Consider the following 46,620-nt stretch of genomic DNA (forward strand, 5'->3'; position numbering starts at 1 on the left):
CCTGGCTCGTAGTGGCGTGAAATTCATCAACAGCGTACACCGCAATCGTTACCATTAATAAATAAAAAATGAGCGTCAGAAAAAAATTAATCCCGGAAACAACGATAAAGTCTTTTGTCCACAGCTTTGGGCCTGATTGACTCACATTTCCATCTCCCATTTTGTAATTTTCTGCTGAATGTCCTTCATGAGGCGAATGGCTTCTAGCTGCTCTTCTTCTGAAATGCCTTCTATAATTTTTTCCTCAAAGGCATCAATCGTCAGCCGAACCTCCTGATACACACTCACCCCCGCCTCGGTCAGCTGCATTCTTTTTTCCCGCTTATCCTTTGTCGGCACCGCCTCTAAATAGCCCAGCTCCTTCAAGCGCTGCACCGTCCGGGTCATTGTAGGTTTTTCCACGCTTTGGTAGCTCGCTAACTCCACCAGCGTGGCCGGTCCAAAATTAAATAAATAATATAATACCGTCCATTGCGCCCGGTAAAGGCCATGCTTGCCGAGAAGCGCATTCAGCTGGTTCTCGAAAGGACGGTATAACAGCAAAAATTGATAAAAAAACTTTTGAAACGTTTGAATCACAATCACTTCCCGATAAAATAGTTAGCCTGGGTAACCATTTCAATATAACAAAAAAAGGTAAACTTTGTCTAGTCCTTCATAAACATTTAAAATGAAGAAAAAGAAGAAAGGAATGAAAAGTATGCCCTTTAACAGAAAAAGAAAACGAAAGGAAGACAATAAAAAGTATTCCTTCTTTGACTTTATTCTGGACCTTCTGCTTGCGGTTCCCGAGCTGCTGCTGTTTGCTGTCCGTTCGCTGCTGTTCGGCCTGAGATACGCGCTGCGCTGGGTGGCTGACATCTTCTAGCCTCTCTTTGCCCTTTCGCCATGCCGGCTGTACAACTCACCAAAAGAAGAGTGCTGCATACAGTAAAAGGAACGCATGACGAAAGGGGATAAAAACAGATGGATTATAGAGATTACTATCATTACTACTCTGCCTTCCCTCCCGAAGAAAATCGAATGTTCGAAGCTGAAACACTATATGATTTCTCACCAGACCCGCGCCAAGGCCAGGGATTTCAGGGAGGATGGCCTCCTGGGTTTCCATCCGGCCAGCAGCCAGTCGGGCCGATGGGCTTTCCGTCCAGCCAGCAGCCGGGATTCGGAACGCCCGGATTTCCATCCACTCCGCCTCCGGGAACTCCAGGGGGAGGCGCTCAGCAAGGCGGACCGCCGTCGTCGCCTCCTCCAGCCTTTACTCCTCAGCTGCAGCAAACAGGGGCCACTCCTTTTGCGGTCGATCCCGGCGGAATAAGAGGCTGCTTGTACCGGTATACCTATGTCTGGATGGAGGGCGGCCGAAGCTTTTGGTTTTACCCGACCTTTGTAGGGAGAAACTCTGTTGCCGGGTGGCGCTGGAGAAATGGCCGATGGGTTTATTACGGAACAGACTTGCGGAGAATTCGCTCGTTCCAATGTTTTTAGTAAAAAGGAGGATGCTCCAAGACAGAGCCATCCTCCTTTTTATGATATTCTGCCGCCCAACTGCCACAAATAAAAAAGCTCCTCCGGTTTACCAAGCCGGAGGAGAAGGTGGCATTTCAATACATTCATTCCCTTATGCATACGATTGTTGTTCGGATTTTAGATAGAGGTCATTTACCTTATCCCAGTTGACAGTATTCCACCAGTTTGCGACAAATTCAGGCCGGCGGTTTTGATACTTTAAATAATAAGCATGCTCCCATACATCAATCACAAGAAGCGGCACTTTGCCTTCCATTAGCGGCGTATCCTGATTAGGCGTACTCATGACCGCCAGCCCATCTCCGTCTTTGACGAGCCAGCCGTAGCCGCTTCCAAACCGTGAAACAGCTGCCTGTGAGAGCTGCTCCTTAAAGCGGTCAAAAGACTTGAAATAATAATCGATCGCTTTCCCGATATCCGCTGTCGGCTCCCCTCCGCCATTTGGAGTCATCAATTCCCAAAACAAACTGTGGCTGTAATGTCCGCCGCCATTATTCCTTACCGCTGTTTGAATCTCTTCAGGAAGCGATGACAGGTTGCTCAGTAAATACTCTAACGGCTGATCCTGTAAACCCTCATGCGCTTCTAATGCTTTATTTAACTGGTTTACATAGGTCGCATGATGCTTCCCATGATGAATTTCCAGCGTGCGGCCATCAATATAAGGCTCAAGCTCATCGTACTCATATGGAAGCTTAGGCAACGAAAACATCCCATTATTCCCCCCTCTCAAAAAAGTTTCCTTAGGTAAAATTTATTTACCTAAGTGAAAATTTATCCTATTTTCAATATAAAGTCAACTCCTTCCATCTATTATTTTCAAATTAATAAGCAATAAATATTTGTAAGAATTTTTAGAATAAATTGATAAATTGTAATATAATAGGGAAGAGGACATGCTTTCCGGCTTGACTTAACAGGAAAGGAGGAGGAAATAACCAGCTAGTCCTTAACCGGATCATATTGGCCTTATTTTTATTTGAGCCTATACAAAATGTTGATAGGAGGCGGATGGATGAGCGAACAGAGGTTTTTAAAGACACTGGGAAACAGGGATGTACTTGCTTTGGCGTTCGGAGCCATGATTGGCTGGGGCTGGGTCGTCACAACTGGACTGTGGATTACGGAGGCCGGTTCGTTAGGAGCGATTCTAGCATTCTTAATTGGCGGGATCGTGGTGACGTTCGTCGGCTTGACGTATGCGGAGCTGGCATCAGCCCTTCCCCTGGCCGGGGGCGAGCACGTATACAGCTATAAAGCCATGGGACGGGTGCCCAGCTTTATTACTACATGGGCAATCGTATTAGGCTACGTCTCGGTCGTCGCTTTTGAAGCGGTTGCCTTGCCGACTGTTTTCGAATATTTAATTCCGAACTACAGCCAAGGGTACCTTTATACGGTCGCCGGCTGGGATGTTACAGCTACGTGGGCTGGTGTAGGGATTATTGGTTCGATTGTTATTGCGTGGATCAACTATCGAGGCATCAAGTTTTCAACGGCGATTACATTTATTTTGACGTTGGTCATCGCTATTGCCGGCATTTTATTGATTACTGGAAGCTCCATCTCCGGCAGTACGGCTAATATGCAGCCGCTGTTTGAAAAAGGAGCAGCCGGACTGCTGACAGTGATTGTCATGACACCTTTTATGTTTGTCGGGTTTGATGTTATTCCACAGGCTTCTGAAGAAATTAACCTTCCGCCAAAACAAATTGGCAAGCTTCTGATCTTTTCCGTTATGCTTGCTGTTGTCTGGTATATTGCCGTTATATTTGGCGTTTCCCGCATACTCACTCCCGGGGAAATCGCGAATTCTAATCTGGTGACGGCCGATGCCATGGCCAAAGCCTTTGGAAACAGCCAGCTAATGGGCAACATCCTCGTGCTGGGCGGAATTGGCGGGATCTTAACGAGCTGGATCGGCTTTTATGTCGGCGGCAGCCGGGCCATCTATGCGCTCGCTAAATCGGGCATGCTGCCAAAGTCGCTCGGAGAACTGCATCCAAAGTACAATACTCCTCACAAGGCTATTCTATTAATTGCTGTTTTATCGACTGCTGCTCCTTTACTCGGCCGTCCGGCCTTAGTCTGGTTCGTTGATGCCGGCGGTTTAGGTCTGGTCGTTGCTTGGTTTATGGTGGCTCTATCCTTTATCATCCTGCGGAAAAAGCTGCCGGCGATGCACCGGCCGTTCAAGCTTCCTGGCGGCACGGCGATCGGCTGGATTGCTGCCTTTATGGCTCTCGGTGTATCCATTCTTTATATGCCTGGCATGCCGTCCGCTCTCGTCTGGCCTTATGAGTGGATCATTGTCTTCGCCTGGGCCATTCTGGGCGCTATCTTCTACAAGCTGTCGATGTCCAAATACGGCGCAGAAAATTCGGATAAGCATATGGACAAAGAAATCGACCGGATTATTCAATTTGATGAAGAGCCGCCAGATTTAAAGAAAAAAAGCCTCTAGGCTGTCATAAACATGATTTAGAAGAGAGCTGCCGCTTTTCACCAGGCAGCTCTCTTTAGGTTGATTCTATTTTACTCAAATCTTAATGCCTTGCTCGGATTCATTCTTGCCGCTTTCAATGCCGGGTAAATGCCGAATAATGTACCAACGCCAAGAGACGAATAGAGTGCAAGCTTCACCGCCCAAAGAGGCAAAACAAGAGAGAAAACCGAAATATTGTGATTCCATAGCTCGATAAATAAATAACCAATACCGAGACCGATGAGTCCGCCGAGAACACAAAGCAGAAGCGTTTCGAAGAAAAACTGGAGCATTACCTCAAAAGTGGTCGCGCCGAGGGCCTTGCGTATCCCGATTTCCCGGGTGCGTTCCCTGACCGACATCACCATGACATTCATAATGCCTGTGCCGCTAATAATTAAGGCCGTAACGGTAATACCGGCAAGCATTGCTTGCAAAATCGTTGTGACCTTATTCAACGCCTCAAGCATTTGCTCTTGCTTGACCACACTATAATCGATGTCCTTGTGATGCGTTTTGATCGCCGCAAATACATCGCTGTCAACCTGATCAATAGTCTCCGTGCTGTCTGCCTCAACAATTATCTTGTTCAGGTTTTTCATGCCGGTCTCCTGCAGAGCAGTGTTGATCGGCATAACGACATTATTGTCAGTGCTTGAACCGAGCGCTGCATTCGGTGACAGCACGCCAATGACCTTGTACTTTTCATTGTTGATGGCGACTTCTTTTCCAACAAGCGAGGCTTCCTGTTTCTGGGCGGATGCTTTTTGTGCAGTCAACGCGGAGAATAACCGTTTCCACCAAGGTTCAGGGGCAGGGTGCCCCGGTGTCTGAGTAGCCTCAGAAGTGCTTTCCTTTCCAAGCAGGCCGTCATGAATATTGCTCCCTAAGACAACCACCTTAGCTTTAGTTTCCTGTTCTTTTTTCGTAAAAAATCGGCCCTCTGCAAGCTCTGCATGCTGCACACGGCTATATTGATCTGTGGTTCCCACAAGAACGGATTGAAGCTTTTTTGCTTCTTTGCCTTCACCTGACTGTATGGTAGTCACGGTTTCCAGATGGGGGGTGACTGACCGGACGTTCTCTACCTTTTCCGCCTCTTTCGCGTCTTCATACGTTAATGTGCTGGGTACGCTGGTTAACCCGCTCAACAGATCTTTCTGTCCGCTCATAGTATCGAGAACGCGCCCGGGGATCACCAGAATTTGTTCAGCCCCGAGCCCTCCCATTTGCTTGAGCAGCGTGTCCTTCACGCCAATCGATATAGAAGCCAGCACAATGACTGAAAACATTCCAATGACGACGCCGAACATGGCAAACAGCACCCGCAGGCGATTGGCCCATAACCCAAGCCAAGCCAGTTTAAATCCCGTAAGCAGCTTCATTAGCCATCTCCTTCAGCATCCCATTTTTCAATAGCAAAATCCTCTCAGCCCGTTTAGCCACTTCCAAGTCATGGGTGATCATGATAACAGTTGCTCCATCGGCATGCACCTGTTCCATTAGCTGCAGCACATTTTCTGTCGTTTCCTCATCCAGGCTCCCTGTCGGTTCATCAGCCAAGATTAAGTCCGGCTCGTTGACAAGCGCCCGGGCAATGGCTACCCGCTGCTTTTCCCCGCCAGACAAGCGACTCGGCTTTTGATTTCTTTTATGAAATAACCCGACTTCTTTCAGCAAATGAAGAACTTTTGCCCGCTTCCCGCTCCACCTTTTCTGTCCGTAGGTAAGCGGGAGCAGCACATTTTGATAGACGGACATGTTAGGGATAAGCTGAAACTGCTGAAATACAAACCCGATTTTCTCGTTCCGCAAAGCTGCCCGTTTGCCTTTTCCCATTCTATGAACAGCTTGTCCCGCCAGTTCATATTCACCGCTGTCAAGAACATCAAGCGTCCCTAACAAGTTCAGCAGCGTACTTTTTCCAGAACCGGACTTGCCCATAATTGCCACATACTCGCCTTTTTCAACATGTAAATTCACTCCCCGCAAAATCGGCAGCTTCTCTCCTCCTGAGCGGTAAAGCTTTTGTACATTGCGTAATTCAATCATTTCAATACCCTCCAATCACCTTTAAAAAGTGAACCGCTGCATTGAGTAGAAAAGCCCGCGATGATAAGGAAACAAGGCCTTATCGCCGCGGGCTTTCATGGCAGCATCTGCCAATCATATGCGTAACTATTTACAAATTCTGTTGAAAGCCAGCACAAAGCCGGACCTCCTTTTCGCATAAACCGGCACGTAAAGAGCAAGCGCCAGAACCGCTCCGAACATATCTAAAAGGACATCATTCAGAAGCGGTGTCCGGCCGCCCGTATACATTTGATGCAATTCATCAATCATGGCATACCCAGCGGTGCCGGCAAAGGCCATCCAGATGCTTCTGACTAATCTGCTTGGGTCATACATTTCACACACTCGAAACCATGCAACAGCCAGTACGCCGAATAAAAACAAATGAGCAAACTTCCGGATGAAAAATTCGATAAAATAATAGTACCCTTGGGTCCCAATGGATATCTCTTTTCCCCAGTACACAACCTTACAGGAAGATAACGCACCGGCAAACGGCTCTCCCGGGAGCATTTGTTTTAAAAGCGGCACAAGCGACTGCTCCTCGTATGTTTGCGAAGAAAAAGAGTAAATGATTCCTGCCACAAGGAACAGCGCCGCCATCCTTAATAAGTACGGCATGACAAAAACTCCTTCAGCGGACGGCCATATAACGGCCAACTGTATGAAAAACACCTATCACCTTACTTTTGAAGCCAAAATGGCCAAAATTTCTTTAAAACCGTTGTCATAAGAATTCGCAGCCGCCGCAAATGAGCTGCTTGCTTTCGTTGCAGCGGGGCCTGTATACAGGTCTACTGCTTCCCGAGGCAGCGGAAATTGCTTCGTTACATCCGAATATACCTCTTTTATTCTGTCGGACCCGAGAAAAGTCCACCAGCCCATCATAAAAGTACCTGACAATTCATAAGGACCGTATCCATTATTCCGGATCGTTGGATAGTTCCATCTATAAAGCCCGTTGCGGCCATCCATAAAGTTATTTAGCTTGTAATAAGGTCTCTGTCGGTCAGGAGCTACCAGAACCTTATCAAAAAATTGCTTCTCCAGCCCTTGGCGAATGTTTAAGAAGAGCTGTCTTTGCTCAGAACCTTTTGGATAAGCCTGAATAAAGTTCGTTATCCACAAAGGAAAACGGTGAAAATGAGAGGAATCCGCCGCAATCCCCTCAATCGGCTTGGTTTGATTGATATGAGTCTTCTTCGTATACCCGGCATATAGATAATCGGGATGATCACTCCAGATGCCAGGCTGAAACACCCAGCGTCCGTCCCGCTCAAACCGTCCTTCTTGCTGAAATACCCGGTAATTGATTCTCAGAATATCTTTAAGCACGGGGTTATTATCAAAATGCCGGCTTAAATCAGCAGCAATCGCAAACGCAAAAAGCTCTTCGTCCACGAAAGCTCTGTAATACCCCCGGTCTGTCTTCTTGTTTTCAAGCTTCCATAGGACCCGCTGCCTCATACCGCCTTCGAAGCTTGTTCTGCTCCATTGCCAGGCCGGGGTTTCCAGCCACAATTTCTCCATTTCATCCAATAAATAGTTAGCTAGATCATCAACGTGCTCTTGATCGGAGCCGCTCTTATCTGCCAGCACGATATATCGGCTAATGAGGTAGTAATATTGTAATGTAGACAGCCGTTTGCTTTCCGTGCGAAGATCAAGCTCTTCGTGTGCCGCTGACTGAAAACGCCGGAAATGTTCTTCAAACTCATTCATGAGCTTCTCGTCAGAGGAAGAATAGGCATAATGAAGCGGAACCATAAGCAAATGGCCGGCATCATAAAAGTCCGTGCCTGACTGCAAATCCTTTTGCAAATACACACGAATGGTTTGATTCCACAAACGTTTTTCTTGCTCGCTCAATTTTTGGCTTGCCCGTTCCTTCTCATGATCTGTATTAAAAATCATCACACAGACAGCAGCGATAACGGCCGACAAAATGAGAATGATGAGTTTTTTTATCACATCATGCCTTCCTTTTTATTTAGATCCATTGAATACCCTCACCTATTGAAAAGAACCTTTATGAAATGCTCACTTTCCTGTTCACTGCCTTCTTAATGGTATCAATCACTTTCATTTGCTGTTCTTCAGTCATCCCTGACCCTGATGGCAGACATACGCCGTTGGCAAACAATTCATCTGATACGCTTCTTTCTTTTTCATGAGGATAGTAGGCAGCGCCTTTAAAGATCGGCTGTAAATGAAGCGGCTTCCAAACAGGGCGCGCTTCGATGCTTTCCTCCTCCAGCGCTTCTATTAATTCCATTGGGGCTATTCCTAATTGCTTCTGGTCCACTGTTAACGTCGTCAGCCAGCGGTTATGCACCGTCCCTTCCAGTTCCGGCATAAATTCCAGCCCCTCTATTTGCCCAAGCTCCCCGGCATAACGGGCAAAGATCGTCCGCCTCGCTTCCACACGCTCATCAAGCACTTCCAGCTGCGCCCGGCCAACCCCGGCTAAAATATTGCTCAGCCGATAATTATAGCCTGTTGTACTATGCTGATAATGCGGAGCGGGATCACGGGCCTGTGTCGCCAGAAAACGAGCCTTGCGCAATGCCTCTTCATCGTTTGATACGAGCATTCCTCCGCCGGATGTTGTGATAATTTTATTGCCATTAAAGGAAAATACGCCAAACGTGCCAAACGTGCCGCTCTTTCTCCCTTTATATTGTGATCCAAGCGACTCAGCCGCATCTTCAATCACCGGCACCCGATAGTGATTACAGATCGCTAATAATTCATCCATTCGGGCGCTTTGGCCATATAAGTTCACCACGATTACCGCTTTCGGCAAACGGCCGGCTTTCTCGGCATCGGCAAAAGCCTTCTGCAAAGCAGCAGGCGACATATTCCATGTGTCGGGCTCCGAATCAATGAACGCCGGCTCTGCGCCTTCATATACAATTGGATTAGCGCTTGCGATAAAGGTGAGCGATGAACAAAATACTGTGTCTCCCTTATTTATGCCAAGCAGGCGAAGAGCCAAATGAATCGCTGCCGTGCCTGAACTGAGCGCAACCGCCCCTCTCGTTCCAGCGTATTCCGCCAGTTCCTTTTCAAACCCGTCTACATTGGGGCCTAGCGGGGCAATCCAGTTTGTTTCGAACGCGTCGTTTATATACTTTTTTTCTCTCCCGCTCATGTGAGGCGGGGATAGAAGAATTCTCGGTGACTGCATTGAAATCCCTCCTCCTTCTCTTATGTATCAAGCCTTTGATCTGACCCCTTCTTGTGCAGGTTGAATGATTCTTGCCGGGGTGCCTGCTGCTGTGACTTCTTTTGGGATATCGCTTATAACGGCGGAGCCGGCTCCGACCACCGACCATGGGCCGATCTTCTTTCCCGGAATAACAACCGCCCCTGCCCCGATGTGAGCCCCTTCTGCAGCTTCCACGTTCCCGGTCAGGACAGCACGCGGGGAAATGTGGACAAAATCTTCAATCCGGTTATCGTGCTCGACAACAGCCGCCGTATTAATAATCGCATGCCGGCCAATGACGGTATCCGCCTGAATGACCGCGCCGGGCATCACCACCGTTCCGGCTTCTATAACAGCCGACGGGCTGATGACCGCGGCAGGGTGGATAAGCACCGCAAAACGCGCCCGTTCAGCAGCTAACTTCTCCGCCAAGCGTTTTCTTACCCGATTGTTTCCCACCGCAACAACGAACTCAACCTCTCTTTCTATCAGCTTCACAGCATCAGAAATAGGGGCAAAAATGAATTCTCCTTTTTGTTGAAGGGCTTCGTATTTATCATCCAATAAAGCAACAGGCTTATACTGTTCTCCTGCCTGGATAATGTCTTGGATGACTTTGCTGTGGCCACCGCCGCCGATGATTGCAATCTCTTTCATTTCCCCACACCTTTCGAACCGGTAAACTTCTCAACGGTCACATGTCCTGTCTGACTGATTCCTTCCGATTTAAATACTTTTAACACTGTCATACATAATATTTTTACATCCAGCCAGAAAGAACGGTTATCGACATACCACACGTCGAGCTCAAACTTTTCTTCCCAAGACAGCTCATTGCGGCCGTTTACCTGCGCCCAGCCGGTAATACCAGGGCGCACCTCATGCCGGCGTGCCTGCTCCGGTGTATATAATTCCAAATAGTCCATCAGCAGCGGCCGCGGCCCGACCAAGCTAATATCGCCTTTCAACACATTCAACAATTGCGGCAGCTCGTCTATGCTCAGCTTCCGAAGCAGCTGTCCGAAAGGCGTCAGCCGAATATGATCGGGAAGCAGCCCGCCATGCTCATCGCGCTCATCAGTCATCGTCCGGAATTTATAAACAAAAAAAGGCTTGCCATGCAAGCCGGGGCGCTTCTGCTTGAAAATGACCGGTGATCCCAGCTTCAAACGGATCAAAAGAGCGGCAGCCAAAAGAACAGGGGACAAAACAACCAGGCCGAGAAAAGAACAAATAATATCAAACAGCCTTTTCATTTCTGCTTACTCCCTCTACATCATTTAACATGACAGACTCCAACTGGTCGCCAAGCACCTCCCATGAATAGTGCTTTCTGACATACTCTTGAAGAAATTCCCCTTCCTCCCGGCGCATTTGGGCAGAGCCGGAAGAGTTGACGATCACCTGTTGAAGCTCCTCTAATTGATCCTGCACATAGATTCCTTTCACGCTTCTTAACGAGCCGGTCAAATCAGGATTCGCCACCATGGCAATCGGAAGGCCTGCAGCCATGTAGTCATAGATTTTATTCATGCTGAACCCCCATTTATAAAGAGGGGTATCTAAAATTGAAATGATCCCCATCTGCGCCTTGCTCAACAAATAAGGGATTTGCGCTTTCGGCACAGGGTCTTCAAACGTTACATTAGACAATTCTTCCTCCTGCACTCTTTTCATTAATTCCTGCTTTTGCGCACCCGACCCAACCAGCAGCAGATGAATATCCGGATGCTCCCGCAGCTTAGAAAATAAATCAATGACCGGGTCCAGATGGTTAGCTACCCCATGCGAGCCAATATAAGCAACAACAAATTTGTTTTCCAAACCTTTGAACATCTCATCGACACGCAAAGTCGGTTCGAGCTGTTCGTATTTATCAAGGTTCACCCCGTTAGGCAGATAAATGACTTTTCCGGCATCGACTCCCCGGGACTCCACATAATGCTTGGCTTTATCAAAAAGCACGATGACGCGCTCCGCTTTTTCATATAGAAAACTTTCTAATTTATACAGCACGAGAGCCAGCGGGTTGGAAGCTGAGATTTTTCCGAAATCGACAAAGGTCTGCGGCCATAAATCACGTTCTTCAAAATAATATTTGCAGCTTGCCTTTTTCGCGACCAAATATCCGACGATCGCCGCTAACGGATGGACACTCGACCCGATCACAATATCAGGGGACTCTTCTTCACAGGCTGCCATGGCAATTTTATAGCTCTTTAGTGTATAGCTTAAGATGTTCTTCACTCTTCCTAAAGACTTGTTATAGGCAGGTGTATTGATCCAGACATACCTGATGCCGTTGATCCACTCGATTTCGCTGTGATTTTCCTTGTTGTGAAAAACCATCTCCTTCTTGGAGAAATGGTTGAATGAAGAGGCAAATATAGTCACTTGATGCCCTTTATCAGACAAATGCTTGGCTAAGTCAAAATGTCTTGTCCCGCCGACATGGGCAGGGGTCGTCGCGTAATGATTAAAGATCCATATATTCACTTTACATCCTCACCCTTGATTTCTTAATAATTGTTCAGCCGGCACGTCCCTGACTTTTTTGGCCGGCGTCCCGACAACAAGCTCTTCGCTTTGTACATCCTTCGTTACCACACTCGCTGCAGCCGCAGCTCCATCCTCATGAATGACTTTTCCCGGAAGAATGGTCGCATTTGCTCCGATGCGCCCCCCTTTCTTAATCGTTACTCCTTTGAACTTATCAAACCGCGCCTTGCTTCTGCCCATATAATTATCATTCGTCGTTACAACACACGGCGCAACAAAGACATAGTCCCCAAGCTCGGAATAAGCGGTAATATAACAGTTGGTTTCCAGCTTGCAGCGTTTTCCTACTGTGCAGTCGTTTTCAACAGCGACTCCCCGGCCGATAATGGTGCGCTCGCCAATCGCCACCCGTTCCCGGACCGTCGCCAAATCTGCAATAAACACTTCATCGCTAATTTTGGCATCTGCATAAATAATCGCCGAGGTGCCGATCGTCACACCTGATCCGATAACAGCAGGCGGGAGCTGGGACGTTTCCGGCAAAATAGACGCTTTTGCCCTGGTTGGCTGCTTGCCAATAACCGCGTTATCCTGGATGATGACATTGCTTCCAATCCTAGTTCCTTCATATATAACTACATTATTGCCAAGCACCACGTTGTCTCCTAAAGAGACATTTTCCCCAATGACAGCGTTATGCCCCTTGCTCACAGATACATTCATCTCTCGATCTCTCCTTAAAAAGCCGCCTTGCAAGCAGGCGGCTTTATTATTATTGTGTGACTTCTTCTGTTTTGGTTTGATTGAAGCCCTCTTCCTCTTTGTTCGCATAAAATTCCACAATTTTTTCGATCACATAATCCTGGTCGAACTGTTTTAATTCAGGATACATCGGAAGGGAAATCGCTGCTTTCGCTGCTTTTTCCGTTTCTGGCAGGTCTCCTTCCTTGTAGCCAAGCTGTTTAAAAACCGGCTGCAGATGAAGCGGCTGCGGATAATACACCATTGTAGCGACCCCTTGCTCCTTTAAATAGCGCTGCAGCTGGTCGCGTTCAGGCACACGCAGCGTATATTGGTGATATACATGATAATTCCCTTTTTTCTGCACCGGCGTTTGGATGACGCCAGCGAGCTTTTCCTGCAAGTGATCGGTGTAATACGCCGCACGCTCCCGGCGGGCATGAGACCACTTATCCAGGTAAGGGAATTTTACATTTAAAATGGCGGCCTGCATCTCGTCAAGACGGCTGTTATAGCCTAGCACATGATGATAGTATTTCGGTTTGCTGCCATGCACCCGGATCACCCGCGCTTTTTCCGCCAGCTCTTCATCCTTTGTAACGATCATTCCGCCGTCCCCGTACCCTCCTAAGTTCTTCGTAGGGAAAAAACTGTAGGTAGCAGCTGTGCCGAGTTCTCCGACACTATGGCCGTTTTGCTTTGCGCCAATGGCCTGTGCAGCGTCTTCAATCACCGCTAAATGGTGCTCGTCGGCAATGTTCTTGATCGCTTCCATATCCGCCATTTGCCCGTATAAATGAACAGGAATGATAGCTTTTGTTTTCTTTGTAATCGCTGCTTTAATTTTTGCAGGGCTGATGTTAAAGGTAACCGGATCAATATCGACATAGACAGGCACCGCACCGGCACGCGCGATCGCCCCGCCTGTCGCAAAAAATGTAAAGGCTGTTGTGATGACCTCATCGCCAGCTTCTACTCCGGCGGCCTGCAAAGCGATATGAATGGCATCACTGCCGTTGCCCACACCTACGCCATGATCGACTCCGCTATACTTGGCGATGTCCGCTTCCAGCTGTTTGACGTTATCTCCTAATATAAATTGGGACGAGGACATGACTTCATCCAGCTTTGCCATTACTTCTCTTCTCATCGATTGATATTGTTCAGATAAATCCAGCATTTTAATATTCATAACAAACTCCTTATGTATCGTAATTATTAAGCCAGGCTCTCATAGACTGCCAGCAGCTTTTCATTTTCTCTTTCCCAGTTATACTCGGTTTCTACCGCTCTCCGGCCGTTTTCGCCCATTTGCCTCGCTTCTTCCGGATGATCGACCAGCCATTGGATAGCCGAAGCAATTTGCTGCGGGTCCAATGGATCGACGCACAAGCCGCAGCCGCCCTTTTCCACTATAATGCCTTTCCAAAGCGGAAAATCAGAAGCAATGACCGGCAGCCCGGCAGCCATATATTCAAACATCTTTACCGGCAGGGCATCAATATAGTTAACTGTCGGATGCAAAACGACCAGCCCGGCCTTTGATTTTCGGTATATCTCCCTTACGCCTTCACGATTTAAATAACCCAGCTCATGCACCCTCGACCAGCCCGGCAAAGCGGCTACCGTTTCTTTTTCCGAAGCTGCCACAAACTTCCCGGCAAGCAGCATGGACACATTTTCTATTAAATGCAAAGCCTCCACCATTTCGCGAATTCCGCGTATGGCGGTGATTCCGCCCACATAGCAGGCTGCATTTTCTTTCTCCTTCCAGGAGACATTGTCAATCCTCAATTCCTCCAGTATCGGATAATTGTTAATATCCTGGGCTTTGCACCCCAACGTCAAAAACCGGTCTCTTATATGAGGCGTGGCTGCCAGGATCGCATCGAACTTCCTCGCCGCCCGGTTTTCAAATTGCTCAAACGCCGCAGAGATCCCTTTACGGAGATAACCCGGCAGCCATTTTTTCGTTAAAATTTGCCTCGGCACATCTTCGTGCACATCATAAACGACCTTTTTGCCCGCTTTTTTTAACTTTAAGCCGACAGGGATGAGCTCGGGATCATGGAAGTGATAGACGTCCGCATCGATCGCTAATCCTTTGTTGAATACGCGCTCAACTGTCTTTGTCATCCTTTTGAAACGGTTCCCGCTTTCTTTCGCCACTCCATGCAGCTGCACCCCGCTAATAACCGCGTCAGGAGCGCCCGGCACAACCAAATGCACCTCATAGCCTGATGCAGCAAGGGAGCGGCACTCTTTAATGAATATTCTCGTGTCGTTGTAAGGATGGACTGAGGTTAAATGACATATTTTCATCTTTTACTCCCTATTGTATTTATTTCATTTATAAACAAACTGTTAGCCAGCCAAAGCATTAAAATGGCAAACAAAATCCCATGCGTCAGCAAGGAAGTGAAGAAGGCCGCGTTAATCAATGACATCGAAGGGATCACCAGGATCGACATAGCCAAAAAGGGCGGCAGTGAGACAGACGCTGTATCAATCAGCTTTAACAGCAGCCCGAGCAGCAATGAAAACCCCAAAATCCCCAACACACCAAAATTCAAATAGGCATCTCCGAAAAAACCGACATTCGGAGCAAAATTTTCTTTATTGTAGTAAGCGAGCGCCACCAATTGGACAGGCGTCATCTGATAGATATTGTCATTGATAAAACTTAAAAAAGAATGGGAAAGCTTATATTTTTCGATCGGCTCGAAAAAGTGATAATACACGTAATGCAGGTTGCTCGGCACGAAAAACAAGCGTCTGACGAAAATAGACGCCAAATAGAATGAGCCGAAAAAATGATAAACCAGGAGGCAGATCGACAATAACAGCGATGAGCCGAAAGAGATCACAAATAACAGGTTGTCTTTCAGCTTTGTTTTCTCGAATAGCTGAAACCCGATTAAAACCAGCGGGGCAAACAAAAAGCTTTTAAAGTTTGTCATCGAAAAGAGAAACACCTGCAGTACGATGAACAGGCCGGCCAGCTTGTACTTTCGTTTGTACATGGCCACAGCGATCACCAGCATGTTGATGACATGAGCCTGCCATGGAAGCAAATAAGCCAGCACTTGATTGTTTGTGCTGGCATACGCCTCCCGCACCTGATAAATTTCCATTAGGTTTAAATTAATGCGGCCTAATCCTCCCTGTGCAATTAACAATCCGTAAACGATAAGGGACATCCCGCCGATAATGAAAAACGTGACACTTCTGCCTTCCTCAAGCTGCACTAAGCGTATCTTCGAAAATAAGCTGACGATCAACATAATCATCAACAAAGAAACCGTAATGGCATAAATAAACGGCCGCGGCTGATTTTGCAGCCAAAACAATGCCGTTAACGGAATATACAATAAGACAATCATTAAATAGATGACTATTTTGCTGGGCGCTTTTTTATGCTCTAGCAAAGAAATAGCCGTCAGAAAAATAATTGAGGCTAATATATACGACTCAAACATTTTTGGAAAAGATTCATATAGAATAAAGCCTTCATAGGCAAAAATGGGATGAATAATTGCCGTGTAACTGTATTCCAAGAGAATTTTTAAAGCAATTAAAGAAATGAACGTTACGATTTTTGTCTTTATAATGTATCGCTCCAAGCAATGAGTATATTTATTTAACTGCGTATGTGATCGTTATCCCGGCTAATGTGAAAGATAGAAAATAAATATAGGCTGTAAAAAAGCAATTCATGAATGGAGTATACGAAAACAACGCCTTTGATATTTAAATAGACAGAGCTGGCCCAAAGCACAGAAAGCGTTGAGATGGCTCTTATTCCTTGAATCATTGAAAGCAGCTTCACCTTTTGCTTCACAAAAAATACAACACTGAGCGGCGAAACAACGAATTTTGCATAATAGCCGAAAGCCAGAATTTGCGAAAGCTCTCCCGCCATGCGCCACTTTTCGCCGAATACAAGGGCAAACCCCCACGGGCCCGCGATAACAAGCAGCACAACAGGAAGAATGCCAATACCTGCAAGCAGGAGGAGCACTTTCTTTACTACAGGCAAAAAGGATCGGCCTTTGGCATGCAGTTCAGCAATCTCACTTAGAAACACTTGGGCCACCGAAGCTGAGATTAGAGAGATCGGCATCGCCGCCACCCGGATGGTTAAACTGTAAAAACCGACAATAGCCTCCGAAAAAAAGCGCATTAAAATAAAGACCGGCGCTTGGACAGCCATGTTGTCAAAAAAAGCCGAGGTGCTGTTGTACAGCGGGTAATGCTTGTGCTGCGCCGCCGTTCTCGCCAATGACCGGGCCTTATACTCGCGAAGATTAAATAAAAAACCAATCTTTTTGACCCTCGTTTGATAGACGTTTGAAACGGCATAGCCGAGGACATTCGCTAGAATCAGCCCGGCCGACTGCAGCCCTGTGAAGCCAAAAGCAATGGAAGCGCCGCTGGTGACAGAGCTTCGGAGCACCTTCCCTTTCGAAAGCACCCCGAATGCCTTGTACTTATTCAAGTAATAATTCAGCCCTTGGGAAATTCCCATGACAAGAAGCGTGAGCGGAATATATAACAAGAGCGAGGACGCCCCCTCTAGCTTGAATAAACGAATAATCGGTTCATAGAAAAGTTGCTCCGCCGCCAGCAGCAGGACAGCAAAGAGTGTGGAGAAAACAGTGACGACCTTGAATAGCTGCTGGCTCTCTGCTTCTGTTTTCACCGTATTAATCGCAAACTCATATCTGCCTGTCGTATAAACGATCAGTAAAGCACAAACAGACAAATAAAAGCTGAAATAACCGAATTCCTCCGGGCTGTAGATCCTTGTGAGGACAGGTGAAGCCGCAATATTGATTAATTGGGCAAACAATGTAGCGGAAAACAACGCCGCAAAGTTTTTTAGAAATCTATTGGAATGTATTCTTTGTACTACGTTCATCACAGGCACTTCCCTGATTATTTACAATTTTAGATAGTTGCTCTGTTCCTTGTTTCGATAAGTATTGCGGGTATCAAATATAGCCTGTGATTTTTTCATGATCATCTCGTAATCAAACAAGCTGTGATTCGTCGCGATGACCGTCAAGTCCGCTTGCTCAAGCAGCTCCTCTGTCAATCGGGCCGTTTGATACAGCTTCCCCTTCAGCTTGAATTCCTGCACATGCGGATCGGCCACTGTCCAGCGTGCGCCGGCTTGGGTCATCTTTTCAAGAATAGGCAGCACCGGTGACTCCCGGTAATCATCAATATCCTTTTTGTAAGCTACACCTAATACAACAACGTTGGCATCCTTGAGCGCTTTTCCCTGTTCGTTCAGAATTTCCATGCAGCGCTGAATCACGAATTCCGGCATGCTGTCATTGATTTCCCCGGCTGTTTCAATCAGCTTCGTATGATAGTTATATTCGCGCGCCTTCCAAGTCAAGTACCACGGATCAATTGGAATGCAGTGGCCGCCGAGCCCCGGTCCCGGATAGAAGGCCATGAATCCGTACGGCTTCGTTGCCGCCGCGTCAATCACTTCCCACACATCTATGCCCATTTTGTTGCACAAAATCGCCATTTCATTAGCCAGGGCAATGTTGATATTGCGGAAGGTGTTCTCAAGCAGCTTTTCCATTTCAGCAACGGCCGGGCTGGATACTTCATGGACATCTCCTTCCAGTACAGAGCGGTACATCGTAGCAGCCACCTGTGTACAAGCATCAGTCAGGCCGCCAACGACCTTTGGCGTGTTCTTGGTGTTAAAATCTTTATTGCCGGGGTCTACCCGTTCCGGGGAGTACGCAAGGAAAAAGTCTTGTCCGCATACAAGGCCGCTTTCTTCAAGAATCGGCTTAATCAATTCTTCTGTCGTTCCGGGATAAGTCGTGCTTTCCAGGACAACCAGCGTTCCTTTTGTCATGTGCTTGGCGATCGCCTTAGCAGAGTTTTGCACATATTCCATGTTCGGCTGTTTATAAACATCAAGCGGCGTCGGCACACAAATGGCCAAGGCATCCACTTCTCCGATAAATGAATAATCGGCCGTCGCCTTTAATTGGTCTGACTGGACAAGTTCCTCCAGGTCGGCCGCTACTACGTCACCGATATAATTTTCCCCGCGATTGACCTTTCTGACTTTTTCCTGCTGCACATCAAATCCAATAACCTGGTAGCCGGCTTTTGCCTTCTCCACCGCCAGCGGCAGGCCCACATAGCCAAGGCCGACCACCCCGACGATAGCTGTTTTGTTTTTCAATTTGGCAATTAGCTGTTCTGCTGTGTTAGTAATCGTTTGTGTTGTCATAAATACTCCCCTTTACATGCATACTTTGACAGGCTTCAGATAGATTGGTTCATTTCTGGCAGCTGATTCATAAAAAGCAAGAACAAGTCCCAAGGCTGCCCGGCCATCTTCTCCGGTGACGGCCGGCTCGAGGTCTTCTTTGATGGCTTTCATCATGTTTTCCATAATGCACTGGTGGCCAGGCTTGCCCCACGGGTCAGCCTTGACCTTGTCTAAGATCTCCTCGGTCTCTTTCTCCGACATCCCTTCAACGGTCAGGCATTCAAAATAAAGGGCATTCGGCCCGCCGATTTTCACTGTGCCTTTCTCTCCAAATATAGTAATCGACTCTTCAAAGTTGCTTTGATAAACGGTAGTCGAGGTCTCCACTACTCCGATCGCTCCCGATTCAAAACGGATCAGCCCGGTTGATACGTCTTCCGCTTCGATCTCTCGCAGGCGCGTCGCTTCCATACTGAAGATTTGTTCCGGCTGTCCCATGAACCAGAGCAGTAAATCCAAGGTATGGATCGCCTGGTTCATTAACACGCCGCCGTCGTATTGCTTAGTGCCGCGCCACGGCGCCTGATCATAATATTCCTGGTTCCGGTTCCAATTAACTGTGGCGTTCACATGGCTGATTTTCCCCAATAGGCCCTGGTCCAGGATACGCCGCAGCTCCTGCACAGCCGGACGGAATCGATTGGGATGCACAACGGCCAGCTTCACGTTATGCTCCTTGCAGGCGTAAATAATTTGATCGGTTTCTTTCAAGTTCATTGCCATCGGTTTTTCCAGGATAATATGCTTTCCCGCTTTCGCCGCTTCCTCTGCCAGCGGCGCATGAAGGCCGCTCGGCGTACAAATGCAGACAATATCAATCTCTTCTCTTTCCAGCATCTCGGATAGCTCAACAAAGGGAGCCGCGCCATACACCTCCGTGTAATACTCCATCGCTTTAGGTTCTTTATCGCAGACAGCTACAAGCTGTGCTCCTTGTATATCCTCGATCGCTCTCGCATGTTTTTTCGCAATAAAGCCACAGCCTACAATGGCAAAGTTCATGACTAAACCCCTTCTTTCTATATTAGTAGCCCGCTGACTTCCTTCATCAGGCGCTGTAATCCATCTTTGGCATTAGCAATTTCGATTAATTCTTTTTTCAGCATTCTGTTGCTTTTGGAAGGCAGCGTGTCAATAAATTCCCACAGTACCTCCGGCTCCACTTGGGCTGCTTTGCCGACATGGATTTTCGGAAACACCTGATTCGGGTGAATCTCATTTTTGTTCAGCAATTCTTCGTACATTTTTTCACCCGGACGGATACCGGAGAACTTAATGCCCACTTCTTCTATGCTGAACCCTGATAATTTGATCAGATTTTTGGCAAGGTCCACGATTTTGACGGGCTCGCCCATATCCAATACGAAGATTTCTCCCCCTTTGGCAAGTGCCCCCGCTTGGATCACGAGCCTGGATGCCTCCGGAATGGTCATGAAGTACCTGGTCATATCAGGATGAGTGACAGTTACGGGTCCACCGGCTTGAATTTGCTTTTTAAATAAAGGAATGACGCTTCCCCTTGAGCCAAGGACATTTCCGAACCGGACAGCCACAAACCGCGTCTCGCTTTCTTTATCCAGCTGCTGAATAATCATCTCTGCCAAACGCTTCGTTGCCCCCATCACATTGGTTGGATTGACCGCCTTGTCGGAGGAAATAAGCACAAATTTATTGACACCCGCCGCACTGGCGGCTTCTGCCAGATTCTTTGTGCCGAAAATATTATTTTTCACGGCTTCCTGCGGATTGTGTTCCATCAGCGGAACATGCTTATGGGCAGCCGCGTGGTACACAACATCCGGCCGGTACTCTTCCATTACATGAAACATCCGCTCCCGATCCTGAATGTCGCCAATAATGGGAATGATTTCAATGCTCCCCTTGCAGCGGTTGCGCAATTCCAAATCAATTTGATAGATGCTGTTTTCTCCATGACCGACTAAAATGATTTTCCGGGGCTGAAACGTGCTGATCTGGCGGCAAATTTCCGAACCGATCGATCCGCCCGCCCCTGTCACCAGAATCGTGCGGCCGGCCGCATACTCGGCAATACTTTCAATATTCAGTTCCACCGGATCGCGTCCAAGCAAATCCTCCACTTGAACTTCGCGAAATTGGCTGACTGATACACGGCCGGTAATTACATCTTCAATCAGCGGCATGATTTGTACTTTCGCGCTCGTCTTGGCACATTGCTTGTAAATATGCTGGATTTCAGAACGCTTCAATGAGGGAATAGCGATAATAATATGGTCGATCTTCCATTGCTTGACCAGCCTCGGAATATCCGCTGTTTGTCCGGCTACTGTGATTCCATGGATTTGCAGCCGCTGCTTGTTATGATCATCATCCACTAGAGCTACCGGACGAAAATCTGCATCGGTATGGCTGAGCAGCTGCCGGACGACCATCGAGCCGCCGGAACCTGCTCCTACAATTAACGCTCGCTTCTTTTCTTTATCCCGAGCAATAAAGTGATTGCGGTACAAGCGCCAGGAAAAGCGGGAGCCGCCGATGAGCAGGATGTGCAGCATCCAGGTAATTAAAAGAACCCGGACGTAAATATCCTGAAAAGCAACCAGCTGGACGATAGCTGTGACAAGGACTGATAACGTCACAGCCTTCACAATGGCGATCAATTCATGGACACTGGCGTATTCCCAGGCTTTCTGATAGAGCCTGTAAAGAGCGGCAAACAAATGATGACTGATTAAAAGCGAAATCGAACTGACGGCCAGTGTTCCCGCATTGTAAATGTCAATGTAAGGGTGCAGCAGGAAATAGCCGATATAAATGGAAAACAAAACAATAGCTGAATCAAGCGCAGCTAAACAGGACAGCCTTTTTTGGTACGTCAACAATATTCACCTCTCTCAGTTTTCAAAAGTCATAGTGTTATGTAAAAACAGCTAATAGAAAACCACTTAGAAAAATGAGCTTTTATTAGCTGTCTTCGCAAAACTGCCTAAAGACTAACTGATTAGCAGAGAAAAAAACGGGCATCTAACCCACCCTCACACTGCACCACTGACGACTCGCGTCTAAGGCCCGGGATCACCCAAGCCCACAGTACAGCCGAGTGCCTCCGTTGATAACGGTCAGGAGACATCACCAGCTTTCAATAACGAATGTATTTTTAGTACTTTTTTCGTATATTTATCCATTCATTTCCGCGAAAAAGAAGCTGGATGAAATCCTGCTATGTAGAAGTTAGAAAATGCCCAAAAGCTTCTTCTTTTTATGAATTTTCTCCGGCGGCTCTTTATGAAGGTGTTCTCCGCTGACAAGCAGCTTTGCATTTTCCTGAAAATAAAACACATGGTCATCGCCTAACTTGTTGGCCAGACGTGTATAGGCTTCAACCATTTTAAATGAACGGCTGCTAGTATTATGAGCATCCGAAGCCAGCAAATGAGCTAAATTGGCTTCAATGAGCTGCTCGGTAAAGTGCTGGATTTTCCTGCCGAACTTTCCGATATAGGAGGCAGCCGTAACCTGAGTGGCTGCCCCATTCTTAACGAGAGAGTACAGCCGATCCGGCTTCTGTATAAATTCGCTGTTGCGCTCCGGATGAACGATTACAGGCAGGATGCCTTTCATTTGAATGTCATAGAATAGCTGTTCCGTGTAATGAGGAACAGTACTGGAAGGAAATTCGATAAAAAGGTAAGGAGACGTTCCGGCAATCGTAAGAAGCTCTCCTTTTTCATAGTCTTCCAGCAGCTCTCCATACACCCGGATTTCTTGTCCCGGCAGTATATCCACGTTCACATCAGCCTTTTTTAACTCTTCATTTAAATGCTCAACGCTCGCTAATATATCTGCTTTTGTATTTTCATATGCACCATTTTTATGGTGAGGAGTAGCTACAATACAGGTAATCCCTTGTTGCTCTGCCTCTTTCGCCATGGCAAGACTTTCTGCAAGCGTAGAAGCCCCATCATCTACACCAGGCAATATGTGGCAATGAAGGTCAAGCATGCTCTCATCTCCTTCTTTTTTACTTGACAAACAATGAAAAAAATCACATAATTATCCTAGTAGGATAGATGTGTATTTACTGTTTTTTTGTGGTTCGCAGTTTGAAATACTACTTGTTTCCATAATAATAGTAATGATTTGTTTCTTTTGCTTTGCGGTTATTTAATACAACGCCTAGTAGTTTAGCCTTTGCCGCCTGCAGCAATTCCTTTGCTTTAACGGCATTGTCCACTTCTGTTTGGCCGCTGTTCACAACGAACACCGTTCCATCACATTGATTCGCCAGAACTTGGGCATCAGTGACCGCTAACACGGGCGGTGTATCGAAAATAACGAGATCGTATAAACGTCGGGCTTCTTCAAGAAACTCTGCCATCACACGGGAACCTAGCAGCTCAGCCGGATTTGGCGGAATAGGTCCTGAAAGCAGTACAGAAAGATTTTGCATATCCGTTTCTTTCACAGCTGCAGAAATGCTTTTCTGCTTGGCCAACACATTGGTCAGTCCAATTGTATTTGTGAAATTAAACGTATAATGCATCGTCGGCTTCCGCATATCTGCATCTACTAACAACACATTCTTCCCCTGCTGGGCAAAGACAATAGCCAGATTAGCGGCTGTTGTGGACTTTCCCTCTCCGGGACCTGCAGAAGTGATGAGCAAGGATTGTATGTCACGATCCACCGCGGAGAAGAGGATATTTGTCCGAATCGTCCGGTACTGCTCAGAAATAGGCGATTTCGGGTCCACGTTAGTGATTAACTTCCGTTTCGTCTGTCCAAGCGACTTATGTTTCTGTTTTTTAAGAACCAATCGTTTCACTCCTTACAACAGCTTTTTTCCCTGCATAGCCATGACTTTTTCCTTTGCTTGCCTCATCAATGATTGTCACGCTCCCAAGCACGGGAAGATCAAGCAATTTCTCAACATCCTGCTCATTCTTTACTGTGTTATCCATATATTCAAGTAAGAAGGCAAGAGCAATGCCCCCCATTAACCCAACCACTAGAGCAATCACAATATTCAGCACAGGCTTAGGTTTCACAGGCGCTGCCTTTCCGGTTGCTTCTGCTTTAGCCAGTATACTGACATTATCCACATTCATAATCTTAACAATCTCGCTTTGAAACACGCGGGCAGTCTCGTTTGCAATATCCGCAGCAATGGCCGGATCTTCATCCTGCACAGCCACATTAACCACCTGTGAGTCCTTTTCATTTTGAACGTTAATCTTTCCATTTACCTCTGCCGCCGTCATATCCAAATCAAGATTCTGAACGACTTTTTCCAAAATAGCCGGACTTTTAATGATCACGTTATATGTATTGATTAATTGCAGGTTTGTTTGCACCTCAGCTGGATTGTATAGCTGCTGTTCAGACTTTGCCTGATTGACAAGCAATTGGGTCGACGCCTGATAAACAGGGCTAAGCACAAAATAACTGATGATTCCGCTGGCCAAAGCTGTCGCAAACGCAACCAGCAATATAAGCTTGAATCGTTTCTTGAGTGTAGCTGACAATTCTCGTAAGCTGATGGTTTCCTCCATAAAATCCTCCTCAGTCGTTGTCGAAAACAGAATGAATTATGGAAATTATAGCACAAGAAGAATATACTTCCATAAATGTAATTTAATATTATAAAAAGTTAACATTGCTGTAATAGTCGCTTTAAAAATTACATATCCGCCACTTTCCCCGGAAACTGATCCAACCACCGCCATTCTGCTTCTCTTCTAATCTAGCCGCCTATGCATCTTTGATTTCTTGGCGCTTCCCTTTCTGTCCCATCTGCCCGACGATAAGCTGGCTGATGGAATGAGAGCTGGCCTTTTTATTGCAAGGGGCTTGTCCTTTTCCGCTGCCTCCCTGCAAATGTTCATATGGATTGCATAGTGAATAAAGCAAACTAGCTGTAAAAATATATAAGTATCTTGCTCAACATTATTGTTGCATTTAAACACAAACTTATAAATAGTTATATAATACCAATTTATAAATGTATTACTCGTGTAACTATTATTTTCCACAAGGCATGTTATACTACTAAAAGATTAATTGGTGGAGGATGGTAATTGCATGAGAACATTCATTAAGATTGCTTTGGCCGCTTTACTCGTCATGATGATCGGTGTCGGAGCTGCCCTTTATTACTTCGTAAATGTCAAAGAGTATGATGTTGAAGACCAAGATGTGGACAAAATCACGCAAAAACAATATAGCCTGAAGCTGCCAGATGATACTCCCCTTCCCGAAGGAGTCAAGAGAGACAAGGATGGAAGTGTGTGGATTGACAAAAACGGCCATTACATACTGGAAAACGGGGAAACGGTCGACCCTGAAACATGGATGGCTGAAAATAACCAGCCAGAGCAGAAAAAACCCACCGAGACATCAGATAAAAAAGCAACAGTTGAAGAGATAAAAAAACGGTACGCCCCTACATTCAGCCACTTGGAGGGACAGGCTAAAACCCAATTAGGCGCTTTAGTCGGAAAAGCCAAAAATGAATATACCGACAAAGCGGCAAAAGGCGAAAAGATTAATCCCGCTTATTTCTATCAAAAATATACAGACGCGGCGGATACTGTCGAAGCCAAAACAGATGCCGCCTTTAATACCGTCTACAAATCACTGCAGAACGACTTAAAAAAGAACGACTATAGTCCGTCCCATGCTCAATCATTTAAAACTAGCTATGAAAAGGCGAAAAAAGAGCAAAAAGATCAACTGCTGAAAAAAGTGACCGGCAGCTTGTGATTGCTGAACCCGATAAGGGGGCTACTCTCGATATAGAGATAGCCCCCTTCTTCTATGATCTGTCAGCTGTCTTAATCGCATGCATAACTGGGTCTTGCTCTTGAAAAAACCAAAAAAAGAAGGGCCAGCCCGGATACTTCAAAAGTATCGGAGGCTGGTCCTTCTTTTTAATCGTCGCTCAAAATGCCGATGACGCGAAGCAGATTGATAAACAAGTTGACAAAGTCTAAATACAGGTTCAGCGCCAAAAGCGGAACCATCTCGCTTGTAATGGTCATACGCTTCATTTGGTTAAAGTCGTACATGACATACATCGAAAACAGCACAGTGCCGATGATGGAATAAACCAGCATCGCCGTCGAAGAAAACGGCCAGAAGAAGTTCATAATCGACAGCGTAATCAGCGCTAATAAGACGGTAAGCAGCAAGCCGCTTAAGAAAGACAAGTCTTTTTTCGTTTTTGTGCCGACAACCGCCATAGCAAAAAATACAACGAACGTGGAGGCTAAAGCCCCAAGAACGACTTGTGCGCCGGAAGTCATTAAATAGTAGGAAACAATCGGGTAAGTCGTCACGCCTGACAAGAAACTAAATGCATACAAGAACGTGTAGCCGACTGCTTTTCTTCTGCGCAGGAAGAATGCGCCTACCAGCAAGAGAATTTCCAGGATAGCAAGCGGCAAAAACAGCGCCGGCGGAACAACCGTACCCACGCTCATTCCAATCACCCCGACTCCGAGTGACAGTGCAAACGCCCGCAACACCGCATTCAGATGATTAGGATTGGACGTTTCAGGTATTGTATAAGATGACATCTTCTACTCCTCCATTATTGATTTAGTAACCTATACGCACGGATGCGCAAAAGGTTTCAAAAAAGAAGCAGGAAAAAATTTTTATTTTCCCTGCCTCTCGAACCATTTTTACTGCAAGTTCAAATGATCTTTGAAGATGCTGGACACTCTGTCCCGCTCTTCATCTGGCACTAAATAATAATAAACGCCGTCGATCTTCTGGCCGGTTCCTTCTATTTGCTCTTGCTTCATGTTGTTTCTGGCACCGGCATAATGCTTTTGAATATCCATCATTTCATCAACCGATACATTCGTCTGCATATTTGATTTCAGCGCGCCCAGGATATCATTGTACTTCCACAGCGACTGCATGCTCGCTCCTTTATCAAGAATGCCTTCAATGACCTGGCGCTGACGGGCTTGGCGGCCGAAGTCGCCTTTTGGATCCTCTTTACGCATTCTCGTATACTGAAGCGCTTCCTCTCCGTTTAAGTGAATCGTCCCTTGCTTGAAGCTCTGTCCGCCGTAAGAAAAGGCAAATGGATTATCTACTGTGACGCCGCCAACAGCATCCACGAGGTCTTTAAAACCATCCATATTCATTTCCACATAGTAATCTACCGGAATATCCAGAAACTCTTCCACGGTTTTGGCTGACATATCCACCCCGCCGAAGGCATAGGCATGGTTAATCTTGTCCTTTTTGTTTTTGCCGGCAATATTGACACGCGTGTCCCGCGGGATGCTCAGCATTTCAACTGAGTTTTCCTTCCCATTCACAGACATGAGAAGCATCGTATCCGAACGGCCTTTATCCCCTTCCCGTTCATCTACACCAAGAAGCAATACCGTAAACGCCTCTTTGTTTTCCAATGATACTTCCTTCTTACGCTTATCCGACTTTTCGAGCGCTGATTTATTCACAATATTATCAAGTGCGTTATTAAATGAAGAATATAAACGAAAGGCGAAAATCGCTCCGATGACCAGTAAAATCAGCAATATAATGCTTAAAAACTTCCTTTTTTTCCGCTTTTGTCTTGTCCTGCTTCTTTGCATTGTTTCCATTCTCCTTTTCAAAATCCCCACGTACAATGTACTACTTTATTAGATTATCATGTAATAGGTATTTAGCAAGAAAAAAGAAGGGAAATGCTTAAAATTCCATCTAATTTGTTTGATAATTCTTTTTATTAACTCTTTTCACTTTACTTATTTTAGAACCCGTCGATATACATAGTAAAATATTCATTTGGAGGAAATTTTTATGAGATCGAGAGAAGGAAAGCTCAGCACTAAGATCACCTTGCCTTTATTGGCGGCCATGCTGCTGATTCTGATCGTCACGACTATTATATTGTTCAAAAATACAAAAATGACAGTCGAGCAGACAATCTCTAACTTCAGCATCAACACAGCCAAAAACATTGCCGCCGGTTTGGATACTGACACGTTTGAACAATTCCTGAACAGCCCTTCGGAATCCGCAGAGTACTGGAAGTTGCGGGAACAGCTCGGAGACTACCAGACAAAGACAGGCGCCGCCTATGTATACATATTGAATGAGAAAAACAAAAAAATAACCATTCTTGTCGACGGTTCAGCCAAAGACGCAGAGGATGCCGCCGAAATCGGCGCACCGACCACCGGCACGTCATTTGCCGATGTGGAGCCTGCAATCAAAGGCGGATACTCATCAACTGGCATCGTGGATGATCCGGAGTACGGCAAATACTTATCAGCCTTTGCCCCTATCAAAAACAAAAATAATGAGATCATCGGCCTATTGGGTGTCGATATTATGGCGGAGGATGTGGGTGCCATCCAAAACAACGTCATTTCCCAGTCACTTCCGGTCTATCTGGCTGTCCTGCTGCTCCTGATTGCCGGTTCCAGCGTGCTGTTATTCTTCTACACGAAAAAACGGCTGGCTCCGCTGTCCGTCATCTCCAAGACGGCGCGCGAAATCCAGGACGGCGACCTGGAAAAAGCCGAACAGCTGATTGACAGCCTTGCCGTGAAAGGAAATGACGAAATCAAGCACGTCGCCGATTCTTTCCAGAGCATGACACATCGAATCAAAACCTTGCTGGCCCACATTGCCGATATTTCCGACCATCTCGTTCAGACGTCTGATCAGCTGGCATCGGATGTGCATTCTGCCAAGGGGTCTAACCAGAACATTTTCGTGAAAATTGACCATATCGCTGACGGCAGCCGGACCAACCTGCAGCAATCCGAGGAGTCGGTTACCGCCATGGAGGAAATGGCGATCGGCATTCAGCGAATTGCCGATTCTTCTGCCAGCGTCTCAGAGTCTTCGAATGATGTGACAAAAACCGTAGAGAAAAGTGATGAGGATATCTCGAAAGTCATTGCCGAAATCCAAGAAGTAGAGTCTTCCATTACAGAAACGGCCAACAAGCTAAGGAGCATGATCGGCCAGGTGGAGGAAATCAGTCAAATCACAAAGGTCATCACCGACATCTCCAATCAGACCAACCTGCTGGCTTTAAATGCCGCCATTGAAGCAACACGGGCTGGAGAGCATGGAAAAGGCTTCGCCGTCGTGGCAGAGGAGGTCAGAAAGCTTGCCGAAAAATCGAGGTTTTCAGCGGAAGAAATTTCCCGCTTGATTACTGGCTTCACGGCCATTACCCGCACAGTCATCGTGGAAATGAATGAAAGCACAGCTAAAGCTCATAAAGGTACAGAGGCGGTCGAGCACACCGGAAAAGTATTTAACGGCATCCTCGACTCTGTCCAAAGGGTCAATGAAGAAATCCAAGAGGTGTCCGCTGTCACGGAGCAGCTCAGCGCCGGGTCGGAAGAAATCTTTGCCTCCTTGGAGCAATTCTCCCATATTACGAAACAAACGGCGAACGATACCATTGATGTAGCCGATGCTTCCAAAGAAGAATTAGCGCAAATGGATAAAATTGAAGAAACAACAAAATTACTGAAGCAATTCGCCGAGCAGCTGGAGCAATCCATCGCGGTTTTTAAATAGAAGAAAGAAGGATGATCGAACGGCTCTGCAAAGGGAAGAAGCTTTGCAGAGCTGTTTACTGTACACCCTCTCTAAGATCATGTTTAATATCTATCCTCCCCTCCTCATACACCGATCAGTGTTTTCTTCATCTGCCAGCCAAAATCGCAAGAATAAGCAAAAAATCGGGCATTTACCCGCGAATGAAGGCGAAAAAACAACTTTTCCTAAATATTCTTTACATTCAAATAGTAACAAAGTACTAATGTTGCTATAATAAAGAAGAGATGAATCAGGAGGAGGCTGTTTGAATGAAAAAAGTCGAAAACTACGAAATTTCCCTGAACACGATGGCGCTCATCGAAGAATTTCATCTGGAGTATAACACGATCATTTACGATGTAAACGGCGTGTATTGCACAAATCAGACCGTCAAATCACTGCTTGAGGATGCCTGCATGAAGCGGCTATCGACGTATGAGGGCCGGCTGAAATCGGTACGCAAGCTGCTGAATTACTCCCGTAAGACACCTTTGCTGATCTGCCCCCAAACCCAGCTCTGCGCATTCCCGCTAGCCTCACCGCAAAAGTACGGCTGCCCTTGGATCTTCGCCCACCACGTGCTGAGCCGCAGGAAAATAAATAAAGATCAACTAGCCGTTACCTTTCACAATGGGGCCTCTTTGTCGTTCAACTGTTCACTCGGGGTATTCGAGAAACAGCTGGGCCGCACCGCCAACTGCCTGCACTATTACCAGCGCATGATGTCCCGTACGAAACAATTAGAAAACTAATTTTTTCATCCAGCCTACATACTGCACGATCGGTTTGCTTTTACAGAAAGATAAAAAGAGATTTGAAAGCGTTTACAATTTAACTTTTGATTAGCAGGCAATGAAAGAGAGGAGCAGCCATCTTGCGGCTGCTCCTCTCTTCGCGCTTGACCGGGCGGCTAGCCTCCGCCCTTCAACTTCTTGCTGCTGTTCTCTCTTGATCCATTCCTTACCTCTGCATCTTGGTTACGATTCCTCACGGTGGTGGCGACTTTCATCGCACACACCCATCCATCAGCAATCGTTTTCCTCCGTTCCCCTGACTCTATTATATTACTCACCAGTAATATAGTAAAGCGCTTTTTCATCTTTTTATTCTCGCCGACTGCATGGTACCCGCTCAGAAAGTATGATAGGATACCGCTATAACAACCTGAGAGAAAGAGTGAACCAACATGGCCAAACCCGGAAGAAAACCCGGCTCAGACGGAGAAAAAAGCAGAGCACGGCTGTTGGCCGCTGCTGCAGCGGAATTTGCGTTAAGCGGTTATCATGAAACGAAAATCAGTGCGATTGTCAAAAAAGCTGGCGTCAGCCAGCCGGCCTTTTATCTTTATTTCGAAAGCAAAGAAGCGATCTTTCAGGAGCTGACGGACGCCTTTCGCGAGCAGCTGTTTACACACGTCCAAGCAAGCCTGCTGGCACCGGACATTCAGCACGCTTCTCTGGCCGATGCCATTGCTGCTGGAGTAGCGGGGATATTCAGCTTTTTCCATGAAAAGCCGCAGCTCACCCATATCGGCCTCTGTCTCTCCCCGGAAGCCGAAGCAATCAAGGAAGAACTAGCAAAACGCATTCAACTGAACTTGGAAAAAGAACAGCAAATGGGCTATTTTTCAGCCGATATCGATATGTCGATGGCAGCGGAAAGCCTGGTCGGAACGCTGGTGCACTTTGGCACCACCTCCCGTTTACAGAAAGAGCCAGCCGAACGGGCAAAAGAGTTTGTCCAGCTCTTTCTGAACGGCTTAATGAACCGGGAAGGCTGAAGCTTGAGGGCATGATCTTTATATAACCAGATAAAACCCCATGGAGATCTCTCTCCGCGGGGTTTTATCTGGTTGTTATCAAGCTCTTAGATCAGCCATATATCCTTTTGCATCCTCGCCTATTTTGTACCGGTGATCAGTCAGCCGGCTTGCAACATCTCACTCACCGTTCTGCCGCTTCTGTCCTGTGCTTACGAACCGGAAGACGGCTTAACGGGGTAGGCATAAATCACATAGCGGTCCGGCGCGGGGCCAATGTAACCAAACGGGTAGCAAGTTGACAGCGTCAAGACTTCTTCTCCTTGCGGGGCAATCACGGTGGTGTCATCCGCTTCCACAATCTTCGCTTCCCTCATCTCATATTCAAAGGTGCCATACGGCATATCGATGATAAAACGGTCTCCTTTTTCTAACTGGCCAAAATCTCTAAAGACGGTGTCCCGATGGCCGGATAGAAGAATTTGTTCCTTGTCGCCAGGAAATACAGTAGAAGAAAAGTGGCCTACGCCCTTTTTCAGCATTTCGTCTGCTGTTCCTTCGACAATCGGCAGGACTCCTTCGATCTTCGGAATCCGCAGCACACCGATTTCTTCATTTTCCTTCGGAGCGAATTGGGCCCTTTCATTCACCGGATGTTCCTCGTCAGCCACAAGCTGCTCGGCTTTTTGCAAAGAATCTTTTGCGCTGGCGCTATGTTGATAGAACTGGAAAAGAGACACAGCGGTGAACACGAGACCGATTAGAATCAATAAAAGGCTGGCAAAGTTTCTCATAAGACAACTCCTGACCAATGGCAGTACCAATCTTTCACCTGCTGCCGCGGTTCCTGGTTAAATTGCTCCGCCAGCATGCACGTCAGCCTCTCGTATTGCAGTTCAACAGAGTGGCGGTCCTGCAGCTTATCATACAGCTGCATCAGCATAAAGTAACTATCTTCTGTATAAGGATGTATTTCTTGGGCTCGATTGTACAGAATAACAGCCTGCGGATACTCCCGCCTGCCTACTAAAAACTGGGCTACATGTGTAATATGGTTCAGCCAAAGAGACCGCAGGCGTTCCTTCTCCCCTTCTGACCAAAGGTAGCCGCAATCCTCCAAGTAATTTCCTTCATACAGATCGATCAGCGCCTGATGTTCTTCCAGCGTAGCCGGCGTAATCGGAGACAAGGAGGCTATTCCTTTCTCCCACTCCTCGACATCCAGCTTCACTTCATTTAAATCAAGAACATAGTAGTTATCATGACTGGCAATATTTATATGAATCCCCAGTGATTTAAGCGTCTTCCGGATTTGATAAATGGTTGTATATAATTGGGTAAATCCTTTGGACTCGTCCGTTTCCGGCCAAAACAAATCCAGAATAATATCTTTGCGAACAGGCTTTTGGCGGTGATGAAGGAGAAAAGCAAATAACTCCTTCGCTTTCGCTGTTCTCCATCGAACATCAACTGTATGAAACTGATCAAGACCGGGCTGTTTAAACTGCAAAGACTGAAAGCAGCAAACCATAGGAGCGGATGAAGCTGGCTGTTGTTCTGCCGTATCTAACTGAAAACGGCGAACGGTTTCAGCTAAACGCTCCCGCTTCACTGGCTTTAAAAGATAGTCCACCGCATGTAATTCAAAGGCTTTCACCGCATATTCACTATAAGCCGTCACAAACACAATATTTATTTGCGGCCATAAACGGACCACTTTTTCGGCCAATTCGATTCCGCTTAATTCCGGCATCTCCACATCAAGAAAAACGACATCCGGCTGATTCTGTTCGATCCACTGGAGGGCATGATGGGGATTGCTGTATGTACCAATGACGTCGATTCCCTTGATTTCTTGCAGTAGCTTTTCAAGATGAGCCAGAATTAGCGGTTCATCATCGACTAACACTGCTCTCATATCGTCTCCCCCTTTTCCTTATAGTACAATCTTCCTCGTTTATAATATAGTTAACATTTCTTCTTTAACTTGTAAAACTAAAAAATGCATCGTCTGAACAAAAGGGCTGCCCTTCCAAGTATTGATGCATACTTTTTGGACAACCCTATTGCCGGTCTTAAGTTATTTTTTTCTTCTGCGCATGAACACACCAGCAGCAATCGCTGCAAACCCTATTATGCCATAGTTGAACATGGCTGTGGCTGTGCTCGGCAATGTTTTTCCATTCCCCTGACTGCCGCCTGCAACTGGCTGAGCTCCTCCGCCTGAGTTGACCGATGTAACTGGTGTTCCTTGGCCGCCCCATGTTCCCGGGCTGACCGGTGTCACCGGTGTTCCCTGACCGCCCCATGTTCCTGGGCTGCCCGGTCTTCCTGGACTGCCTGGTTCTCCTGGTTTACCCGGTTCTCCTGGCTCTCCCGGTTTACCCGGTTCTCCTGGCTCTCCCGGTTTACCCGGTTCCCCTGGCTCTCCCGGTTTACCCGGCTCTCCTGGTTCTCCCGGTTTACCCGGCTCTCCTGGTTCTCCCGGTTTACCCGGCTCTCCTGGCTCTCCCGGTTTACCCGGTTCTCCCGGTTCTCCCGGGCTGCCTGGATCTGCTGGTTTCTTTTTATTTTCTGCTACGATAGCAATCTTTTCTTTCTGGCTGAATTCTATCTTAAATGGCAACGGTTTATCATCTAGCTTATAGCCTTGCGGCGCTTTCTTTTCAACAAACTGATAGTTGCCCGGTTTTAAATGGTCAACCGTCAGCTTGCCATCTGCGTTGGTGGTTAAGCCTTTCCGCAGCGGGATTCCTTGGTCGTTCTGCAGGTCAAACTCGGCTCCTTGCAGTGTTACTTTATGATTGTCTTTATCGACTTTTGTCAGTTCAATAGAGCCAGTTATTAATTCATTGGCCACTTGAACCTTCAAGATGACTTTCTGGCCTTTTTCAATCGTAAATTTGATTGGCGTCTTGTCGAGCTGATAATGCTCAGGTGCCTTCATCTCGACAAACTGATAGTCGCCAGGCTTTAACTGCTTGACAATAAGCTTGCCGTCCGAATTGGTGGTTAAGCCCTGCTGCAAGGTGTTGCCTGCTGCATCCTGCAGCTCAAACTCAGCTCCTTGCAATGTCACTTGATTGTTGTCTTTATCCACTTTGATCAATTCGACGGACCCTGGAGTCAACGCATTCTCCATCTGCTTCACGATGGCTTCCACTTGGCCTTTTACAATCGTGAATTTGATCGGCGTTTCGTCCAAGTCATACCCGAACGGCGCCTTCGTTTCAACTAATTGATAATCGCCGGGCTTTAAGCCATTCACAACCAGTTTTCCTTCTTTATTCGTCTCGAGCCCTTCCCGCAACGTGTTTCCTTGCGAATCCTGCAGTTTAAATACAGCCCCTTCAAGTGTTAACTGATGGTTGTCTTTGTCTACTTTGATCAACTCGACCGACCCTGTCGACAATTCGTTCTCTGCTGTCACAGCAACGGCTGCCGTTTGCCCTTTTTCAATTGTAAAAGCAACGGGCGCAGTGACTAGCGAGTAGCCAAACGGCGCTTTCGTTTCAACCAATTGATAGTTGCCCGGCCGCAAGTTGTCTATGCGAATCTTGCCTTGTTCATCAGTTGTCAGCTGTTCCTGCAAGACGTTTCCTGCTTCATCCTGAAGCTTGAATGCCGCTCCGGCAAGCGGGGCCCCTTGATGATCTTTGTCGACCTTCGTTAACTCCACTGAACCCGGAATCAGTTCATTTTCAGCTGTCACTTTCACAGCTTTCACGTCTGCTTCTGTCTTGCTTCGTTCAATAGTAAACTCGATTTCTTTTGTATTTAACTGATAATGCTCAGGTGCTTTCGTTTCAATAAATTTGTATCTTCCCGGCTTCAATTGATCCACCGCAATCTCGCCGGCTGCATCAGTTGTTAACTGGTCTTTGATGACATCGCCTTGTTCATTGACCAGCTTAAATTCTGCACCGGCCAATGTTAAGGAAGGCTCAGCTTTATCCACCTTGCTCAGCACGACTTTTCCGGTAATCAGCCGGTTTTCCGCCCGCACTTTCACCGTGGCGGTTTCGCCTTTTTTGATTTCAAATGAAAGCGGCGTTTCATCTAATTGGAACTCATCAGGCGCTTTCGTTTCCACAAACTGATACTGTCCCGGTTCAAGATTGGTTACAGTGATCTTTCCGTCTTTATCAGTGACCAGCAGCGGCGCGACAACTGAGCCATCTGCCTGAAGCAGCTTAAACTCTGCGTTCGCTAATGCTTCACTCGGATCGTCGCCATTTACCTTCATGAGCTCCGCCGAGCCTAGTTTTAAGTTTTCCGCGGTAACTTTGACGACTTCTGTTTGTTTATCGGCAAGCGTAAACGGAAGCGGGCTGTCGGATTTTTGGTAGCCTGCCGGCGCCGTTAATTCGATAAATTGATAATCGCCAGGCTTTAATCCGTCTTTGAAAATTAATCCCTGCTCATCAGTTGTCAATTCTTCGATGGTCTGATATTTATCGTTTTCTTTTTTCTGAAGCGCAAACTTGGCCCCAGCTAATACAGCTCCTGTTTCTTTGTCTATCTTCTTTAATTGAACGGCGTGAATGATTTTCTTATTCTCGATCGTTACTTTAGAAAGATCCGCCTCCACCTGCACGACTTGCCCGTTCGGAATGGTCGTCACGTATCCTTGGGGAACACCGGTTTCTTTCAAAATATAATCGCCATACAGCAAGTTTTTAAAGACGACTTTGCCATCTTCGCCTGTCGTGTATGTGCGGATCGCTTGTTTTCCTTCTTTGTCATAAAGGGTAAACTCTGCACCGGCTAACGGCTTTTGGTCCCCGGCATCCACTTTAGTGACTTCGAGGCTGCCTACTTTTCCGTCGATGCCGCCGCCGACACCCGCCAATTCTATTGCCTGCTTAATTGAATTATTCGTGTCCAGGCCTTTTGTTTCATCTCCAGTAAACTTTACATCGTTGCTGATACTTCCGTCGCCTTTAGACAAGATGTACGTGTCATATTCGAGAATGTATCCCCGATCGATCTTTTCTTTAGCAAAGGTGAGGGTGAACGTCTCCTGTCCTTCCTCGTTTTCAGCAAACTTCAGCGTATAGTCCTTTCCTTCGGTTAACAGTTGACCTTTTGCCAGTCCCGTTCGAGACGCGTCTGTTTCATACAGCTTAATCGAATCTTTGATCAATGACTGATTTTTACTCGGCGTGTCAGAAACCGATACGTTTGAGACAGCGGATTGAGCAAAGTTAATCGCGACATTCCAATTGACAATGCGCGGATTGTCTTCATTTTGTCCGGCGCTTTTGTTTGTGTATTCCCCGCCGTGTTTAGGCGAGACAGCAGCTGTTAAAGGGATGTCCTCTTGGTTGCTGCTCTTCACCACAGCGGTATTATTGTATTTTTTTGCAATTAACTTGTCGTTCAGGTCGGTGGCGTACGTAATTAAATAAGGCGTGTTAATGTCGCCAAGCTTCACTCTGAAGCCTCGTTCCCCATTAGGGCCTGTCATCGGTTCCACTGTATAACTGTCCGGCGCCAGCGCTTCTCCCTTCTCGTAGCCGTCTGCTCCTCCGGTCAGCTTCATGTGGTAGACCTTGACAGAATTGATGTCAAAATTCTGCTCGCCTTCAATAATATCCTCGACTTGGGCATCCTTAAGTGTGGCTTTGTTGTAATTGACGCCGATTTTCCAGTCGATGGTTTTTGTTTTCAGATTGTAGGAGCCGCCTTTAAATCCATTGGCCTTTGTATAGCGGTCTGGCTCAAATGTGGCGGTTCCTTCTTTTGTTTTCTCTTCCTCTGTTCCGTCCGGCTTCCAATTGATCACCGCTTGATTGCGGAAGTTGCCATCTTGAGCCGGCTCGGTTTGGTCAAAATTAATCGCTGTCGTATAAGCAATATGCACTTCTTTCGTAACCGGCTGCTTGAAGGTAAACGTTAACTTCCGGGTCCCTTCATCAAACGCCTTCGTATAATCCGTACCTTCTGTCAAGCTCTCTCCGCCATGGGTCACTTGAATATCCTGCGGGGTAAACCCTTTCGGCAAAGTGTCCACAACTGTGAGGTCTCTCATCACGTGTTCGTCTCTATTGATGACGAGTCCCCAGCCCGTTGTTTTCTCATCATAATTAGCGTTCTTATTATGGTACTTATAAAAGACACCCTGGTTCATCCATTGCGAACCTTTTGTTTCGTTGTTCGATTCATCCGTAATCTTATTTTCAACTAGGGTATCTTTCTCCACCCGATTTTTCGCTTTTGTTTGATACGTAATTTTATAAGCTTTGCTGATGTCTTGATTAAATTGGAATTCGAAGCCCGTGCTAGTTGGAGTGACCGTGTAATGGCTGAACGGTGCAGAGGGTTTTTCTTCTCCAGTGGCCGGGTCGATCTCCACTTCCGCTACTTCAAAGCTGCCTTCGATCAGTTCCTGGTTGTCGCCAAAGACATCTGTCAGCTTTGCTTTATCTTCGAAAATCAATTTTTCGTTGTAATTATATTTGACTTCCCACGTAATCGTTTGTGTTTTTGGATCGTAGTGAGCTGCCCTTTTTTCAAGGGGCTGGCCGCGTTTAACGCCGACAGAAGCCTCCGCCTCCAGCGGGTCTTTGCCTGGCTCTTTCAAGGCCGCCGTATTGGTGTAAGTGGTGCCGGCATCTCCTTCCGCCATCTCTGTTTCATAAACGATGCGGTAAGCCGAGTCAATGTTTCCTAGCTGCAGCGGGAAGGCTGAACCAAATTTAGTAGCATCAATTTCTTGTGTCCCGCTCTCATCTATTTCTCCATTGGCCTTCATCTGCAGCCGGTAGACTTTTAGCGACCCTTTTTTAAATTGGTGGCCGTCGCTGAGATGATCTTCAAGCGTCGCATCCGTCAGTTTTTGCAAATTCTTATTAAAATCCACCGTCCAGGTGATTGTTTCTGTATTGTAGGCTTTATTCGGCACGCCCCGTTTGTCAATTGCCGTCGCATCCGGGATAAACTTCACCGGAAACTCAATAGATGCTCCGCCGGACACAGGGAATGTAATTTCTTCTCCTTCTGCCGGACCTGCATAGTGTTGATCAAAGGCGGACCATAAATCAATATATCCGCTAATATCAGAATTGGTTTCAATGTTTTCATTGAACGTCATCACAATTTGACCGTTTTTGTTGACGATAAAGCTGCCAAATTCTGTGCCATCGGGTCCCTTCAATGGGGTAGCCTCCGGATTCGGCAAGACCTTAAACATCTTAGGCACGTCAATCGTATAAGTTGAACCTGCTCCGTAGTCATGGCCGTTTGGCAGGGCAAACAAATATTTGATCGCGACTTGAAACTGATCATACGGATTGGTTACTTCAATTTCCTGATCGGGCTCCAGCTTTTTCTCTGTCCCGTCTTCTGTCCGCTGATACAGCTCTACATTCGTGATGATGTTTTCCGTAATCGCTTCTGCTGCACGCGCCGCCCGTGTGGCTTTAGCGTCTGTTTCTTCAGCTGGCGCTGCCTGTTCACGGTCTTCTGCCGACAGGCTGGCTTCGCTTTCTGGCTGTTCTTCTTCAGCCTTTGCCGGGTCGTCTTCTAAGCCGCTTTCTGCTTCTTTATCCGCTTCCACGGCGGGCTCTTCTTCTGATGCCGGATCAGCTTCCGGTTCAAGCGCCACATCGATCACTTTCTCTGTTTCACCTAAAGAAAAAGGAATCGAAACCGTATCCTTTCCAGCCAGGCTTGCTTGGTTAAAGGCGGCAGCAATCGTTAATTTTCCTTGAGATTTGGGATTTGCCTCTGCCGCTTCATTGAACGTGATCGTGACAGTGCCGTCCGTTGCTGCTTCGAACGTCCCCACATTGATATGATCCGCCGTCAGGAGTGAGCCTTGCTGCCCGGATGGGACCTCAAGTTCGGAAGGAAGAGTAAATGAATACGTGTCTCCGTTTTGCACTTCTCCCCCGCTGATCGACCAGTCATATATGACCTGGATGGCTTGCTCCGCGCTCGCACGGTGCTGGTCATCCAAGACGGTTCCGCTGCTGTCCGTTAACAGAACGTCTGTCAGTATGCTTGCGTTTACTCCTTCTGCCGCTGCTGTCACCGGCAGCCCGATTCCGCTCAGGATCGAGTGCAGGAATAAAACAAGTATAAAGGCCGCAGCACTTATTTTCTTTCTCATATTATCCTTCTCCCTTATATCTTCATTTGCTTTCGCTCTTTTTGTTCAACAGGCGCGATTGTCATGCTGTCATCCAGCAAATTTCGACAATCCCGCTTCCAAGATAAACTGCTTAAATTTTACAACCCTCCTCTGAACAAATTCTGAACAAAATGAGTAAGAAACCGCTTGCTTTTTCATCCTTTCGTTTTAACGAGCAAATTCACGAAAAATAAGCCATTAGTCCTTAAAAAAGCTACTTTTTTATTTCCTTTTGCTTCATACAACTTACTTTTTAAGTTTTTAGTTCTAATTAACCAAGCAATTACGCACTTCAATCAACCTTTTTATGTAAAATTGTGCATGTAATCACCATTCCTGCTCCGTCGTACAGAAGGAGGGAGGAAAATTTTGTCGAATAGTTCTTTATAATGATGACAAAAAAAATTCTACTCACATGTACCTTATTTTTGATTATTCTGACGATCCCCCGCCTTCTTTGGCTCTACTTATATGTAGCTCCTGATCAGCCGCACGCTGTCAAGGGGACGTTAGACTTACGCCAGGGCGAGGTGATTAAAAAGCATTCCATACGTCTTGAAGGCGAGTGGGAATTTTATCCTGACACCTTGCTTACGCCTGGCAATGAAAAAAACAGCTTGCGGACACAATATATACGCATTCCCGGCGATTGGAAGACATCAACGGAGAACGTCCATACATATGGGTTCGGCTCTTACCGCCTGCGGATTCTGGTGGAACCCGGCAAAGACCGCATCTACGGCCTGCACCTTCCTGATGCTAATGTCTCTTCGAAAATATATGTAAACGGGAAGCCGTTGGGAGGGCAGGGAAAACCGGCAGAAAAACGGCAGCATTATACTCCATCTAATGCTCCTTACACCGCTTACTTCACAGCGGAACATACAAAGGAAATTGAGCTGGTCATTCAGGTGGCCAATTTCGATCATCCGCTGAAAGGCGGCCTTGTGGCTGCGCCTACCTTTGGCTTGTTGGAGCCTTTCGGCAAGCATCAGCGCTTAGCTGAGGATACTGTCCTGATCGCCTGCATCATTTACTTGTTCCATGCCGTTTACAGTGTGGTGTTATTCTTTGTCGGAAACAAAGACCGGCGGCTTCTCTACTTCGCGCTCGTCATTGTTTGCGCCGTGCTTGGCACATTAATCGGGGAAAACTTGCTGTTTCAGTGGCTTCCTCTTTCTTTTGAATGGGGGATAAAGGTCATTTGTTTGGCAGAGCTTCTGAGCGGCTATGTTCTCCTGCAATGCATCAAGCATTTGCTGCCGGATACGGTGCGCACCAAGTGGAGCAGAAGATATGCCATGCTGTGCGCTCTGCTAGCTCTTGCTATTCTCTGTTTGCCCGCTTCCTACAATCTGGTAGTGAAAGGATTCTACGAGATTGTGATGCTGGTCCCTTGCTTATTGGCGGTATTCTTCATGTACCGTGCGGCGAAACAGGTGGATAAAGACCGCATCTTCTTGCTGTTCTCCATCATCGCCGCAGTGAATAGCCTCGTCTGGCTGCTCATTACGAAAAAGCTGGCTCTCGATATCCTTTCTTACCCGATCGACCTTATCATTTCGTTGACTTTCTTTGCTGCGTACTGGTTCAAAAAGTACTTCCGTCTCCTCGATCAGTCACAGCAGTTGACGGGTGAGCTGCGGGAAGCCGACCAGCTGAAAGACCAATTTCTCGCCACGGTTGCCCGCGAAGTGCAACAGCCGCTGAACAGCATGCTGCACATTGCCCGGGCAGTGAAGGAACGAGAAAAAAGCAAGCTGGACAAAGCAAGCGCAGGCGACCTTGACTTTATGCAGACCATCGGGCAAGGCATGTTTGCCCAGCTCAGCGACCTAGTGGATTTGGAGCGATTGAAGGAAAACCGCCTGACTCTTTACCAGAAGGAGGTATCTGTTCAAGCAGCAGCGGCAGCGGTGTTTGATATGCTCCGCTACATGGCGGGAGGGAAAACAATCAAGCTTACTCATCGCATTCCGGCCGGCTTCCCACTGGTGTGGGCGGATGAAGAACGGCTGACGCAAATCCTGTTTAACCTTCTTCATATGGCCCTCAAGCATTCCGAGACCGGAGAAGCAGCGGTCGATGCCGCCAGCAAAGACGGCTGGGCCGAAATTTCCGTAGCCGGGGGCGGCATAGAAGGACGCTTTCGAAGCAAAGGATTGGCCCTTGAGGAACAACCGGCGGAGCATGGCGGTTTCGGATTAGAGTTGACGATTTGCCGCCAGCTCGTTGAACTGCACGGGGGAACATTGAGAATACACACCCATTCTGATAAAGGAGCCGCCTTTGTGTTCACGCTGCCAACAGCTGATCCCAACACCCAGCCGGAAACAGCCGCAAGCCGCGAGCCGCAACAGAAAGCAGCCTTTGAAAGTGACGGCTTTTTGGCGGCCGACAAGCAGCCGTCCGCGACCGACCCGATCCGCCTGCTCGCTGTCGATGATGATCCGGTGAACTTAAAAGCGCTGGAAAGCATTTTTTCCACCGCCCCTTACTGCATTGTCACAGCTGCGGACGGGCCGCAAGCACTGGCGATGCTCAAGACCAACGAATGGGACGCCGTGATTATCGACACGGTCATGCCGGAAATGTCCGGGTATGAGCTCACCCGGACGATCCGCGAATCCTTTTCCATCGCGGAGTTGCCGGTTTTGCTGCTGACGGCAAGAAGCCAGCCGGAAGACATCATTGCCGCCTTCCTGTCGGGAGCGAACGATTACATCAGCAAGCCGATCGAAGGCGTGGAACTGAAAGTCCGCGTCGATACACTCACTCATTTGAAACGGGCGGTAAGCAAGCAGCTCCGGCTGGAGGCCGGATGGCTCCAGGCGCAAATTCAGCCGCACTTTTTGTTTAATACATTGAACACGATCGCTTCATTAGGGGAAATCGATCCCGCCAGGATGACCCACCTCTTAGAAGAATTCGGGAACTACCTGCAACGAAGCTTCACCTCGAAAAATTTAGAGCGGCTCGTGCCGCTTGAACACGAATTGGAGCTTCTCCGGTCGTACCTGTTCATTGAGAAAGAACGCTTCGGCAAACGTCTGGCCATCATCTGGGACATCGATCCAGCCATAAAAATCAGCATCCCGCCGCTGTCCATCCAGCCGTTAGTGGAAAACGCCATCCGGCATGGCATCCTTAAACGCATCGAAGGAGGGACCGTCCGCATCCGACTGACAGACCAAGGGGACCAAATCGAAGCAGCCATTATCGACGACGGTGTCGGCATGGACGAAGAAACCATCCGCCAGGCCTTGGCCACCCCGTCCAAACAAGGCCATGGCGTCGGTCTTTATAACACCAACCGGCGCTTAAAGCAGCTGTACGGCCAAGGACTAGACATCAGCAGCCAGCCAGGGCAAGGCACGGTGATTCTCTTCTATATCCCTAAACAGCCGAACGCTTGACTCGCTATGGAAGAGAAGCAATGCCAGAAACCAGCGCATTCACCAATTTCACCGGACAACAAAAGAGCCGGCGTCCCTCGTTCCGTCTTGGAACAAGGAGCGCCGGCTTGTTGGCTTGGGAATGAGGTCTGAGCCCAATCACTTTGTAGAGTACAAAAATCCTTCTAAAAAATTTTACCAAGTGTAATAGTCTCTTAATTCTAGTCGAGCAACAATATAGTGTATAAAAAAATTTAATGCTTTAACTTACTCTAATTATTTTGCTTGAAACACGTAGGAATTATCACCAATTAACACCGAACCATCGTAAGAAACGAGTCCCTTCTTAACTGTGATAACATTTGAGACAGTTTTTAATGTGTTGGTCGGCAACGAAACAATGACTTGCTCCAAACCATTTTTTGGATTTCCATCACCATCAGCGGCAGAAATAGTTGTCCCTTCTGGAAGCGCACTGCCGTTCAACGTGTAGACACCAGGTACAGTAGCGTCATTAGCTCCTCCTCTGTGCTGTACACCCTCTGAGAATGTAAGTGTAACTGTATCGTTGCTTGTTCCTGTAGCACCCGCTGCCTGAACTAATTTAAAATCAACATTATTCGCTTGTTTATTTACAATCAAGCTTTTAGATGAGGTTGCCTCTGTTATATTTCCTACATCATCGGATATATTCTTAACGATAACTGTCCAGCTGCTGCTATATCCTTCGTTGTTGACAAGTTCTTGCAACTCTGGAGCCCGTACTTTAAACTTTCTATTAGTCCCATCTTCTATATAACCTTCGACCTCACCTGTAATTGGCAAGGCTGCTGTTCCATCAGACTTTTTCCCTGTGAATTCAACAACAGCCCCTTCCTTCTTGACTGGCTCATCCATAGTAATAATAAAGACGTTTACATCATCCGTTCTTTCAATGGAAGTAAGAGCTGGCTTACGAGAATCAAGAGTATTCAACAGAGAACCTGAATAGTTTAAATTCAATGTAATAGCCGCATTTTGCACACCATTATTCATATTTGTTACACTATTTTCAGGAATAAATAATTGATACTTTCCCTTAGTATAGTTTTCTAAGGATGGATCAATTACGGTCCAATCTTTCTGTACTTCTACCATGTACTCATTTTTGTTAAGTACCTTTGTAACAATGTAATCATCCGGATTACTAACCCTTTGATATGTTTTTCCATCTAAACTGTATTGAAGCTCTAATGCTCGCTCCACTTCCTGCTCATTGACCTCTGTACTGAACGAAACCCTAAATCTTTTTGGTGATTCTACTTTGACTGTCGCTGTTGGCTTTGTTGTATTAGCCGTTACATTGAAGTCGAGGTTCTTAGTACCTCCTGTATTTCCAACCAAATCGGAAATAGCAGAAACCTCTACTTTATGAAGACCAGAAGTAAAGTATCCAGGTATTGATTTATCCGTTCCTTCAACATAATTCGCATCTAATGTTAAGAAAGCCGTGTGACGATCATCCTGTAAAGTGGCTGGATTAAACTCACCAAACTCATTTGTAAATCCTTTTGTATGAATAGCATCAATTTTAAAGCTTGCCGCTGCTACTGGCTCCGAGAAGTTCACCTTTAATTGATTTTGTCCAACGGCTTGAGCTGATACAGCTTCTGGCTTCTTCGCATCCGTTAGATAGAAACGCACACTTGACTTAACCACTTGACCCTCAGTATTTCTAGGTGAAGCTTCAATATCCACAGCTTGGTTGTTTGTTAACGTTCCTTGTTGAGATTTTTCAAAGATAACTTCAATTGCTTTAGAATTGCCGGCTACAGGTTTCAAACCAACGATCGCCTTTTCTGAAGAATTTTGCTTAACGACTAAGCCATTATTGTATAACAAATGATAAATTGAGCCCGCCTTCACATCAGATGGGATTTTATCTTTTGTTACTTCACTAGTCCAATTAGAACCTTCAAGATACTTATAGAGCAGTTCTCCTTTAGAATTCGTTTGGACAAGCGCGCTTAGCGGAATATCCCGATCAAACTCAAGTGTCAGACGATCTGCTTGTGTTGATGAAGCTTTTATTAGAATAGGTACCGGCCCTGCAACGTCTACTGCCGGCTTTTTGAATGTGATAGAAACCGTACCTGCTGTTTTACCTACAAGACTGCTGTAGTCTCCTGTAGCTGAAGCAACTTTGGCTGTGACTTCTCCCTTCACATCTGTAGTGCTCACTGGCGCAGTCAGTTTTACTTTGGCGATTCCTTTTTGCAGCGTTATGCGTGTATTATCCAGCGAACCTTTTGTGGTTGATACATCAATGGCAATACTACTAGCATTTGTGTCCACTGCTCCGGTGGATGTATCAACTAGCTGATATGTAATTTCTGTAGAAGCCTTTCCATCTGCAGTTAAAGTAGAGGCTCCGGCACTTGCTTTTAATCCCCATTGCTTTACAGGGGCTGCTGGCGTTTTAAAAGTCTTGGATGACAGATTGGCTGGTTTGCCGGCTGATTTAAGGTTATTGAAAGAAAGAGTGTATTCTTTCTCATCGGCAAGGCCTGATACTTGGAGGGTAGCTACTGTTTTTGCATTGTTTAATGAAACAGAGGTAACGGTTCCCCCGCTAATTGAAAAGTTGCTTGCTGCTGCACTATCCACGGCTGTATTGAAAGTGACTTGTACAGTTGTCTTAGTTGAAGCCGCAACACTTAATACTTCAAGAGTTGGTGCTTCCGGCTCATCCGGCTTATTCATTAACGTCTCAGCGCGATAAAGAAAAATAGCAAACTCCCCGCGGCGGATTGGCACATCAGTACCAAATTTTGTCGGTGTCTGGCCATTTGTAATTTTAGCAGCAACAAGTGCCTTTACAGCTGATTGATAACGCGGTGCTACATCAGTAAACTTTAAGTCGGCTGTTCCTGTCAGCTTATACGCTTTAGCCAGGATTAAAGCCATTTCTCCCCGTGTCATCATCTGATCAGAACCGAATGACTTAGTTGTCTTTCCGCTTACAAGCCCTGCAGCTTTTAACGCATTTACTGCTTTTACTCCTCGTGTAGGTACATCGGTAAACCCTGAGGACGGCGCCTTTTCTATATTTAATTTTAGCGCCTTTGCCAGCATAATGGCCATGTCTACACGCTTAATCTCATTAGCAATTCCGAACTCTCCATTCGGATAACCAGAAGCAATCCCTTTTGATATAAGATAATTAACTGCCTCTTTATAAGGACTTGTAACATCCGTAAAAGAAGCGGCCGCTGCCGGTGTAACAGCTGTAGCAGCTATAGTTGCAGTAGCTGAAACAGCTATAAACTTACGGTAAGATTTTTGTTTAGAACCCATCTGTACTTCCCCCTTATTTTAACCAAATTATAGATTAATAGGATAAATAATCTATAAAAATACATATCATTACCTATTATAGACTTATTATGCAAAAGAGGGAATTTATTTATTACTTTTGGTTGATATTCTTTATAAAGATTCTAGGACTTGTACTTTAGTAGTTCACTAGGCGCATTTAGCATAAAACTTATGTATTATATATAAATTATCATTTCCAAACACACCATACAATTGTCTTTATTTATATAGAAAAGCACCTCGTGTAAAACACGAGGTGCTAATTTGTTTCTTGAATTAACCAATTATTATTTAGGAACGTTTACTGTCAAAGAAGTCGAAGCGATAACGTCACCTTTAGTGTTAGTCACAGTGAATACAATTGTTCCTTTATCACCCTTATCCGTTGTAAGACCTTGAATAGGATCTGCAACAGTGCCTACAATTTCAGAGTCAGCAGATTTTTTCTCAACTACTGTACCAACAACTACGTCGCCATCAGCTTTACCAAACTTACCATCATCGTTTTTATCAATATACAATTGACCTACTGTGATATCTGTTCCATCAGCTTT

At 46.5% G+C, this 46,620-nt stretch carries 37 protein-coding genes (1 of these 37 only partly in view); 8 read left to right on the forward strand and 29 right to left on the reverse strand.

Translation table 11 applies throughout. The features are described 5' to 3' along the window. Both BBA02S_RS07310 and BBA02S_RS07315 read right to left on the reverse strand, forming a co-directional pair. A protein-coding gene (locus tag BBA02S_RS07310; protein WP_041095770.1) for an MFS transporter crosses the window boundary here: on the reverse strand, positions 1-145 show its 5' portion. It extends 1,064 nt beyond the left edge of the window; the window shows 145 of its 1,209 coding nt (coding positions 1-145); it begins with the start codon at positions 143-145; the stop codon falls past the left edge of the window. Then, positions 142-579: a MarR family winged helix-turn-helix transcriptional regulator gene (locus tag BBA02S_RS07315; protein ID WP_305954911.1), complete on the reverse strand. Its 438-nt coding sequence runs from the start codon at positions 577-579 to the stop codon at positions 142-144. Before BBA02S_RS07315 ends, BBA02S_RS07310 begins: the two co-directional genes overlap by 4 nt. Before the next feature lie 112 nt (positions 580-691). On the opposite strand from BBA02S_RS07315, the gene BBA02S_RS20590 reads away from it, so the two are divergent. Next, positions 692-868 (forward strand): hypothetical protein, encoded by a 177-nt coding sequence (locus BBA02S_RS20590; protein ID WP_156136538.1) that lies wholly within the window; start codon positions 692-694, stop codon positions 866-868. A gap of 98 nt (positions 869-966) precedes the next feature. Continuing rightward, a complete protein-coding gene (locus BBA02S_RS07320; protein WP_082028014.1) occupies positions 967-1,488 on the forward strand; it encodes a hypothetical protein in 522 nt (173 codons plus the stop codon). 133 nt (positions 1,489-1,621) lie between these two features. Here BBA02S_RS07320 and BBA02S_RS07325 read toward each other — a convergent pair whose 3' ends face one another. After that, a complete protein-coding gene (locus BBA02S_RS07325) occupies positions 1,622-2,242 on the reverse strand; it encodes a superoxide dismutase (protein WP_041113777.1) in 621 nt (206 codons plus the stop codon). 303 nt (positions 2,243-2,545) lie between these two features. On the opposite strand from BBA02S_RS07325, the gene BBA02S_RS07330 reads away from it, so the two are divergent. After that, the gene (locus tag BBA02S_RS07330) at positions 2,546-3,994 is read left to right on the forward strand and encodes an APC family permease (RefSeq protein WP_041095266.1); all 1,449 of its coding nucleotides are present in this window, start codon (positions 2,546-2,548) and stop codon (positions 3,992-3,994) included. Positions 3,995-4,065: 71 nt separating this feature from the next. Here the strand turns inward: BBA02S_RS07330 and BBA02S_RS07335 are convergent, their stop codons facing one another. From BBA02S_RS07335 to BBA02S_RS07425, 19 genes are all read right to left on the reverse strand, one after another. Further along, complete coding sequence (locus tag BBA02S_RS07335) at positions 4,066-5,400, reverse strand: ABC transporter permease (RefSeq protein WP_041113778.1); 1,335 nt, start codon at positions 5,398-5,400, stop codon at positions 4,066-4,068. After that, the gene (locus tag BBA02S_RS07340) at positions 5,378-6,067 is read right to left on the reverse strand and encodes an ABC transporter ATP-binding protein (RefSeq protein ID WP_041095270.1); all 690 of its coding nucleotides are present in this window, start codon (positions 6,065-6,067) and stop codon (positions 5,378-5,380) included. The genes BBA02S_RS07335 and BBA02S_RS07340 overlap by 23 nt, the downstream gene beginning before the upstream one ends. 126 nt (positions 6,068-6,193) lie before the next feature. After that, positions 6,194-6,709, reverse strand: coding sequence for a VanZ family protein (locus BBA02S_RS07345; RefSeq protein ID WP_231557181.1), 516 nt, complete (start codon positions 6,707-6,709; stop codon positions 6,194-6,196). 57 nt (positions 6,710-6,766) lie between these two features. Then, on the reverse strand, positions 6,767-8,059 hold the full coding sequence (locus BBA02S_RS07350) for a hypothetical protein (RefSeq protein ID WP_041113779.1): 1,293 nt from the start codon (positions 8,057-8,059) through the stop codon (positions 6,767-6,769). 58 nt (positions 8,060-8,117) lie between these two features. Beyond that, entirely contained in the window at positions 8,118-9,278 is a 1,161-nt protein-coding gene (locus tag BBA02S_RS07355) for a DegT/DnrJ/EryC1/StrS family aminotransferase (RefSeq protein ID WP_041113780.1), read from the reverse strand. A gap of 27 nt (positions 9,279-9,305) precedes the next feature. Further along, positions 9,306-9,956, reverse strand: a complete 651-nt coding sequence (locus BBA02S_RS07360) for an acetyltransferase (RefSeq protein WP_041113781.1) — start codon at positions 9,954-9,956, stop codon at positions 9,306-9,308. Then, positions 9,953-10,555 (reverse strand): sugar transferase, encoded by a 603-nt coding sequence (locus tag BBA02S_RS07365; RefSeq protein ID WP_041095276.1) that lies wholly within the window; start codon positions 10,553-10,555, stop codon positions 9,953-9,955. The genes BBA02S_RS07360 and BBA02S_RS07365 overlap by 4 nt, the downstream gene beginning before the upstream one ends. Continuing rightward, on the reverse strand, positions 10,539-11,795 hold the full coding sequence (locus tag BBA02S_RS07370) for a glycosyltransferase family 4 protein (protein ID WP_041113782.1): 1,257 nt from the start codon (positions 11,793-11,795) through the stop codon (positions 10,539-10,541). Before BBA02S_RS07370 ends, BBA02S_RS07365 begins: the two co-directional genes overlap by 17 nt. Before the next feature lie 9 nt (positions 11,796-11,804). Beyond that, a complete protein-coding gene (locus BBA02S_RS07375) occupies positions 11,805-12,521 on the reverse strand; it encodes an acyltransferase (protein WP_041113783.1) in 717 nt (238 codons plus the stop codon). 49 nt (positions 12,522-12,570) lie between these two features. Then, a complete protein-coding gene (locus tag BBA02S_RS07380) occupies positions 12,571-13,731 on the reverse strand; it encodes a DegT/DnrJ/EryC1/StrS family aminotransferase (protein WP_052477316.1) in 1,161 nt (386 codons plus the stop codon). Positions 13,732-13,757: 26 nt separating this feature from the next. Continuing rightward, positions 13,758-14,861 carry a glycosyltransferase family 4 protein gene (locus tag BBA02S_RS07385; RefSeq protein ID WP_041113784.1) on the reverse strand — a complete coding sequence of 368 codons (1,104 nt, stop codon included), beginning with the start codon at positions 14,859-14,861 and terminating at the stop codon, positions 13,758-13,760. Continuing rightward, a complete protein-coding gene (locus tag BBA02S_RS07390) occupies positions 14,858-15,967 on the reverse strand; it encodes an oligosaccharide repeat unit polymerase (protein ID WP_156136539.1) in 1,110 nt (369 codons plus the stop codon). The genes BBA02S_RS07385 and BBA02S_RS07390 overlap by 4 nt, the downstream gene beginning before the upstream one ends. A 212-nt stretch (positions 15,968-16,179) precedes the next feature. Continuing rightward, entirely contained in the window at positions 16,180-17,460 is a 1,281-nt protein-coding gene (locus tag BBA02S_RS07395) for a lipopolysaccharide biosynthesis protein (protein WP_041113785.1), read from the reverse strand. 21 nt (positions 17,461-17,481) lie between these two features. After that, complete coding sequence (locus BBA02S_RS07400; protein ID WP_041095288.1) at positions 17,482-18,810, reverse strand: nucleotide sugar dehydrogenase; 1,329 nt, start codon at positions 18,808-18,810, stop codon at positions 17,482-17,484. A gap of 12 nt (positions 18,811-18,822) precedes the next feature. Beyond that, complete coding sequence (locus BBA02S_RS07405) at positions 18,823-19,854, reverse strand: Gfo/Idh/MocA family protein (protein WP_041095290.1); 1,032 nt, start codon at positions 19,852-19,854, stop codon at positions 18,823-18,825. Positions 19,855-19,871: 17 nt separating this feature from the next. Continuing rightward, complete coding sequence (locus BBA02S_RS07410) at positions 19,872-21,710, reverse strand: polysaccharide biosynthesis protein (RefSeq protein ID WP_041095292.1); 1,839 nt, start codon at positions 21,708-21,710, stop codon at positions 19,872-19,874. A gap of 352 nt (positions 21,711-22,062) precedes the next feature. Continuing rightward, a complete protein-coding gene (locus BBA02S_RS07415) occupies positions 22,063-22,833 on the reverse strand; it encodes a tyrosine-protein phosphatase (RefSeq protein WP_041113786.1) in 771 nt (256 codons plus the stop codon). A gap of 109 nt (positions 22,834-22,942) precedes the next feature. Continuing rightward, positions 22,943-23,647: a CpsD/CapB family tyrosine-protein kinase gene (locus BBA02S_RS07420; protein WP_041095296.1), complete on the reverse strand. Its 705-nt coding sequence runs from the start codon at positions 23,645-23,647 to the stop codon at positions 22,943-22,945. Next, positions 23,637-24,383, reverse strand: coding sequence for a YveK family protein (locus BBA02S_RS07425; RefSeq protein WP_041095298.1), 747 nt, complete (start codon positions 24,381-24,383; stop codon positions 23,637-23,639). The genes BBA02S_RS07420 and BBA02S_RS07425 overlap by 11 nt, the downstream gene beginning before the upstream one ends. Positions 24,384-24,912: 529 nt before the next feature. On the opposite strand from BBA02S_RS07425, the gene BBA02S_RS07430 reads away from it, so the two are divergent. After that, positions 24,913-25,593 carry a hypothetical protein gene (locus BBA02S_RS07430; protein ID WP_041095300.1) on the forward strand — a complete coding sequence of 227 codons (681 nt, stop codon included), beginning with the start codon at positions 24,913-24,915 and terminating at the stop codon, positions 25,591-25,593. Positions 25,594-25,760: 167 nt separating this feature from the next. Here the strand turns inward: BBA02S_RS07430 and BBA02S_RS07435 are convergent, their stop codons facing one another. Together BBA02S_RS07435 and BBA02S_RS07440 are read right to left on the reverse strand one after the other, a co-directional pair. Next, a complete protein-coding gene (locus tag BBA02S_RS07435; protein ID WP_041095301.1) occupies positions 25,761-26,408 on the reverse strand; it encodes a Bax inhibitor-1/YccA family protein in 648 nt (215 codons plus the stop codon). A gap of 108 nt (positions 26,409-26,516) precedes the next feature. Then, complete coding sequence (locus BBA02S_RS07440) at positions 26,517-27,446, reverse strand: LCP family glycopolymer transferase (protein ID WP_041095303.1); 930 nt, start codon at positions 27,444-27,446, stop codon at positions 26,517-26,519. 208 nt (positions 27,447-27,654) lie between these two features. Here BBA02S_RS07440 and BBA02S_RS07445 point away from each other — a divergent pair, with 208 nt between their 5' ends. The 3 genes from BBA02S_RS07445 (at position 27,655) to BBA02S_RS07460 (ending at position 31,198) form a co-directional block, all read left to right on the forward strand. Next, complete coding sequence (locus BBA02S_RS07445) at positions 27,655-29,397, forward strand: methyl-accepting chemotaxis protein (protein WP_041095305.1); 1,743 nt, start codon at positions 27,655-27,657, stop codon at positions 29,395-29,397. Between the two features lie 290 nt (positions 29,398-29,687). Next, on the forward strand, positions 29,688-30,170 hold the full coding sequence (locus BBA02S_RS07450; protein WP_052474989.1) for a competence protein ComK: 483 nt from the start codon (positions 29,688-29,690) through the stop codon (positions 30,168-30,170). Between the two features lie 434 nt (positions 30,171-30,604). Further along, positions 30,605-31,198, forward strand: a complete 594-nt coding sequence (locus BBA02S_RS07460; RefSeq protein WP_041095309.1) for a TetR/AcrR family transcriptional regulator — start codon at positions 30,605-30,607, stop codon at positions 31,196-31,198. A gap of 191 nt (positions 31,199-31,389) precedes the next feature. Here the strand turns inward: BBA02S_RS07460 and BBA02S_RS07465 are convergent, their stop codons facing one another. The 3 genes from BBA02S_RS07465 to BBA02S_RS07475 all read right to left on the reverse strand — a co-directional run bounded on the left by BBA02S_RS07465 (position 31,390) and on the right by BBA02S_RS07475 (position 39,293). After that, on the reverse strand, positions 31,390-31,971 hold the full coding sequence (locus BBA02S_RS07465) for a class D sortase (protein ID WP_041095311.1): 582 nt from the start codon (positions 31,969-31,971) through the stop codon (positions 31,390-31,392). Further along, positions 31,968-33,095, reverse strand: a complete 1,128-nt coding sequence (locus tag BBA02S_RS07470; RefSeq protein WP_041113787.1) for a response regulator — start codon at positions 33,093-33,095, stop codon at positions 31,968-31,970. Before BBA02S_RS07470 ends, BBA02S_RS07465 begins: the two co-directional genes overlap by 4 nt. Positions 33,096-33,257: 162 nt before the next feature. Then, positions 33,258-39,293, reverse strand: a complete 6,036-nt coding sequence (locus BBA02S_RS07475; protein WP_041113788.1) for a SpaA isopeptide-forming pilin-related protein — start codon at positions 39,291-39,293, stop codon at positions 33,258-33,260. 449 nt (positions 39,294-39,742) lie between these two features. Here BBA02S_RS07475 and BBA02S_RS07480 point away from each other — a divergent pair, with 449 nt between their 5' ends. Continuing rightward, a complete protein-coding gene (locus BBA02S_RS07480; RefSeq protein ID WP_169799350.1) occupies positions 39,743-42,730 on the forward strand; it encodes a hybrid sensor histidine kinase/response regulator in 2,988 nt (995 codons plus the stop codon). A 255-nt stretch (positions 42,731-42,985) separates the two neighbouring features. Here BBA02S_RS07480 and BBA02S_RS07485 read toward each other — a convergent pair whose 3' ends face one another. Together BBA02S_RS07485 and BBA02S_RS20955 are read right to left on the reverse strand one after the other, a co-directional pair. Beyond that, a complete protein-coding gene (locus tag BBA02S_RS07485) occupies positions 42,986-46,045 on the reverse strand; it encodes an S-layer homology domain-containing protein (RefSeq protein WP_041113789.1) in 3,060 nt (1,019 codons plus the stop codon). 308 nt (positions 46,046-46,353) lie between these two features. Next, positions 46,354-46,620 (reverse strand): hypothetical protein (locus BBA02S_RS20955; RefSeq protein WP_169799351.1); only part of this gene is annotated, 267 nt, incomplete at its 5' end.

The organism is Bacillus badius NBRC 15713 (assembly GCF_001591605.1).
Classification (GTDB): Bacteria; Bacillota; Bacilli; order Bacillales; family Domibacillaceae; genus Pseudobacillus; species Pseudobacillus badius.

Bases quoted from the DNA above. Each gene is read 5' to 3' on its own strand.
- BBA02S_RS07335 (WP_041113778.1), bottom strand. From the start codon at position 5,400: ATGAAGCTGCTTACGGGATTTAAACTGGCTTGGCTTGGGTTATGGGCC.
- BBA02S_RS07440 (WP_041095303.1), bottom strand. From the start codon at position 27,446: ATGCAAAGAAGCAGGACAAGACAAAAGCGGAAAAAAAGGAAGTTTTTA.
- BBA02S_RS07330 (WP_041095266.1), top strand. From the start codon at position 2,546: ATGAGCGAACAGAGGTTTTTAAAGACACTGGGAAACAGGGATGTACTT.
- BBA02S_RS07320 (WP_082028014.1), top strand. From the start codon at position 967: ATGGATTATAGAGATTACTATCATTACTACTCTGCCTTCCCTCCCGAA.
- BBA02S_RS07325 (WP_041113777.1), bottom strand. From the start codon at position 2,242: ATGTTTTCGTTGCCTAAGCTTCCATATGAGTACGATGAGCTTGAGCCT.
- BBA02S_RS20590 (WP_156136538.1), top strand. From the start codon at position 692: ATGAAAAGTATGCCCTTTAACAGAAAAAGAAAACGAAAGGAAGACAAT.
- BBA02S_RS07375 (WP_041113783.1), bottom strand. From the start codon at position 12,521: ATGAATGTATCTGTGAGCAAGGGGCATAACGCTGTCATTGGGGAAAAT.
- BBA02S_RS07425 (WP_041095298.1), bottom strand. From the start codon at position 24,383: ATGGAGGAAACCATCAGCTTACGAGAATTGTCAGCTACACTCAAGAAA.
- BBA02S_RS07470 (WP_041113787.1), bottom strand. From the start codon at position 33,095: ATGAGAGCAGTGTTAGTCGATGATGAACCGCTAATTCTGGCTCATCTT.
- BBA02S_RS07450 (WP_052474989.1), top strand. From the start codon at position 29,688: ATGAAAAAAGTCGAAAACTACGAAATTTCCCTGAACACGATGGCGCTC.
- BBA02S_RS07385 (WP_041113784.1), bottom strand. From the start codon at position 14,861: ATGAAAATATGTCATTTAACCTCAGTCCATCCTTACAACGACACGAGA.
- BBA02S_RS07415 (WP_041113786.1), bottom strand. From the start codon at position 22,833: ATGCTTGACCTTCATTGCCACATATTGCCTGGTGTAGATGATGGGGCT.
- BBA02S_RS07465 (WP_041095311.1), bottom strand. From the start codon at position 31,971: ATGAGAAACTTTGCCAGCCTTTTATTGATTCTAATCGGTCTCGTGTTC.
- BBA02S_RS07430 (WP_041095300.1), top strand. From the start codon at position 24,913: ATGAGAACATTCATTAAGATTGCTTTGGCCGCTTTACTCGTCATGATG.
- BBA02S_RS07445 (WP_041095305.1), top strand. From the start codon at position 27,655: ATGAGATCGAGAGAAGGAAAGCTCAGCACTAAGATCACCTTGCCTTTA.
- BBA02S_RS07380 (WP_052477316.1), bottom strand. From the start codon at position 13,731: ATGAATATTAAAATGCTGGATTTATCTGAACAATATCAATCGATGAGA.
- BBA02S_RS07435 (WP_041095301.1), bottom strand. From the start codon at position 26,408: ATGTCATCTTATACAATACCTGAAACGTCCAATCCTAATCATCTGAAT.
- BBA02S_RS07365 (WP_041095276.1), bottom strand. From the start codon at position 10,555: ATGAAAAGGCTGTTTGATATTATTTGTTCTTTTCTCGGCCTGGTTGTT.
- BBA02S_RS07395 (WP_041113785.1), bottom strand. From the start codon at position 17,460: ATGAACGTAGTACAAAGAATACATTCCAATAGATTTCTAAAAAACTTT.
- BBA02S_RS07345 (WP_231557181.1), bottom strand. From the start codon at position 6,709: ATGCCGTACTTATTAAGGATGGCGGCGCTGTTCCTTGTGGCAGGAATC.
- BBA02S_RS07360 (WP_041113781.1), bottom strand. From the start codon at position 9,956: ATGAAAGAGATTGCAATCATCGGCGGCGGTGGCCACAGCAAAGTCATC.
- BBA02S_RS07355 (WP_041113780.1), bottom strand. From the start codon at position 9,278: ATGCAGTCACCGAGAATTCTTCTATCCCCGCCTCACATGAGCGGGAGA.
- BBA02S_RS07475 (WP_041113788.1), bottom strand. From the start codon at position 39,293: ATGAGAAAGAAAATAAGTGCTGCGGCCTTTATACTTGTTTTATTCCTG.
- BBA02S_RS07340 (WP_041095270.1), bottom strand. From the start codon at position 6,067: ATGATTGAATTACGCAATGTACAAAAGCTTTACCGCTCAGGAGGAGAG.
- BBA02S_RS07400 (WP_041095288.1), bottom strand. From the start codon at position 18,810: ATGACAACACAAACGATTACTAACACAGCAGAACAGCTAATTGCCAAA.
- BBA02S_RS07405 (WP_041095290.1), bottom strand. From the start codon at position 19,854: ATGAACTTTGCCATTGTAGGCTGTGGCTTTATTGCGAAAAAACATGCG.
- BBA02S_RS07460 (WP_041095309.1), top strand. From the start codon at position 30,605: ATGGCCAAACCCGGAAGAAAACCCGGCTCAGACGGAGAAAAAAGCAGA.
- BBA02S_RS07485 (WP_041113789.1), bottom strand. From the start codon at position 46,045: ATGGGTTCTAAACAAAAATCTTACCGTAAGTTTATAGCTGTTTCAGCT.